Below are 57,671 nucleotides of genomic sequence, written 5' to 3' on the forward strand. Positions count from 1 at the left end.
ATGACCCCCACCTTCCGCTTGAGCTCATCGTAGACCCGGTCCAGGTCTGCGGTCACCGTCAGCTCACCCAGTTTGAACATTTCATCGCCCTGATGAACGAGATTGAAACTGTGGGAGGTGGTTTTGGCGTCCCGCGGGATTTCTCCCATAACCAGCTCGGAATCGGGTTCGATCCTCAGCCGCAGATGAACCACATCGGGCAAACTGAGTATGCCTTCCATCTGGGTTTGCAGCAGTTTCTGGTCCAGGGCCCACAGACTGCGGGCCAGACTGGATGCATAGCCGGCTTCAACCACCTGCATGCGGTTGTCTATTTGTGAGAGGTCTTTTCGATAATCGGAGTAGATCTGGAGCGCGGAGGCTACCAGTGTAAAGGCGGAGCTGAACAGAAGAATCCAGGCCAGCAGCCTGAAAGACAGGGGCGAGCCTGTGCGAAAACGTTGAAGACGCGTCGACAGTTTTGGCATGTCTTGAACTTCAGCCACCCAGACCGGTTAGGAGATCGGACACTTCCTTTGTTTCCGACTATAGCAGCAGTTTCTTTCAAATGCCTTGCAAATGCAGGAAAAATCGAAGGAAATGTGTTGTGGTTCAGTATTTATGCGTACAGCTGGTCTGACAAATACGTTGACCTGGATCAATACCTTGCGGGCAGCCCGGGCGTAACCTGAGTTTAATCAAGTTAATTGCCGGAAGGGGAAACAGCATGTATATGGACGCCGTTGTAATCGCGGGTATTGCTACTGTACTGCTGATGGTTGGCTTTTTCGTGGGTGTTGGCATCTTCGTGATGAAAGATCAGAAGGAGCACGGACACCAGGACAGAAAAGAAGGGAAGCAAGGCCAAAAGCCGGTCTGACAATGTCATTGGGAAACTTCGGTTTCCCTGACATTTCAACGCGGAAAAATTGGCGTCCCCTAGGGGGTTCGAACCCCTGTTGCCGCCGTGAAAGGGCGGAGTCCTAGGCCACTAGACGAAGGGGACGCAACGTTTTCAACACCTTGCCTCGTCGAGGTGGCGCGTATATTAAGAAAGCTTCGAAACCCTGTCAACGTCTTTTGTGAAAAAAATCAGGGGAGCTTGATAAGGCCCCCTTGGGTCATCCTTTTTGTCCGGCTGCCCCTGGAGCAACGGATTGGGTCAATGCCTGATCCAGGTCCGGATACCGGAACTGGAATTGCTGGCTGACCAGCTTCTCCGGAATAGCCCGCTGGCCCGTCAGAAGAAGCCTCGCCATTTCACCCAGAGCCACCTTGAGCACCGGAGCAGGTGCCGGAAAGAGGGTGGGGCGGTGTAAAACCCTCCCCAGGCTGCGGGTGAATTCTGCGTTCGTTACCGGGTTCGGGCTTACGACATTGTATGGGCCTGATGCGTCCGGGTTTTCCATCATCCAGATAAGTGCGCTGACTACATCGTCCCTGTGGACCCAAGGCATGTACTGGGTACCGCTACCCAGGCGTCCGCCCAGTGCCAGTTTGAAGGGCAGGAGCATCCGCTCCAGGAAGCCACCATCCGGGCCTGCCACGACGCCTGTCCGGGAGAAGCACAGGCGAACGCCGTCATCGCCAAGTGGTTTGGCGGCGTTTTCCCAGTCGCGGCACAGCCGATGCGTAAATTCGTCATTCGGGCTGGTGCTTTCGGTGACCGTGGCTGATCCTTGGTCCCCGTAAAAGCCAACAGCCGATCCCGAAACGACGACATTCGGCGCTTGATCCCAACTTCGGATGACCTCGACTAGGGTTTCGGTGACGCCAATGCGGCTGTCACGGAGTTCCTGCTTTCGGGACTCCGACCAGCGTTTATCCGCGATACCTTCTCCGGCAAGGTTGATAACGGCATCGTATCCGGGGTGGGAACGAAGCTGCTGCAGATCACGGATTGCCTCGACCCGTCCGCAGCTTGATTTGACCGTTTCGGCCGGTTGCCGGCTGAAAACCGTCAGTTCGTAATCCCGTGCCAATAATTCACGGCAGAGCACGTGGCCAATAAACCCGGTTCCTCCGGTAATCAGAATCCTTTTCGACATAATCGATACTCCTGTCGCGCACCGGCCTCTGGCGCTGTCTCAGAACGCCCGGTTCAGGCGGGTGTCTCGTCCAGTTGAAGCATAACAACATCGCGAATTGCCTGTCCCAGGAGAGGGTTTTCCCCAATCGGAGGTGCGAGCTGAATGGATACGCCGTGGGCTTTTTCGAGTTCTTCGATCATTGCCGGAACATCCTTGCGCAAGTGGCGGCCGGCCGCCAGGAACAAAGGAACGATCGTAAACTCGGTGATGCCCTCAGCCACACCGTCCATGATGATCGTATCAATGGATGGTTCCGCCAGTTCCATATAGGCGACCCTGGCGTTGTCGACAGACGCGAGAGTCGGCGCTGCAAGCTTTTCGAAGGTTTCACACCAGCGCTTGTCACTGCTTCCATGTGCCAACAGAATAATGCGGGGGCTGCTCATTGCCGCTCCTGAAGTAGTCAATTTGTTAGGGCCTGTCGTAAGTCGGGAAAGCCGGCCTCATGAGAGAGGGCCGGTACCATATAAAGTAACAGGGTGACGGTGAATGTTCGATTGGAAAGAGATTCTGGATTTCTGGTTTGGCGAACTTGACGAACATGGGCTGCCAGACAGCGACCACCGGAACAAGTGGTTCCGATCGGACCGCAGGTTTGACCAGGAGATACGCCGTCGTTTCCTTTCAATGGTGTTGTTTGCTTCCGAGCAGGGATTGGACCATTGGCGGAGTGAGGCCGGCGGTATACTTGCCGAGATCATTCTGCTTGACCAGTTTTCGCGGAATATCTTCCGCGGCGGTGCCATGGCGTTTGATCAGGATCGCCAGGCGCGCAAGCTATGCCGGCAAGCGATGCAGAAAGGGCAGGATACGATGCTACCGCCCGTGCACCGAGCGTTTCTCTACATGCCGCTCCAGCATTCGGAACTCAAGGACGACCAGGACATGTCCGTGGAATGCTACGAGCAACTGGCGCGATCAACTGAAGGAATCCTTTCCGATTTCATGGGTAGCTTTCTGCAGTCCGCAAAGGATCACCGGGCGATCAATCAAAAGTACGGACGATTCCCTCACCGCAACAAGGCACTCGGCAGAACCTCAACGGCGGAAGAGCGGGAGTACCTGGCCGGTGGTCGCCGTTTCGGCCAGTAGCGCAATCGCGCTTTCCTTAAAGTTTTGTATAGAAAACGTACATTCGGACGGGGTTGGCACTTTTCCCTGATAAACTGCGCAACACTGAGATTGCACGGGATAGCGATCCTTCTTTGGCTTGCAATCATTTTACCGGGGATCTGGAATGAAAAAGACGCGGCGGCTTTTACCCGCAGGCCTGCTACTGGCTTTTTGGGCGTGGCTACCACTCTCATCGGTTGGCGCCTCTCTGGACGACGACCTTTTCGGTCGCCTGAGTGCCGCCGCTCCAAAGCTCGATACAAAGGTCCTCAGGACCGCAATCAGCGCCTCTCGCTGCGCTGTCTCCAGTGGTGTTCAGATGCCCGAGCGGCTTGCGGTGATTGATTTCTCGTTGCCGTCCAGTCAGGAAAGGCTATGGATTTTCGATCTGGAGAAGGGCGAGCTGTTGCTTCGGGACCTGGTTGCTCACGGCAAAAATTCCGGGAATTTCAAATCGACCGCTTTCTCCAACGTGGAAGGTAGTTACCAGTCCAGTATCGGGCTTTTCCAGGCCCGGGAATCCTATTACGGCAAGCACGGCTATTCGCTCAGGCTGGATGGTCTCGAGCCCGGGATCAACGATCTTGCCCGGCAGCGCGCCATCGTTATACATGGGGCGGATTACGTGAATGATGATTGGGTCAGTAAATACGGCCGCATCGGGCGTAGTCACGGGTGCCCGGCCGTTGATAACCAGATCATCAAGCGTGTTGTCGACAACCTTAAGGGGGGGCAATTGGTGTTCAAGTACTATCCGGATCAGGAGTGGCTGCACAGTTCCGGATTCCTGAAATGTGATAACCGGACACTGGCAGGAAAAAACCTTAAAAAAAGTGGTTGACGGTTCCGTCGGGATCCGTAGAATACGCCTCCGTTGTCGGCAACAGCCGAACAGCATTGCGGGAATAGCTCAGTTGGTAGAGCACAACCTTGCCAAGGTTGGGGTCGCGAGTTCGAATCTCGTTTCCCGCTCCAGATTTCGAAAACCCGGTCCTGAAAAGGGCCGGGTTTTTTCGTTTTCGGGCACCTGCAACCTCGGCGCCGGGGGTTGCGGTCAGGTATACTCATCAGCCTGTTTCGAGTCCCGATTCCCTGTGGGAGGTTGCCTCCATGAAGGTCCATTCGCTGTTCGTATACCCTGTCAAATCCCTTTCCGGTATTGAGGTGACCAGTTTTCATACCGACGAGTTCGGCCCAGTCGGAGACAGGCGATGGATGATCGTTGATGATGAGCGGCGTTTTGTCACCCAGAGAGAGCATCCCGAACTCGCCCGCGTGGAAACGCAATTGGATGGCGATAGGGTTGTTATCAACATTCCTGGTGAAGGTGAGTTTGGTCTGACAGCCTCCAACGACGAGCTTCGCGTACTGGTGTGGCGGGACTGGGTGAAGGCTCTGGCAGGCTTGCGAGAAGCCAGTGATGCTCTGAGTCGGTTTTGCCGCAAGCCTGTTAGCCTGGTATTCATGCCGGACAGCTCCTTCCGCCGCGTTGATGCGGGCAGGGTCGATGAGTACCGGCGTGTGGGCTTTGCTGATGGTTTTCCTTTCCTGGTTACCAACACTGCCTCGTTGGCAGAGCTCAACACCCGGCTGGAGGTGCCCGTGGAGATGCGGAGGTTCCGTCCCAACATCGTCGTTGAGGGCGCGGACGCCTGGGATGAGGACCATTGGCAGAGCTTGAGCATTGGCAATAACCGTCTGAGCATCGTAAAGCCCTGTTCACGCTGCGTAATGACGACCGTCGACCCCTCGACCGGCCTGAAGGATGCTGCCGTGCAGCCGCTCAGAACCCTGTCCCGCTATCGCAGGACCGGTGAGGGCGTGATCTTCGGCCAGAACGCGATTCATGAATCACCAGGACTTATCCGGGTTGGTGAACCCGTTACTGTTAATCAATCGGAGTAAAACCAAACGTGCCACTGTTAACGCTGGACTCAGTCTCCCTGGCTTATGGAATGCATCCGCTGCTTGATCAGGCCTCATTGGTTATCGATGCCGGAGAGCGTGTGTGTTTGCTGGGACGAAACGGCGAGGGAAAATCGACCCTGCTGAAGATTGTCAGTGGCGAAGTGACACCCGATGGTGGCGTGGTTCGTCTCGATGATGGCGCTGTTCTGGCGGTGCTGCCGCAGAACCTGCCCTCCGAGGACACCCGCACGGCCTATGAAGTGGTTGCCGGGGCCTTTCCTGAAACCGGCAAGTTGCTGGCAGAGTTCCACCAGTTGTCCCAGCAGGGCGACGAGGCGAGCCTGGACCGGTTGATGAAAGTCCAGGAGCGTCTTGAAGCCCTGGACGGCTGGCGACTGGATCAGAAGGTAACCACCATTCTTGGTCAGTATGGCGTTGATCCCGATCAAACCCTCGATACCCTCTCGGGAGGCTGGCAGCGCCGTGTTCTCCTGGCAAAAGCTTTGGTTGCCGACCCGGATATTCTGTTGCTGGATGAGCCTACAAACCACCTGGACGTCCCCGCGATCGCCTGGCTGGAAGAGGCCCTGGGCCAATTTCGCGGCGCCATGTTGTTTGTCAGCCATGATCGGGCGTTTATCCGGCGGATGGCGACCAGGATTGTAGAGCTGGACCGCGGGAAGCTGGTGAGCTTCGCTGCCACCTACGACCGCTACCTGGACCTCAAGGAAAAAGCGCTGGAGGAAGAAGAACGGCAGAACGCGCTGTTTGACAAGCGCCTCAAGCAGGAAGAGGCCTGGATTCGGCAGGGCATCAAGGCTCGCAGGACTCGTAATATGGGGCGTGTTCGTGCCCTGAAGGCCATGCGTGAGGAGCACAGGCAGCGTCGTGTGCGGGGCGGAACCGCAACTTTCGCGGTGGAGGACGCGGCGCGCTCAGGAAAGCTTGTGGTTGAAACCCGGGATGCGGGCTTTGCTTATCCCGACGGCACTCCGGTCATCAGAGACATGAATCTCACCATTCTGAGAGGGGACAAGATCGGGCTTGTTGGGGAAAACGGCACAGGCAAGACCACGCTTGTTCGACTCCTGTTGGGGGATTTGGAACCAACCGAGGGATCCATTCGTCTTGGTACCAATCTGCAGGTTGCCTATTTCGATCAGTTGCGCGGAGAGCTCGATCTGACGCGGAACGCATTGGACAACCTCTCCGAGGGTAGGGAGTTCATCGACATCAATGGCCAGAGCAAGCACGTTCTCGGCTATTTGCAGGAGTTCCTGTTTACCCCGGAGCGAGCCAGATCTCCGGTCAGTGTTTTTTCTGGTGGCGAACGGGCCCGGTTGCTTCTGGCCAAGCTCTTCAGCAAGCCCGCGAATATCCTGGTGCTCGACGAACCGACGAATGATCTGGACGTTGAAACACTGGAATTGCTGGAAGAACAGCTGGCGGAATTTGCCGGCACAGTGATCGTGATCAGTCACGACCGTGAGTTTCTCGATAATGTGATCACCGAAACGGTTTTCCTGGACGGTTCGGGCAAAGTGCGTGAGTACGTTGGCGGTTACACGGATTGGCGTCGGCAGGGCGGTTGCTTCCCCTCAGAAGCCACGGGTAACCGGCCGGACAAGCAGGATAAAAACGGCAAGACATCCGGGATCACCGAAAAGGTCGTAGCAAAGAAACCGGCAGAGAACGCAAAACCGCGGGCAGAACCTGAAAAGGGCAAGCCCGTGAAACTGAGTTACAAGCTCAAGCTCGAGCTGGAGCAGTTACCAGGGCAGATCGAGGAGCTTGAGCAGGAAGTCGCCGGCCTGCAGGAAAAAATTTCCCAGGCTGATTTTTATTCAGGCCCACCGGATGAAGTCTCGGCCACTCTGGAAGCATTGACGGAAAAGGAAAGCCGTCTGGAGCAGGTCATTGAGCGGTGGATGGAGCTGGAAGAACGGGCAAATCAATGAATGTACATTACGATTTCAGATTTCAGGACGGCCGTAGGGTTGAGTTTAAAGTAACGGACAAGCCGTCCCGGCCTTCCGGAAAACTTCCGTCCTGGACACAGCTGGAACATTGCCAGTGTAGCAACTGTCCTTTGAAGGCTTCCGAATCCTCCCACTGTCCCGCGGCAACCGAGATATTGCCGGTTGTGGAGGCCTTTCGGGATGAGGATGCCTACCAGAAGGTGGAAGTGAAGGTAACCGATGATCGTCGAAGCTATGAGAAGCAGACGGCGCTTGAGGAGGCACTTCGATCGTTGCTCGGGCTGAAAATGGCGACCAGCGGGTGCCCGGTTCTGTCAGAGCTCAAGCCCATGGCGGTCCATCACCTGCCGTTTGCAAACACCGATGAATTCATTATGCGCAGCGTTTCCCATTACCTGTTGCAGCAATACTTCGCGAAACGGAATCATCAGACCCCAGACTGGGAATTGAAGGGGCTGGTGGAGAGGAATCAGAGGCTGCAGCTGGTGAATCAGGCCCTGTGGCAGAGAATACACTCAGTCTGCAAGGGTGACAGCAATCTGAAGGCACTACTGAACTTCTTCTCGATGGCCTCGAGTGTCAGTTTCTCGCTGGAAAGTCAGCTTCGCAAACTTGAGGCGAAAATGGAGGGGGAAGGGGGCTGATCGCGGCTTTCGTTCTCAGCAGGCCCGGGTCCACGCCCCGGGCCTTTTTGTTGGTCAAACCTTAATGAATGCGAACGGCCAGAACATCGCATTCGGTTCCATGCAGAACCCCGTTTGCGGTGGAGCCCAGCAAAAGCTGAAAACCCTTCCGGCCATGACTTCCCACGATCACGAGGTCTACTTCCTGTTCCTTCGCAAGCCTGTGGATTTCGGACTCGGGGCGCCCGACTGTCACCACCTGGTTGTTTTTGGCCACACCGTATTTGTCGCCGTAGGTTCCCAATTGCTCGCGAGCTGCTTTGTCGAGTTGGTCCTGTAGCTCAGTCAGATCCATCGGAATATCGCCACCATAGGCATAGCCGACAGGCTCAACCACATGAACCAGCATTAGCTCCGCACCATGGGCTTCGCTTATGGCCTTTGCCTTGTCCAGTACCTGTGGGGCTTCTTCTGTCAGGTCAATCGCAACAAGCATCTTTTTATAGGCAGACATCGTATCGCTCCTTCGCACACGGGATATTATTCTGATGATAGTACCTTAAATCGGGTCGGGAAAGTGTAGCGGGAAACTGACGGGTATCAAAAACAGAGGCGGAAAAGTGCTTTTCTGGCAGGCAATTAGGCCTGCCAGAAAGAGCAGGGCGGTCAGGCGTTGCCCTTGAGCAGCTCAATGGTTGTCGCAAGTCCTTTGAGGATACCCTTGGAATAGCGATCGATTACAAAGCCCACGTTGTTTTCGTTGTAGTTAATGTAGGAGCCGCGGATAAACTGCCATTTGGCGGAAATGTCGTTAAGCGCGTCCTTGAGCTCAGGTGTTCCCTGGCCCTGTATAACGGATGCCAGCAACTGGTCCAGCTCCCGGGCCTGTTCATCCAGCGGGGTTTCGGTTGAGGAGCCCTGGAAGGTCTGGGCGACAGAGGAGTTTGTTCTGACCGAGTATTTCGCCATCATCTGAGCCATTTTTACGGCCGCCGAACGGGCCGCTTCGACCCTTGGGTTGGTCTCGGTCTGTGAGCTTTCCTGGGCCACCTTGTATAGCTCGGTGGCTTTCTCGTTCATCGTGAGTGCCTGGTTGGCCATGTCTGAGACCAGCCGCAAATCGGGGTAGCCCTGGTTGCGCACATCGTTGATGTTGTCCCGCATCAGGTTCTTGAACTTGTCGAATTCCTGGTTCAGCCCCTCAACTTCCTCGGCTGACAGTACGCCTGAATCGCTGCCCGCGATGGAGTTCATGGAATCATTGGCCGAGTTGATGCCCTGCACAATCTCGTTCAGGGTGCCGGTATCACCGGTTCCGCTGAAACGGTAGTAGGCGTCCAGAGCCATGTAGTTGCTGACCCGGAAATTGTGAAGATCGGAGAGAAATCCGTCGGCACTGTCCTGAGCGCGGGCACCCATGGACGTGAGTGCAAGGAGAATCAGTGCGGCTACAAGGGAACGTATCCGCAGGTTTGCGTCTTTCATCGGATGGGTCTCCGTAATGCGGTTTTATTCTTGTGGACCAAAGTCGTAGATCGAAGGTAAAGTAACTCCGTCAGCCAATCAAGCAGTTTTGGCGGCGGTGGAGCCCGTAAATGTAAATAACTTTGAAATTTGCGTGACGAAGTTCCGGTTTTTTCTGAGCAGTGGCTTCCAGTTCACTGAAACATAACAATTCCGCTCCAATTTTCTTCGGTTGCCCCCGGTATTTCGGGGACTTTTGCAGCCCTCCCGAAAGAAACAAATTGACAAATGCGCCGTTTTTTTTCATCGTGTGCCCTCACGATTCAAACGACTGTATGAATTTTTGGATCGGATGATCGGGCAGTGACCGAAATCTCGCTGCACAAACAGCCGCGCCGGTAAATCAAAAGTACCGCCCGGTTGGAAGCAGTTCCAAACACAGACTGGAGATCAGTTGATGATTTACGAAGGTAAAGCCATCACGGTTAAAGAGATCGAAGGCGGGATCGCTCAGTTGAACTTCGACTTGCAGGGCGAGTCAGTAAACAAGTTCAACCGTCTTACTATTGAAGAGCTCCGCGCCGCGACTGACGCACTGAAAGCGCAGAAGAACCTGAAGGGTCTGGTAGTCACCAGCTCCAAGGACAGCTTCATTGTTGGTGCCGACATTACCGAATTCACCGAGCTTTTTGCAGGCTCGGAAGAGGATCTGGTAGCCAACAACCTCAAGGCCAACGAAGTCTTCAACGCTGTTGAAGATCTGCCGTTCCCCACCGTTACCGCGATCAACGGTATGGCGCTGGGTGGCGGTTTCGAAATGTGTCTTGCAACCGACTACCGCGTGATGGACAAGAAGGCCAAGGTTGGTCTTCCGGAAGTGAAGCTTGGCATCTTCCCGGGCTTTGGCGGTACCGTGCGTCTGTCCCGTCTGGTCGGCGTGGACAATGCCGTCGAGTGGATCAGCGGTGGTACCGAGAACCGTGCTGATGTCGCTCTGAAAGTCGGCGCTGTCGATGCCGTGCTCGAGTCCGACAAGCTGGTCGATGCTGCTGTTGCCATTATTAACCAGTGCAACGAAGGAAAGCTGGACCACGAAGCCCGTCGTGAAGAGAAGAAGGGCAAGATCAAGCTCAATGCCATGGAAAGCATGATGGCATTCGAGATTTCCAAGGCGTTTGTTGCCGGCAAGGCTGGCAAGAACTACCCGGCTCCTGTCGAGGCCATCAAGGTCATGCAGAAGCATGCCGGCATGACCCGCGACAAGGCAATCGAAGTCGAAGCCAAAGGCTTCGCCAAGATGGCCAAGACCAATGTGGCGGCCTGCCTGGTTGGCCTGTTCCTGAACGATCAGGAATTGAAGAAGAAGGCCAAGGCCTGGGAAAAAGAAGCTAACGACGTGAACCTGGCTGCCGTTCTCGGTGCCGGTATCATGGGTGGTGGTGTTGCATTCCAGTCTGCCCTGAAAGGCACGCCGATCATCATGAAGGACATCAACCAGGACGGCATCGCCCTGGGTCTGAAAGAAGCCAAGAAGCTTCTGTCCAAGCGTGTTGAAAAAGGAAAGATGAAGCCGGATCAGATGGCCGACGTGCTCAACAGCATCACGCCGACCCTGAACTATGGCGACTTCAAGAATGTAGACCTGGTGGTTGAAGCGGTTGTTGAAAACCCGAAGGTGAAAGATGCGGTTCTGCGTGAAACCGAAGATGCGGTTCGCGAGGACACCATCCTGACCTCCAACACCTCGACGATTTCCATCGACCTGCTGGCCAAGAACCTGAAACGTCCGGAAAACTTCTGCGGCATGCACTTCTTCAACCCGGTGCACATGATGCCGCTGGTTGAGGTAATCCGTGGCGAGAAGACCAGTGATCGCGCCATTGCAACCACGGTGGCCTACGCCAAGGCCATGGGCAAGACCCCGATCGTTGTAAACGATTGCCCGGGCTTCCTGGTCAACCGTGTTCTGTTCCCGTACTTCGGCGGCTTTATTGGCCTGGTACGTGACGGTGCCGACTTCCAGCACGTTGACAAGGTTATGGAAAAGTTCGGCTGGCCCATGGGTCCTGCGTACCTGCTGGACGTGGTCGGCATGGATACCGGCAAGCACGCTGGCGAAGTAATGGCAGACGGCTTCCCGGATCGGATGAAGCACGAAGGTACAACCGCCATTGACGTAATGTTCGATAACAACCGTTACGGACAGAAGAACGACAAGGGCTTCTACAAGTATGAACTGGACCGCAAGGGCAAGCAGAAGAAGGTTGTTGACGAAGAGACCTACAAGCTGCTCGAGCCTGTTGTTCAGGGTAAGAACGAGTTCAGCGAAGAAGACATCATCGCCCGTATGATGATTCCTCTTTGCCTGGAAACCGTTCGCTGCCTGGAAGACGGCATTGTCGAAGATCCGGCAGATGCTGATATGGGCCTGATTTTCGGTATCGGCTTCCCGCCGTTCCGTGGTGGTGCCCTGCGCTATATCGACGATATGGGTGTAGACAAGTTCGTCGAACTGGCAGACAAGTTTGCAGACCTTGGTCCTCTTTATCACCCGACCGAGAAGCTGCGTGAAATGGCCAAGACTGGCAAAAAGTTCTTTGGCTAACCCTGAACGAGATTTCCGAACGGAGAAAGATCTATGAGCCTTAATCCGAGAGACGTTGTCGTCGTCGATTGCGTGCGGACTCCGATGGGTCGTGCCAAAAACGGTTGTTTCCGGAACGTGCGTGCAGAGACCCTGTCCGCCAATCTGATCGAAGCACTGTTTGAGCGCAACCCGAAGCTCGACCCGAAAGAAGTTGAAGATGTTATCTGGGGCTGTGTAAACCAGACCAAGGAGCAGGGCTTCAACGTGGCGCGTCAGATTTCCCTGCTGACCCGCATTCCCCACGAGTCTGCCGCTCAGACCGTGAACCGCCTGTGTGGCTCTGCCATGAGCGCGATTCACACTGCAGCCCAGGCCATCATGACCGGCAACGGTGATGTGTTCTTCGTGGGTGGTGTTGAGCACATGGGGCACGTACCCATGACCGAAGGCTTCGACCACAACCCGGCTGCGTCCAAGTACTCCGCAAAAGCGTCCAACATGATGGGCCTGACCGCGGAAATGCTGGCCAAAATGCACGGGATTACCCGTGAGCAGCAGGACGAGTTCGGTGCTCGGTCCCACCGTCTGGCCCATGAAGCGACCGTAGAAGGCCGTTTCAAGAACGAAATCGTGCCCATTGAAGGTCACGACGAGAACGGCTTCAAGGTGCTGATCGAGGAAGACGAGACCATTCGTCCCGAGACCACGGCCGAGTCCCTGAGCCAGCTCAAGCCGGCGTTCGATCCGAAGAACGGTACTGTGACTGCCGGGACTTCCTCCCAGCTGACCGACGGTGCCGCCGCCATGGTACTGATGTCCGCAGAACGGGCTGAGGCCCTTGGACTTAAGCCGATTGCCAAGATTCGCAGCATGGCCGTTGCCGGCTGTGATCCCGCAATCATGGGCTATGGTCCGGTGCCTGCCACCAAAAAGGCGCTCAAGCGCGCAGGCCTGAAAGTTGAAGATATCGACTTCTGGGAACTGAACGAGGCCTTTGCCGGACAGTCGCTTCCTGTTCTCAAGGACCTGAAGCTGCTGGGCGTTATGGAAGAGAAGGTGAACCTGAACGGCGGCGCGATTGCCCTTGGCCATCCGCTGGGCTGCTCTGGTGCACGTATCTCCACAACCCTGCTGAATGTGATGCAGGCCAAAGGCGGTAAACTTGGTGTTTCCACCATGTGTATCGGTCTGGGCCAGGGCATCGCGACGGTCTGGGAGCGTCTGTAACCCGTTAAGCAGGTTGCAGTACGCGGTTTCAGAAGGCCCGGCAAATGCCGGGCCTTTCTGTTTCAATCGGCGGCCTGAACCGGGTTCCCGAATGTGAAAAAAAGCAGGATTGAAACCAAAGAATGGGTTGTCTTGCTATTCTTGACCCTGTAAAACAGTGAGCCTATACAGATTGGCGGCGTATGAGTGTTTTCTAGCCGACTGATTTTACAGCGAGTTTACGGTTTGCTGATTAATTGACCGATTTATCGCCAAGGATACAGAACTCCGATATGGGTAAAAGTCTCGTAATTGTCGAGTCACCAGCGAAAGCGAAGACCATCAACAAGTACCTGGGCTCTGACTTCATCGTCAAATCGAGCGTCGGGCATATTCGTGATCTTCCCGTCAGTGGCAGCGGATCCCAAACCGATCCCAAGGAGCGTGCCAAGCAGGCTGCGCTCACCCGGAAGATGAGCCCGGAAGAAAAGGCGGTGCATAAAAAGCGCAAGGCCCGTGAGCAGTTGGTCGCCCGGATGGGCGTCGACCCGGATCAGGACTGGAGTGCGCGTTACGAGATCCTTCCCGGCAAGGAGAAGGTGGTCAGCGAGCTCAAGCGTCTCGCCAAATCAGCAGACCATATCTATCTGGCAACGGATTTGGACCGCGAAGGGGAGGCCATCGCCTGGCACCTTCAGCAGACGATCGGTGGCGAGCCCGAGAAATACCGACGTGTAGTGTTCAACGAAATCACTAAACGTGCCATCCAGGAAGCCTTCAAGGATCCCGGGAATCTTGACAATAACCGGGTGAATGCTCAGCAGGCCCGACGTTTCCTGGATCGGGTTGTAGGCTACATGGTGTCGCCCCTGCTTTGGGCCAAGATTGCCCGGGGCCTGTCTGCCGGTCGGGTGCAGTCAGTCGCCGTACGGCTGATTGTTGAGAGGGAACGGGAGATCCGGAAGTTTGTTCCGGAGGAGTTCTGGCAATTACATGCCGATCTCGCGTCCGCCAAGGCAGATCAGCCGGTCCGCTTTGAAGTAACCCGCCATGACGACAAGCCTTATCGCCCGGTCAACGAGCAGCAGAGCAGCGAGCACGTCAGCCGCCTCAAGGCGGGTACGTTCAAGGTTGCCAAGCGGGAAGACAAACCAACCCGTTCACGCCCGTCGGCTCCGTTTATTACCTCCACGCTACAGCAGGCGGCGAGTAACCGCATGGGCTTCAGTGTCAAAAAGACCATGATGCTTGCCCAGCGTCTATATGAAGCTGGCTTTATTACCTATATGCGTACTGACTCCACCAACCTGAGTCAGGATGCGATCAACAGTTGCCGCACCTATATTCAGAAGCAGTTTGGCGATAAATACCTGCCGGAAAAGCCCCGGGTTTACGGTAGTAAAGAGGGTGCCCAGGAAGCCCACGAAGCCATCCGGCCAACGGAAGTCAGTCGCCGGCCCTCGGATATCAGTGGCCTGGAGAAAGACGCGGAGAAGCTCTACGACCTGATCTGGCGCCAGTTCATTGCCTGCCAGATGTCCGATGCGGAGTTTCTCAGTACCTCGATAGTCGTTGCCAACGGCGATTATGAGCTGCGCACCCGGGGCCGGATTATCAAGTTCGACGGTTTCCTGAAAGCCGCGCCACAGGCGGCCAAGAAAGATGAAGACATCGCGCTGCCTGATATTCAGGTAGATGAAGTGCTGGACCTGAAAAAACTCGACCCGAGCCAGCACTTTACCAAGCCTGCGCCGAGGTACACCGAGGCGAGCCTGGTCAAAGAGCTCGAAAAGCAGGGTATTGGCCGTCCCTCGACCTATGCGTCGATTATTTCGACGATTCAGGATCGCGGCTATGTCAGGCTGCAGAACCGCCGCTTCTATGCCGAGAAGATGGGCGAGATTGTGACCGAGCGCCTGTCAGAATCTTTCCCGAATCTGATGGACTTCGATTTCACCGCGAAGATGGAAGATGAGCTCGACGAGATTGCCGAGGGTGATGTCGAGTGGAAGAAAGTCCTGAATGATTTTTACGGCCGTTTCAAGCAGCAACTGGAAACGGCAGAAAGTGGCGAAGACGGCGGCATGCGCGCCAACACGCCCACCGAGACTGATATTCCGTGCCCGAGCTGTGGTCGGAATATGCAGATTCGTGTGGCCAGTACGGGTGTATTCCTGGGCTGCTCCGGTTACTCATTACCACCGAAGGAGCGTTGCAAGACCACCATCAATCTCGTGTCCGGCGACGAAGTGGTCAGCGCTGACGATGACGTGGAAGGCGAGGGCGAAACCCGGCTGCTGCGCAAGAAGCGCCGCTGCCCCAAGTGTGGCACTGCCATGGACAGCTACCTGGTGGACGAAGCCCGCAAGCTGCATGTCTGTGGTAACAATCCGGATTGCTCTGGCTACGAGGTAGAAAAGGGCACGTTCCGCATCAAGGGCTACGATGGGCCGACCCTGGAGTGCGACAAGTGTGGCTCTGAGATGCAGCTGAAGACGGGGCGGTTTGGAAAGTATTTCGGTTGTACCAATACCGAGTGCAAGAACACCCGTAAGCTGCTCAAAAATGGCGAGCCAGCACCGCCCAAGATGGACCCGGTACCCATGCCGGAGCTTCAGTGCCAGAAGGTGGATGACACTTACGTTCTTCGTGATGGTGCGTCCGGGTTGTTTCTGGCCGCCAGCAAGTTCCCGAAAAATCGGGAAACGCGACCACCTCTGGTGATGGAGATCAAACCACACCGGAAGGAAATTGATCCGAAGTATGATTACCTGATGGATGCGCCCGAGCGTGATCCTGAAGGCAATCCGACGGTGATTCGCTACAGCCGCAAGACCAAGGAGCAGTACGTCATGTCCGAGAAGGAAGGCAAGGCGACGGGCTGGTCCGCGTGGTATGTGAACGGAAAGTGGCAGCCGCAGGACAAGAAAAAGTAGTGCCTGTGGATTCGGGGCCGGGTGAGAGCTTTCATCCGGCCCCAGCTTCAGAGACTTACCGGAACTTCCTGAGTCTCTGGATTAAAGAGGATGTATCCCAGCGTTTGCCCCCCATGGACTGCACATCCGCGTAGAACTGATCCACCAGAGCGGTGACTGGCAGAGACGCGTTCACTTTTCTTGCCTCTTCCAGGCAAATCCCCAGGTCCTTACGCATCCAGTCAACCGCGAAGCCGTGTTCGAATTCACCTGCAATCATGGTTGCCGAGCGGTTTTCCATCTGCCAGGACTGGGCTGCCCCTTTAGAAATCACATCCACCACCTTTGCCACATCCAGCTCAGCCTGCTCGGCAAAGTGCAGCGCCTCTGAAAGGCCCTGTACAAGACCGGCAATGGCGATCTGGTTCACCATCTTGGTTTTCTGGCCACTGCCAGCTGGGCCCATTCGGTTGAGTGCGCGCGCATAGTGCTCCATAACCGGCTCGGCTTTCGCATAGTCCTGTTCAGAGCCGCCGCACATGATGGTCAGCTTGCCGTTTTCGGCTCCTTGCTGGCCGCCGGATACAGGCGCGTCCACAAATCCCATGTTGTTTTTACTGGCAGCTTCAGCAAGATACTCGGCAATGCCGGCTGAAGCCGTAGTGTGATCGACCAGAACCGCACCTTCGGAGGCATTGGCGAGGATGCCTTCATCGCCTTCGTAAACTGCTTTAAGATCGATATCCGCACCAACGCAGGTGAGTACTATATCCGCGCCCTTCACGGCCTCGGCAATGGAGGTGCAGCTGGTTCCCCCGTATTCGCTTGCCCATTGCTCGGCTTTGGCGCTGGTTCGGTTCCAGACCCTGACGTTGAGCCCGGCCTTGGCCAGGTGCCCGGCCATCGGATAGCCCATCACGCCGAGGCCGATAAACGCTGCTGTAGTCATTGCTTTCTCCTCTTATGTTTTTGTCGAGTTAACTTAGCACAGAAGGGCGGGGCGGCACGCAATAAAAAAGGCCGCTGAATCAGCGGCCTTTCCATGCGTTGCCCGAGAAATCAGGCTTATTTCGCCGGATAATCCCGGGAATCCGAGCCAGTATAAAGCTGGCGCGGACGGCCGATGCGATAGTCGCCGCTGACCATTTCGTTCCAGTGCGAGAACCAGCCGATGGTCCGCGACAGGGCGAAGATAACGGTGAACATCGAAGTCGGGATTCCGATGGCCTTGAGGATGAGTCCGGAGTAGAAATCGACGTTCGGGTAAAGCTTGCGCTTTACGAAGTACTCGTCTTCCAGCGCGATTTTTTCCAGGCGCTGGGCGATCTTCAGCAGCGGGTCGTTTTCCAGGCCTAGCTCGGTCAGAACCTCGTGAGCGGTTTCTGCCATCACCTTGGCGCGCGGGTCGAAGTTCTTGTAAACCCGATGTCCGAAGCCCATCAGGCGGAACGGATCGTCTTTGTCCTTGGCCTTGGCGATGAATTTCTCGATGTTGGACTCGTCTCCGATTTCGGCCAGCATGTCCAGGACCGCTTCGTTGGCGCCGCCGTGGGCAGGGCCCCACAGTGCAGCGATGCCGGAGGCGATGCAGGCGTAGGGGTTAGCACCGGTGGAGCCAGCCAGACGCACGGTCGACGTCGACGCATTCTGTTCGTGGTCTGCGTGCAGAATGAAGATCTTGTCCATGGCCTTGGCGAGGATCGGGTTCGGCTTGTACTCCTCGCAAGGAACGCCGAACATCATCTGCAGGAAGTTCTCGGAGTACGAGAGGTCGTTGCGCGGGTAAATAAACGGCTGGCCGATGGCATACTTGTAACACCAGGCGGCAATGGTCGGCATTTTTGCGATCAGGCGGTGAGCGGTGATCTCACGCTGCTCCTGGCTGGCTACGTCCATCTCGCCGTGGTAGAAGGCGGACAGGGCGCCGACCACACCACACATGATGGCCATCGGGTGTGCATCACGACGGAAACCCTGGAAGAAGTTCCGCATCTGGTCGTGCAGCATGGTGTGGTTTTTGATGGTCTCGTGGAACTTCTGGTTCTCCTCGGCGCTTGGAAGTTCGCCGTGAAGCAGGAGATAGCAGACTTCAAGGTAGTCGGAGTGTTCGGCGAGCTGTTCGATCGGGTAGCCGCGGTGCAGGAGAACGCCATTTGCACCGTCGATGTAGGTAATGGCCGATTCGCAGGCTGCGGTCGATACGAATCCGGGGTCGTATGTAAAAACGCCTTCCTGGACTAGGCCTCGTACGTCGATAACGTCAGGGCCGACGGTGCCGGAATAAATCGGTAGCTCAATGGACTTGTCCCCCACCGAGAGCGTGGCTTTCCTGTCGGTCATGGTGCTCTCCTATTTATCAGCTTTGAAAGCTTTATCTACAGTTATGGATGCGCTAGAAGGCGCGTATTATCGCAAAACTGGCGGCAAAATATAGGGCGTTGGCTTTTTTTGTCAATGGAAGAGTCGGGAAAACCCAGAATTTGACATTCGCTGTAAATCAGGGATATCCCGAATAACAACGGATTGGGGATGGAAAAGGATTTGTCAATCATCCTTATAGCTGGCTTAACCCCCTGAAATACGCGGCTTGAGCGACGTTGCAGGTTTGTAATTGGTTAGGGTACTCCTTATAATCCCTAGCCCGGAATTGGGGATAAACCTTCTCCCGCTGCCTGTAAATAGTGGTTTGCCGGTGAGGTTATCTCCCTTCTGAGCCAATCGTGTGCCGGTTTCGTATCTGCACGCCGATCCTTACATACCAACCATCCGCACCCGGTTTTCCGGTCCCGCGGAACCAAGAGAGAGTGTGAGAGCGCTGTGAATAGCAAACGACCAGTAAATCTCGATCTCGGCAAGTTTCATTTTCCGCTGCCAGCCATTACGTCCATATTGCACCGTATCAGCGGCATCATCATTTTTGTTGGTGTTGCGTTCCTGCTTTACGGGCTTCAGCTTTCCCTGTCTGGGGAAGAGGGCTTCAGTCGTGTCAATGAACTGCTGGACAGCTTCCTTGCCAAGCTGATTATCTGGGGCATCTTGTCTGCTCTGTTGTACCACCTGGTTGCGGGTATCAAGCACCTGTTCATGGATATGGGCATTGGTGAAGAGCTCGAGAGCGGCCGCCTCGCCTCGAAGATCACGATTGTGGTTTCCGTCATTCTCATCGTTCTGGCAGGAGTCTGGGTATGGTAAACAGCGTCACGAACCTGGGTCGCAGTGGTGTCTATGACTGGCTGATCCAGCGGGTAACCGCCTACGTACTTGCTTTGTATGCAATTTTCCTGCTCGGCTTTCTGTTGACCTCCGACGTCAACTACGAAACCTGGAGTGCGCTTTTCGACCAGACCTGGTTCCGTATCTTTACCCTTATGGCACTGCTTTCAATCGGTGCTCACGCTTGGGTGGGGCTCTGGACGGTGACGACCGACTATATCAAGGCCATGGGTCCCAGGTTTATCGTGCAGGCGGCTTGTGGGCTGACCATGTTCGTCTATGTGGTTTGGGGCATTCAGATTCTTTGGGGGCTTTAATCGATGGCTAATATCAAGACCATGTCCTTTGACGCAATTGTTATCGGCGGCGGCGGTTCCGGCATGCGTGCCGCGCTCCAGTTGACCGAGTCCGGCGTCAATACCGCGTGTATCACCAAGGTTTTCCCGACGCGGTCTCATACGGTCTCTGCCCAAGGTGGCATCACCTGTGCGATCGCCAGTGCGGATCCGAATGACGACTGGCGCTGGCACATGTATGACACGGTTAAAGGCTCGGACTACATTGCCGACCAGGATGCCGTCGAGTACATGTGTTCCGTTGGTCCTCAGGCGGTATTCGAGCTTGAGCACATGGGTCTTCCGTTCTCGCGCACCCAGCAGGGCCGTATCTATCAGCGTCCGTTTGGTGGTCAGTCCAAAGGCCCTGATAACCCGACTCAGGCAGCACGTACCTGTGCCGCTGCTGACCGTACCGGTCACGCCCTGCTTCACACTCTGTACCAGGCCAACATCAAGGGCGGAACCACCTTCCTTAACGAGTGGTACGCGGTAGATCTCGTCAAGAACAGTAAGGATGAGGTCGTTGGTGTGGTTGCCATTGAGGTTGAGACCGGCGAAGTCGCCTACATCAAATCCAAAGCGACCGTTCTTGCTACCGGTGGCGCGGGACGTATTTACGCCTCCACAACCAACGCGCTGATTAACACCGGCGACGGTATCGGTATGGCACTGCGTGCCGGTTTCCCGATGCAGGACATGGAAATGTGGCAGTTCCACCCGACCGGCATTTACGGAGCGGGAACGCTGGTGACCGAAGGTTGCCGGGGTGAGGGTGGCTACCTGATCAACGCCGAGGGTGAGCGTTTCATGGAGCGCTATGCGCCGAACGCGAAAGACCTGGCGGGCCGTGACGTTGTAGCCCGGGCAATGGTGATCGAGATTCTGGAAGGTCGTGGCTGCGGTCCGGATAAGGATCACGTTCTGCTGAAGCTGGATCATCTGGGTGAAGAGACCCTGAACCTGCGCCTGCCGGGCATCTGTGAGCTGTCCCGCACCTTTGCGCATGTGGATCCTGTCAAAGAGCCGATCCCGGTCGTGCCTACCTGTCACTACATGATGGGCGGCATTCCGACCAACGTTGGTGGTCAGGCGTTGACCCAGGATGAAAACGGAAAAGACAAGCCAATCCCCGGGCTGTTCGCCTGTGGCGAGGCAGCGTGTGTATCGGTACACGGCGCCAACCGTCTGGGTGGTAACTCTCTGCTGGACCTGGTGGTGTTTGGTCGCGCAGCTGGCCTGCACATTGAAGAGCAGCTTCGCGGCGGCTTCGAGGTAGACGGTGCCAGTGAGGACGATATCAAGCGTGCCATGGCGCGGCTTGACCGCCTGAACAACGCAACCGAGGGCGAGAGCGTTGCAGAGGTCCGCAAGGATCTGCAGAACTGCATGCAGTTGTACTTCGGCGTGTTCCGTGACGGCAAGAGCATGGAGGAGGGTCTCAAAAAGCTGGAAGCGATTGGTGAGCGTGTTCGCAACACCAAGCTGGCTGATACCAGCAATGCCTTCAACACCGCCCGTATCGAAGCGCTCGAGCTGGATAACCTCTACGAGGTTGCCCTGGCTACAGCGGTTTCCGCCTTCGAGCGGAAGGAAAGTCGCGGCGCTCATGCCCGGAACGACTACACCGAGCGTGATGATGAGAACTGGCTGAAGCACTCCATGTTCTTCCCGCTGGAAAAGCGCGTGGGCAAGCGTGATGTGAACTTTGCACCGAAGACGGTGGACAAGTTCGAGCCGAAGGTCCGGACTTACTAAGGGGGACTCCGAAAATGTTAGTAAGCCTTTATCGTTATAACCCGGAGACTGACAACGCGCCTTACATGCAGGACGTGGATGTTGATATTCCGGAAGGCAAGGATCTCATGGTTCTTGATGTGCTGAACCTGATCAAGGAGCGGGATCCTTCAATGGCCTACCGTCGTTCCTGCCGGGAGGGCGTGTGTGGCTCTGATGGCATGAACATGAACGGCAAGAACGGCCTGGCGTGTATTACGCCGGTCTCCCAGGTGGTGAAGGGCGACAAGCTGGTGCTGCGTCCGCTGCCGGGTCTGCCGGTTATTCGTGATCTGGTTGTAGATATGAGTCTTTTCTACAAGCAGTACGAAAAGGTCATGCCTTACCTGATTAACGACAAGCCTGCTCCCGCGATCGAGCGGCTGCAGTCTCCGGAAGACCGCCAGAAGCTGGATGGCCTGTACGAGTGTATTCTCTGTGCCTGCTGTTCCACGTCCTGTCCGTCATTCTGGTGGAACCCGGACAAGTTTATCGGTCCTGCTGGCCTGCTTCAGGCTTACCGTTTCCTGGCGGACAGCCGGGATACAGCCCAGGACGAGCGACTTGCCGGCCTTGATGACCCGTTCAGTGTATTCCGCTGCCGGGGCATCATGAACTGTGTCAGTGTCTGCCCGAAAGGTCTGAACCCCACAAGGGCTATCGGCCACATTCGGAATCTTCTGCTGCAAAGGGCGACTTAAGCAGCAGGATTTGCGACAGACGCTATACTGTTCTGATCAGGTTAGTACCCGGAAGGCCTCGCAAGTTTGCGGGGCCTTCAACCAAAGGCTTATAGTCAAAAGTCTTACCCGGGTGCACACTACGCAAGCCGTGGCGGGAACTTATAAAGTTTTCTCCCTGTTTTGCTGAGTACAAAAACCACCGGGGAATGGAAAACATCCATGTCGGGTGTGGTGGCCAAAGTCGATCCCGTAAAAACCCGTATTGACTGAGATATACCCGTGGCCGACCATATCGGGCTCCCCGCACCAGCCCAAGGTGAGCTATTCAAGATGCACGAAAGCATAATGGAGCAGTTATGGCAGACTTCCCACCTTCAGGGTGGAAATCTCGCCTATGTTGAACAGCTTTTTGAAACCTACCTGACAGACCCCAATGCCGTTCCCGAAGAGTGGCGCAGCTATTTCGACAAACTCCCCAGTGTCGATGGCTACAAAGGCCGTGACATTGTCCACTCTTCCATCCGCGAACAGTTCGAACACATCTCCCGTAACCAGCGCTTTCTTGCCAGTGGCGGCGTTCCCGCCAGTGCGACGTCGGATGCGGACAAAAAACAGATTCGTGTTCTCCAGCTGATTAACGCCTACCGCTTCCGCGGTCATCAGGAAGCGAAGCTGGACCCGCTCGGTGTTTGGCAGCGTCCCAAGGTTGAGGACCTCGATCCCGAATTCCATGAACTGTCTGACTCTGACCGGGACCTCGAGTTTCAGACCGGCTCACTGAACCTCGGCTCCGAGACCATGAAGCTCGGAGATATTGTCGATGGTTTGCGCCAGACCTATTGCGAAAGCATTGGCGCTGAATACATGCACGTTGTCGATACCCGCATCAAGCGCTGGTTCCAGCAACGCATGGAGCCGGTTCGTTCACGTCCCGCATACGAGGACAACACCCGTAAGCACATCCTTGAGCGACTGACGGCGGCCGAAGGTCTCGAAAAGTACCTGGGTTCCCGTTATCCGGGTGTGAAACGCTTTGGTCTTGAAGGTGGCGAAAGCCTCATTCCCTGTCTGGACGAGCTGATCCAGCGTGCCGGTTCTTACGGCGCCAAGGAAATCGTTCTGGGTATGGCGCACCGTGGTCGCCTGAACGTCCTGGTCAACACTCTGGGCAAGAATCCAAGAGAGCTCTTCGACGAGTTTGAAGGCAAGAAACTGGCCGATTCCGGCTCAGGTGACGTGAAGTACCACCAGGGCTTCTCATCCAACGTAATGACCCCGGGTGGCGAAGTGCACCTGGCGATGGCGTTCAACCCGTCGCACCTGGAAATCGTTTCGCCGGTTGTTGAAGGCTCCGTACGGGCCCGCCAGACCCGCCGCAACGACGAGGATGGCAGCAAGGTAGTACCAATCATCATGCATGGCGACGCGGCGTTCGCCGGCCAGGGCGTGGTGATGGAAACCTTCCAGATGTCCCAGACCCGTGGGTTTGGCGTTGGTGGCACCATTCATATCGTTATCAACAACCAGGTTGGTTTCACCACCAGCAAGCAGGAAGATGCGCGGTCCACGGAGTACTGCACCGACGTGGCCAAGATGATCCAGGCGCCAATCCTGCATGTGAATGCGGACGACCCGGAAGCGGTCATGTTCGTGACCCAGATGGCCATGGACTACCGCAACGAATTCAAGAACGACGTGGTGATCGATCTGGTCTGCTATCGTCGTCGTGGTCACAACGAGGCGGATGAGCCGGCCGCAACCCAGCCGGTCATGTACGAGAAGATCCGTAAGCTGAAGACCACTCGCAACCTGTACGTTGACCAACTGGTGGAAGCCGGTGTTATCACCGAGGAAGAAGCCAAGCAGATGGAGAACGACTACCGTGACGCCCTGGACAATGGCGAGCACGTGGTCAAATCCCTGGTCAAGGAGCCCAACAAGGAGCTCTACGTAGACTGGACACCGTACCTGGGCCACGAGTGGACGGCCAAGTGCAAGTCCAGCGTTGCGCTGAAGACCATTCAGAAGCTGGGCAAGAAACTGACCTCGGTCCCTGAAGGTTTCAGTATCCAGCGCCAGGTCTCCAAGATTGTGTCCGACCGCGAGAAAATGACCGCCGGCGCCCTGCCGATCAACTGGGGCTACGGTGAAGTCATGGCCTATGCGACGTTGCTCAACGAAGGGCATCCGATCCGCATTACCGGCCAGGATGTTGGCCGCGGCACCTTCTCGCATCGCCACGCGGTTCTGCACAACCAGAAAGACGGCTCGACTCATATTGCCCTTGAGCAATTGTCGGAAGACCAGCCGAAATTCGAAATTTACGACTCGCTGCTCTCGGAAGAAGCCGTGATGGCGTTCGAGTACGGTTACGCGACCACCGCACCTGATGGCCTTGTGGTCTGGGAAGCGCAGTTTGGCGACTTCGCCAACGGTGCCCAGGTCGTGATCGATCAGTTCCTGACCAGTGGTGAGCACAAGTGGGGGCGCCTCTGTGGCCTGACCCTGCTGCTGCCTCATGGCTACGAAGGGCAGGGGCCGGAGCATAGCTCTGCACGCCTCGAGCGTTTCCTGCAGCTGAGTGCCGAGCATAATATCCAGGTCTGCGTGCCGACCACGCCGTCGCAGGTATTCCATATGCTGCGTCGCCAGGTGAAGCGCCCGCTGCGCAAGCCTCTGGTTGCCATCACGCCCAAGAGCCTGCTGCGGCACAAGGAAGCGACGTCCGATCTTGACGATCTGACCACCGGTACCTTCAAGACCGTGCTGCCTGAGAAAGAGCCGTCCGATCCGAAGAAAGTCACCCGTTTGATCCTGTGCTCGGGCAAGGTGTATTTCGACCTGCTCGAGAAGAAGAAATCGGATGAGCGTGATGATGTGGCCATTGTCCGGATCGAACAGCTGTATCCTTTCCCGGGAGACGATCTGGATGAGCTGCTGAGCGAGTACACCAAGCTCAAGCACGTTGTCTGGTGTCAGGAAGAGCCGATGAACCAGGGTGCCTGGTATTGCAGCCAGCATCACATGCGTAATGCGCTGCACCGCCTGAATCCCAAGCTGTACCTTCAGTATGCCGGTCGTGACGCTTCGGCTGCTCCTGCCTGTGGCCATATGTCGGTCCACATTGAAGAGCAGAAGAAACTGGTTAACGACGCGTTTGAAATTTGACGAGCTACCGAACTAAGGATCTGTAATGTCAACTGAGATTAAAGCCCCCGTTTTCCCGGAGTCGGTCGCGGAAGGTACTGTCGCGACCTGGCACAAACAGCCGGGTGAAGCCTGCTCCCGTGACGAGCTGATTGTCGATATCGAGACCGACAAGGTTGTTCTTGAGGTGGTTGCGCCTGCTGACGGCGTGATCGAAGAAATCATCAAGAACGAAGGCGATACCGTCGAAAGTGGTGAGGTAGTCGGCAAGTTCAAGGAAGGTGCCAAGGGCGAGGCCAAGCCTGCCGAGGGCAAGAAAGAAGAGGCCAAGGAAGAGGCTCCGAAAGAAGAGGCCAAGAGTGAAGCCGCTTCCGGCGAAGCGATTCTGAGCCCGGCAGCGCGCAAGCTGGCCGAGGAAAACAACGTTGACCCGAACAGCATCAAGGGTACCGGCAAAGATGGCCGCGTAACCAAGGAAGACGTACAGAACCACGTGGACAGCGCCAAGTCCTCCGGTGGTGCTTCCGCGCCCCAGCCTGCGGCGGGTATGCCGGAAGTGAATGTCAGCCAGGGCGAACGTCCAGAGAAGCGCGTGCCGATGACCCGCCTGCGTGCGAGCATCGCCAAGCGTCTGGTCAACGCGCAGCAGAGCGCAGCCATGCTGACCACCTTCAACGAGGTGAACATGGCGCCGATCATGGAACTGCGCAAGCAGTACCAGGAGAGCTTTGTAAAGCGTCATGGTATCAAGCTTGGTTTCATGTCCTTCTTCACCAAGGCGGCCACCGAAGCCCTGAAGCGGTTCCCCGCGGTGAACGCGTCCATTGATGGTAACGACATGGTTTACCACGGTTACCAGGATATCGGCGTGGCCGTATCCACGGATCGTGGTCTGGTCGTTCCGGTACTCCGCGATTCCGACGCCATGGGCCTGGCCGACATCGAGAAGAAGATCGTTGAATACGGCACCAAGGCGAAAGAGGGCAAGCTGGCCATTGAAGACATGACCGGTGGTACCTTTACGATTACCAACGGCGGCATCTTCGGCTCGCTGATTTCCACACCGATCCTGAACCCGCCACAGACTGCAATCCTGGGCATGCACAAGATCCAGGAGCGTCCGATGGCCGTGAACGGCAAGGTGGAAATTCTGCCGATGATGTACCTGGCGCTTTCTTACGACCACCGAATGATTGATGGCAAGGAAGCGGTGCAGTTCCTCGTTGCCATCAAGGAAATGCTTGAAGACCCGGCACGTATTCTGCTGGACGTCTGAGTCGACTTTAAACGTATCGGAAAACGGGATTAACTATGTCTGATAAATACGACGTCATTGTTATTGGTGCGGGCCCGGGCGGCTATGTTGCTGCCATCAAGGCTGCCCAGCTGGGTCTCAAGACCGCGTGTGTCGAATCCTGGACCGCCGAAGACGGCAAGGCGCAGGTACTTGGCGGTACCTGCCTGAACGTGGGCTGTATTCCCTCCAAGGCACTGCTGGAGATTTCCCACAAGTTCGAGGAAACCACCCACGATTACGAGATGCAGGGCATCATCGCCAAGGATGTCAAGATGGACATCGGCAAGATGATGGAGCGCAAGGCTGGTATCGTGAAGCAGCTGACCGGCGGTATCGCCGGCCTGTTCAAGTCCAACGGCGTTACCTCCATCCACGGCCACGGCAAGTTGCTGGCCAACCGCAAAGTGGAAGTAACTGACAAGGACGGCAAGTCCAAGACCTACGAAGCCGAAAACATCATTCTGGCCACTGGTTCCAAGCCGATCCAGATTCCGCCTGCGCCGTTCGATGGCGAGTACATCGTGGATTCCGAGGGAGCCCTCGAGTTCACCGAAGTGCCCAAGCGTCTGGGTGTGATCGGTGCCGGTGTTATCGGCCTGGAGCTTGGCAGCGTCTGGGCACGTCTGGGCTCCGAGGTGACGGTCCTTGAAGCGGTGGATACCTTCCTGCCGGCGGTGGATCAGCAGGTTGCCAAGGACGCACTCAAGCAGTTCCAGAAGCAGGGTCTGAACATCGTCATGGGTGCTCGCATGACCGGCGCTGAAGTCAAACGCAAGCTGGTCAACGTTACCTATGAAGATTCCAAGGGCAAGCAAGAAGCCAAGTTTGACAAGCTGATTGTTGCCGTTGGACGTCGTCCGTACACCGATAACCTGCTTTCCGAGGATTCCGGTGTGCAGATGGACGAGCGCGGTTTCATCTTCGTGGATGACAACTGCAAGACCGAGGCGCCGGGTGTCTGGGCTATCGGTGACGTGGTCCGTGGCCCGATGCTGGCCCACAAGGCGTCCGAAGAGGGCATCATGGTTGCCGAGCGCATTGCCGGGCACAAGCCCCAGGTCAACTACGACTGCATCCCCAACGTGATCTACACCTCGCCGGAAGTTGCCTGGGTTGGCAAAACCGAAGAGCAGATGAAGGCAGAGGGTGAAGAGTACAACGTAGGTACCTTCCCGTTTGCGGCCAACGGTCGTGCCATGGCTGCAAACTCGGCGTCCGGTCTGGTCAAGATCATTGCCGACGCAAAAACTGACCGCATTGTCGGTTTCCATGTAGTTGGTCCCCAGGCCTCTGAAATCGTTGCCCAGGGCGTAATCGCCATGGAATTCGGTTCCAGCGCCGAAGATCTGGCCCTGACCTGCTTTGCACATCCGACTCTTTCCGAGTCCGTGCACGAAGCAGCTCTGGCCGTCGGTGGTGGCGCGATCCATATCGCCAACCGCCGCAAGAAGAAGTAACGCAAACCAGGAATTTTTTAATTCGGGACATTAACTATGAATTTGCATGAATATCAGGGCAAACAGCTTTTCGCTGAATATGGCCTGCCCGTATCCAAAGGCATTGCCTGTGATACTCCCAAGGAAGCAGTAGCAGCTGCTGACGAAATCGGCGGTGATGGCTGGGTAGTGAAGGCCCAGGTGCACGCAGGCGGCCGTGGTAAGGCTGGTGGCGTTAAGCTGGTTAAAAGCAAAGACGAGATCCGTGAGTTTGCCGAAAAGTGGTTGGGCAAGAACCTGGTAACCTACCAGACTGATGAAAATGGCCAGCCGGTCAGCAAGATTCTGGTTGAATCCCTCACCGACATCGACCAGGAACTGTACCTGGGTGCGGTCGTTGACCGTGGCACCCGTCGCATCGTGTTCATGGCCTCCACCGAGGGCGGTGTTGAGATCGAGAAGGTTGCCGAAGAAACGCCCGAGAAGATCCTGAAAGCTGAAATCGACCCGCTGGTCGGCGCACAGCCGTACCAGGGCCGCGAGCTGGCCTTCAAGCTGGGCCTGGAAGGCAAGCAGATCGGTCAGTTCACCAAGATCTTCATTGGTCTGGCGAAACTGTTCGAAGAGTGCGACCTGGCGCTGGTAGAAATCAACCCGCTGGTTATCACCCCGGCCGGTGACCTGCATTGCCTCGACGCCAAAGTCGGTGTTGACGGTAACGCGCTGTATCGCCAGAAGAAGATCCACGAGATGCACGATCCCTCCCAGGAAGATTCCCGGGAAGCGGAAGCGGCCAAGTGGGAGCTCAACTACGTGGCCCTGGAAGGCAATATTGGCTGCATGGTCAACGGTGCTGGTCTGGCGATGGGCACCATGGACATCATCAAGCTTTCTGGTGGCCAGCCTGCCAACTTCCTGGACGTTGGTGGCGGTGCAACCAAGGAGCGTGTTTCCGAAGCATTCAAGATCATCCTATCTGACTCCAACGTCAAGGCGGTTCTGGTCAACATCTTCGGCGGTATCGTTCGTTGCGACATGATTGCAGAAGGCATCATCGGTGCCGTGAAGGAAGTCGGCGTCAAGGTTCCTGTTGTGGTTCGCCTTGAAGGCAACAACGCGGAGAAGGGTACTCAGGTACTCGCCGATAGCGGCCTGAACATCATTGCCGCTACCAGTCTGTCGAATGCGGCAGAGCAAGTTGTTAAAGCCGCAGGGGGTAAATAATGAGCATCCTGATTAACAAAGACACCAAGGTTATCTGTCAGGGCTTTACCGGCGCACAGGGCACCTTCCACTCAGAGCAGGCAATTGCCTACGGCACCAAGATGGTTGGCGGCGTTAGCCCCGGCAAGGGTGGCACTGAGCACCTCGGCCTTCCGGTGTTCAACACCGTTCGTGACGCCGTTGAAGCAACCGGCGCAGAGGCGACCGTTATCTACGTACCGGCGCCTTTCTGTAAAGACGCTATTATCGAAGCCGCGGATGCCGGCATTCAGCTGATCGTCTGTATCACTGAAGGTATCCCGACCATCGATATGCTGTACGCCAAGGAATACGTGGATCGCAAGGGCGTTCGCATGATTGGTCCCAACTGCCCGGGTGTTATCACTCCGGACGAGTGCAAGATCGGCATCATGCCTGGCCACATCCACAAGAAGGGCAAGGTTGGTATCGTGTCCCGCTCAGGTACCCTGACTTACGAAGCGGTCAAGCAGACCACCGACTTCGGCTACGGTCAGTCCACCTGTATCGGTATCGGTGGCGACCCGATCCCGGGCTCCAACTTCATCGACATTCTGGCCCTGCTGCAGGAAGATCCTGAGACTGAAGCCATTGTGATGATTGGTGAGATCGGCGGTACCGCCGAAGAAGAAGCCGCGGCCTACATCAAGCAGAACGTCACCAAGCCGGTGGTTTCCTACATCGCTGGTGTTACTGCGCCTCCGGGCAAGCGCATGGGCCACGCTGGCGCCATCATCTCCGGTGGTAAGGGTACTGCAGACGAGAAGTTTGCCGCCCTGGAAGACGCTGGCGTTCGCACCGTCCGCAGTCTGGCCGAGATCGGCCAGGCCCTGAAGGAAGTCACTGGCTGGTAAGCTGGCCTTCTTTCAGCAAAAACCCCCGTTTCTGCCCTGCAGAGCGGGGGTTTTTTATTTATAATGCCGGGTCGCCTGAACTATGATGGCGGTTCCAATATCAAATAAGGAGTTCGTGCTTTGAGTTCTGTAGATTCCCAGCAAAGGGTTTTGTCCGGCATGCGTCCGACCGGCAAGCTTCACCTTGGCCACTACCACGGTGTGCTGAAAAACTGGGTTAAACTCCAGCATGAATTCGAATGCTTTTTCTTTGTGGCGGACTGGCACGCCCTGACCACCAACTATGACGACCCCTCCGGCATTGAGCAGAGCGTCTGGGACATGGTCATTGACTGGCTGGCGGCCGGTGTGAACCCGGGTTCGTCCACCATGTTTATTCAGTCACAGGTACCCGAGCACGCAGAATTGCACCTGTTGCTGTCGATGATTACGCCTCTCGGTTGGCTGGAACGTGTGCCGACCTTCAAGGACCAGCAGGAGAAGCTGCGGGAGAAGGATCTGGCGACCTACGGATTTCTGGGTTACCCGTTGCTTCAGAGTGCAGACATTCTGGTTTACCGGGCAGGGAAGGTACCGGTCGGTGCCGATCAGGTCTCCCATGTTGAAATTACCCGGGAGATCGCCCGTCGCTTCAACCATATCTACGGTCGTGAGCCCGGATTCGAGGAGCAGGCAGAAGGCGCCATTGTGAAGATGGGCAAGAAAAACGCCAAGCTGTACCGCAATCTGAAGAAGCGGTACCAGGAAGAGGGCGACATGGACGCCCTGGAAACTGCTCGTGCGCTGTTGAAAGAACAGCAGAACATCTCCCTGGGCGATCGCGAGCGTCTGTACGGCTACATCGAGGGTGGTGGCAAGGTGATTCTGCCAGAGCCGCAGCCGCTGCTGACACCGGAGTCCAAGTTGCCGGGTCTGGATGGGCAGAAAATGTCCAAGTCCTACAACAACTATATTGGACTGCGGGAGGAGCCGGACAGTGTTGCCCAGAAGGTCCGCACCATGCAGACCGATCCCCAGCGAGTCCGCCGTACGGATCCGGGTGAACCCGAAAAGTGCCCGGTGTGGGGAATGCACAAGATCTATTCCGATGCTGACACTCAGGAGTGGGTGCAGACCGGTTGTCGCAGTGCCGGCATCGGTTGCCTGGATTGCAAGAAGCCGTTGATTGACGCGATTGTCGAGGAGCAGCGTCCGCTCCACGAACGCGCGCGGGAGTATGAGGGCAATCCGGATCTGGTTCATTCCATTCTCCAGGAAGGTCGCGAGCACGCCCGCGACGCCGCCCGCGACACCCTGGAGGAAGTCCGGGCCGCCATGGGGCTTCATTACCGTTGAATCCGCAGGAGTCGGTGCCACGAGCATACAGCCAGTGCGCAGACCCGGAGTGAAAGGTTATGACTGAAGAATCCACCGATCAGGCCACGCCCGAAGCCCAGGACGCTGCACCGGAGCAGTCGCCCCTGGCGCGGGTGTCCGGCAAGCCGGTGGTGGATCTTCCCAAGGATTTGTACATTCCGCCGGACGCCCTTGCCGTCTTCCTTGAGGCGTTCGAAGGGCCCCTGGATCTTCTGCTGTATCTCATCCGTCGCCAGAACATGAACATTCTGGACATCGACGTTAGCGAAATTACCCGGCAATACATGGATTACATCGGTGCCGTGGAGGCCATGCGGTTCGAGCTGGCTGCGGAATACCTGGTGATGGCCGCCACATTGGCGGAGATCAAATCGAGGATGCTGTTGCCTCGACAGGAAAGCGACGATGAGGAAGAGGTTGATCCCCGGGCAGAACTGATTCGCCGGCTTCAGCAATACGAACGGTTCAAGCAGGCTGCTGAAGATATTGATGAATTACCGCGCCTGGAACGCGATACCTTTGCCGCCTCCGCCGCGCTGCCGAAGATGCCCTCCAGTCAGCCCCATCCGGATGTAGACTTGCGGGAAATGCTGCTGGCTCTGCAAGGCGTTCTTCAGCGGGCAGACCTGTTTACCAGTCACCATGTTGAACGGGAAAGGCTTTCGACCCGGGAGCGCATGTCCGCAATCCTGTCGGTGCTTCAGGATGATCATTTTGTGACATTCGAAAGCCTGTTTACGATTGAAGAGGGTCGGCTCGGCGTCGTGGTGACCTTCCTGGCCACGCTTGAGCTGGTGAAAGAGCAGCTGATTGAGGTTGTCCAGGCCGAGGTGCTGGGCCCTATTCATGTTCGAGCCAGGGCAGCCAGCTAGGGGCTCCCAACGTTCAAAGCACGGAAATACGGATCAGACACCATGAACGAAGAACACCTGCTGAGAATACAGGCGATTGCTGAAGCGGCCCTGCTGGCTGCGGGCAAACCCTTGTCTCTCGACCAGCTTCGGGACCTGTTCAGTGAAGAGGAACGCCCCGCACGCCAGGTAATGGAACATGTCATGGTACTTCTGGAAGCGGCTTGCGAAGGGCGCGGTTTTGAATTGAAGAGGGTTGCCAGTGGCTACCGTATTCAGGTCCGCGAAGAATTCGCGCCCTGGGTCGGGCGTTTGTTTGAGGAAAAGCCCCAGCGCTATTCCCGGGCGTTGCTTGAAACCCTGGCATTGATCGCCTATCGGCAGCCCATCACCCGGGGTGAAATCGAGGATATTCGGGGTGTTACGGTAAGCAGCAATATCATTCGCACCCTGCTTGAGCGAGAGTGGGTTCGCGTCGTTGGGCATCGGGATGTTCCCGGCCGTCCGGCCATGTATGCGACTACGAAACAGTTTCTGGACTACTTTAACCTCACGGGCCTGGATCAGATGCCGCCCCTGAATGAAGTCCGCGATCTTGAAGAGATCGGCCGGGAAATTGAAAAGAACATGCAGGCGGAGATCGAGTTCGAATCAACGACTGCCGAGAACGACGACGAATCTTCGAGCCAGACACTTCACTGACGCCATTCGGGTGTCAGTCAGATACTAAGGATTGATTTCATGGCGGCAGAACGCCCCAACAAACCAGCCAGACCAGCCAAGGACAACGCGAGCCAGGGTGGGCCAGAGCGTATTCAGAAATTGCTTGCCCGCGCGGGCATCGGTTCGCGCCGGGAAATTGAAGGCTGGATGGAAGCCGGCCGCCTGCTGGTCAACGGGCAACCTGTGGCGCCCGGGCAAAAAGCGACTGTTGAGGATCGCTTCGAACTCGACGGCAAGCGACTGGAAGTGTCCGGTGCGGCGGAAGTGATGCGCCGGGTACTGATTTATAACAAGCCGGAGGGTGAGGTTACCACTCGAAAGGATCCTGAGGGGCGGCCGACGGTGTTTGATCGTTTGCCACGCCTCAAGGAGCACCGGTGGATTTCCATCGGACGGCTGGATATCAATACCACGGGTCTGGTGCTCTTCACCACAGACGGCGAGTTGGCGAATCGCCTGATGCACCCGTCCAACCAGATTGATCGGGAATACGCGGTACGGATCTTCGGGGAAGTGGACGATGCGATGATCGAGCGCCTGCTTCAGGGCGTTCTCCTGGAAGATGGCATGGCCAAGTTCACCGATATCTCTCCGGCCGGCGGTAGCGGTATAAATCGCTGGTTCCACGTGACCTTGCTGGAAGGGCGCAATCGGGAAGTGCGTCGTCTTTGGGAATCCCAGGGTGTTCGCGTCAGTCGGCTGAAGCGCGTGCGCTACGGGCCGATCTTCCTGCCGAGCAGGCTGATCGTAGGAAAATGGGAAGAGCTGGATCAGCGCGCAGTAGACACCCTGAGCCGCACGGTTGGTCTCGAAGCGGTTGAAATTCCGCAGAAAACACCAAATGAGAAAGCGGCCCACGACCGTCAGAGGCGGAAAAGCCCTGGCCGGTCCGGTAAGAAAACACCCGGTAACAAATGGGCTGTCAGCGACACCAAACCTGCCAAACCAGCCGGGCGTGCTCCCCGGCCAGATAGAGCCCGAAGCAAGACGCCCCGGGGCTGAGCGTTACGAAATAGTGGCAAACACCCGGGTGCAGTTACGGCCCTGGTGTTTGGCACGATAGAGGGCCTCGTCCGCCCTTGCCAGCCAGGCCTGGGGTGCCTCCTTGGGCAGGAAGGTGGCAACGCCACAACTCGTTGTGACCCTCAGTTCCTTCTCTCCGCCATCAACCCGGATAGCGGCGATCGCCTCGCGAACGCGCTCTGCAACATCCCTGGCATCCTGCTCCGAGGTATGCGGGAGCAGGATAGCAAACTCCTCGCCGCCAAAGCGGTAGACTGAATCCGAGGTTCGGATCGACTTTTCGATCTCGCATGCGGCCAATTGCAGAAGATGGTCGCCAACCACATGGCCGTGAGTGTCGTTCACCGTCTTGAAGTGGTCCAGATCGCAGAGGACGAGCGAGTAGGGCTCGCCATGGCGCTCTGATAACAGGCTGGAGCGTTGCAGAGCGTCGTCCAGGGCGCGTTTGTTGGGTATGCCGGTCAGGGAATCTGTCAGAGATGCCTGCTCAATGGCCACGTACTGGCAGGCGTTGCGAATCGGGCAGATCGCCGCACTCAGAACCATTTCGACGCCTTCCAGCTCCTGTTCCGAGAACCTCTGCCGACGTTGCAGTACCAGGGTCCCATAATTGACACCTTCGAGACTCAGCCGGTACTCGCAGCGGTGTGGGCCCCCCATGCCTGTGGCATAGACGAAATCCTGTTTCCCGATCCGGTGCCGGTAGTTGAGCGCACTGAATGGAACAATAGCGACCAGCTCTTCGGCCAGGATCGCCAGCTGCTGTTCCAGCGACAGGGTGGTGGACAGCCGGCGCGTCAGCCTGGTGAGTACATCCGGCGTATTGTTCCAGTCCTGGTGTGCCTGACGCAGCGCGGCCAGTTTCTGGGGCTGGGAAGGAGACTGATGGATCGACGGTATGTTTTTCACTACGGTTCACTCTGTCGCAGAAGTTTACAGTGCTTTGCGTGTGCAAAGCAGAAACCGTGCCCAGTCATAAAAAGCTAACAAAAACAGCGAGTAACGAGGCTAAAATCACTTGGTTTCTGATTTTTCGGCTGTCGTTCCCGATTTGCCGTCAAAAAACCGGCAGTGATTTGCCGCGATGTTCCCGGGCTGTGCAAAATGTCAGACAAGGGGTGGGGCTATAGATTCCCTGTGGTAAACTTCTGCGTTTGAAATCGTGCCGTCTTCAGGAATGAGTGACCAACTTTATGAGGTTTCAGGCCCCGGAAAGTCTGTCTGAACAAATTGCCCAGCATCTGGGTCAACGAATCATCACGCGAGATCTCAAGCCCGGCGAACGCATTCAGGAATTGAAGGTGTCGGGAGAACTGAATGTCAGCCGTGGCTCCGTTCGGGAAGCACTGCTCATTCTGGAACGCCGTCATCTGATCGAGATTTTCCCCCGGCGGGGTGCGGTGGTGTCCAGCCTGACGCCAGAAAGCGTCAACAGCCTCTACGACATCTATATCGACCTCCTCTGCATGCTTGGGCGCAAGGTACTTGAGCGCTGGTCTGGCAGGGAGCTCGGCGGTGTCATGGGCCAGGTCCGTGAATTACAGGCAGTCATTGATGCCCTTAACGCCACCAGTGCCGACGCCGCCGAGCAGGTTATTGATGCGGGTTTCGGGGTTATGCGTTACGCCTACGGCCTGGTCGAAAACCCGTTTCTGGAAGAAACCCTCGAGAATTTCAGACCGGCCATCAGCCGCACCTATTTTGTGGCGCTGGAACACTTCCGGGAAGAAATCGGTGAAACGGCCACCTTCTTTCGGCAACTGGCGGATGCCGCCGTCAACGACGACACTGATCGGCTGCAAGCCGTTATCCAGGCCTTTGGGGAGCACCAGCGGCAGCAGGTGTTGACGATCCTCCGGCAGGAAGCGAGCGCCTGATATGCGTCTGAAGTCCATCAAACTGTCCGGCTTCAAATCGTTCGTAGATCCCACCACGGTTCCGTTCCCCTCCAACATGACGGCCGTGGTCGGCCCCAATGGGTGCGGCAAGTCCAACATCATCGATGCGGTGCGTTGGGTCATGGGCGAGAGCTCCGCCAAGTACCTGCGCGGCGAATCCATGACAGACGTTATTTTCAATGGTTCCAGTGCAAGAAAGCCTGTGGGACAGGCCTCTATCGAACTGGTGTTTGATAACAGCGATGGTTCCGCGCCCGGTGAATTCGTGAAATTCAACGAAATCTCCGTTCGCCGCCGCGTTTCCCGGGAAGGGCAGTCCGAATATTTCCTGAATGGCTCCAAGTGCCGGCGTCGCGACATTACAGACCTGTTCCTCGGCACCGGTCTCGGCCCGCGGAGCTATGCCATCATTGAACAGGGCATGATTTCCCGGCTGATTGAGGCCAAACCGGAAGAGCTTCGGATCTATATTGAAGAAGCGGCCGGCATTTCAAAATACAAGGAGCGGCGCCGGGAAACGGAGAACCGTATCCGCCGGACCCAGGAAAACCTGGAGCGTCTGACCGATTTGAGGGAAGAGCTGGGCCGCCAACTGCAACACCTGGAGCGTCAGGCAGCCGCAGCCGAGAAGTACAAGGCCTACAAGCAGGAAGAGCGCCAGAAAAAAGCCGAACTGACGGTGCTGCGCTGGCAATCCCTCGACAATGACTTGCAAGCCTGGCGAGGCAAGATCCGGGATACCGAGCTCGAGCTTGAGAAATACCTCACCGAGCGGGTCAGCCTGGAGACCTCCCTGGAATCCCTGCGCGACAATCACCAGGAACGGACCGAGCATTTCAACCGGGCACAGGCACGCTATTACGAAGCCGGGGCCGATATCGCCCGTATTGAGCAGAGCCTCGAACACCAGCGTGAACGCAGCCGGCAAATGGCGGCTGAGCTGGACCAGGCCATGGCGAACCAGAGAGAACTGGCCCGCGAGCTGGAGCAGGATGAGGACAAGCTTGCGGGAATCCAGGAAGAACTCGACATGATGGAGCCGGAGCAGGAAGCGCTGGCAATTCGCTCCGAGGAGTCTGGTGAGAAGTTGCAGCAGGCCGAAGACGCAATGAGTGACTGGCAGCACCAGTGGGAAGACTTCAGTGCCCGTTCATCGGACGCGCGGCGCCAGGCAGAGCTGGCCCAGTCCAGAATCCGCTCGCTTGAGGATGCCATTGAGCAACTGCTGGCCCGCCAACGCAAGCTTCAGGACGAACAGGAGTTGCTGGAAGGTCAGATGGACCGCGCCGAGCTCGAAGACCTGCTGGAACAGCAGGAAACCCTGGAGCTGAAGCGCGAAGAGGCGGCCGAACGGATTGCATCCGTTCAGGACGAGCTCTACGAAGCCCGGCAGCAACAGCGTGATGCCGAGCAGGCGCTCTCTGAAGAACGCCAACGGGTGCAGAGCCTTCGTGCGTCCCTGGAGTCCCAGCAATCCCTTCTGGATGAGCAGATGGGGGCCGGGGATGATGTTCTGCAATCCTGGCTGTCACAGAACGCCCTCAGCGATATGCCCCGGGTGGCCAGCCAGCTTCAGATTACCGATGGCTGGGAGTTTGCTGTCGAACAGGTTATTGGGCGTTTTACCCAGGGTCTCTGCCTTCCCGATATTGATCAGCTCTCATCCGCCATGAAAGAAGCGCCAAAGGGGTTGGCGCTGGTGGAGGCAGAAGCCACAGACGGCAGTGAGCGTTCCGGGTTGGCGGCCAAGGTTTCCGGAGTGCCGGGAATTGCCTCGTTGCTTCGCGGCATCGATACCGTCGAAACCGTCTCTGACGCCATGGGTATGCGATCGGGGCTTCGGGACGGTCAAAGCCTGATGACACCCGAGGGCGTCTGGATATCCCGGGAGTGGGTCCTGATGCCGGACTCTGATGCCGGCCAGGTCGGGGTGATTGAGCGGCAGAAGAAGGTGACCGAACTGACCGCGCAACTGGCCGAGGCGGAGGAGTCGCTGGAGGCGGCTACCGAACGGCTGGAAGAGCTCCAGGAACGGGCAGAGCGTTCGGAAGCAGCCCGGGATGAGGCCCAGACCCGTCTGAGCGAGGCAGATCGTGAACTGAGCACCCTGGCGTCCAGGGTCAGCGGCCTACGAGCACGTGCCGAGCAGATTGATGCCCGTCTGCAGCGAATCCGGGACGATATCCAGGACGTGTCCGAAAACCTCGAGGGCCAGAAAGAGAGTCTTCAGGATGCCCGGGAAGACTGGCAACTGGCGCTGGCTTCCACCGAAGACAGCGATGAAGAGAAAGAGCGGTTGCTGGAGCAGCGCGATACCTTGCGCGAAAGCCTGGATCGGCTTCGCCAGGAGGCCCGGCACGACCGCGACCACGCGCATCAGCTGCAGCTCCAGCTGCAGACCCTGCACAGTCAACGTGACGGCCTCAGGCAGACGATTGATCGGATGCAGTTGCAGAAGGAGCGTATCGACGAGCGCCTGGAGATTCTGAGGGAGTCCCGGGAAAGCGCCGAAGAGCCCATCGAAGACCTGCAGATGCAGCTCGAAGGGCTGCTGGACCGGCGATTGGCGGAAGAGGAAAAGCTGGGCGCTGCTCGCGACGCGCTGGAAGAGATTGATCGGGAAGTGCGGGAAAAGGAACAGGGCAGAAGCGGAACCGATCATCGCATTCAGGAAGTCCGGTCCCGACTCGAAAAACTGAAAATGGAGTCCCAGGCCCTGGAAATCCGTTCCGGGAACCATGTCGATCAGCTCAAGGAGCTGGACGTAAAACTTCAGGATATCCTCGCCCAGTTGCCCGAGGGTGCGAATGAAAAAGACTGGGCAGACGAACTGGAGCGAATCGGCAACCGAATTCAGCGCCTGGGCGCGATTAACCTGGCGGCCATCGAGGAATATCAGGTTCAGAGTGAGCGCAAGACCTACCTGGATTCCCAGCATGAAGACCTGATGGAAGCCCTGGAAACACTGGACAACGCCATACGGAAGATTGACCGGGAAACCCGGCAACGCTTCAAGGAAACCTTTGACCAGGTGAACGGCGGTCTGCAGGCGCTGTTCCCGAAGGTTTTCGGAGGCGGTAACGCCTATCTGGAGCTAACCGGCGAGGATCTTCTTGAAACCGGCGTTGCGATCATGGCCAGGCCGCCCGGCAAGAAGAACAGCACCATCCACCTGTTGTCAGGTGGTGAAAAGGCCCTTACGGCTATCGCCCTGGTTTTTTCGATTTTCCAGCTGAACCCGGCACCCTTCTGTATGCTGGATGAGGTAGATGCGCCGCTGGATGATGCCAACGTGGGTCGCTATGCCAACATGGTCAAGGAAATGTCGAAACAGGTTCAGTTCATCTACATTACCCACAACAAGATTGCCATGGAGATGGCGGATCAGTTGATGGGGGTAACCATGCATGAACCGGGTTGCTCGCGCCTGGTGTCGGTGGACGTGGACGAGGCTGCGGCGCTGGCGGAGGCTTGAGGCTGGTCAGAAATCGGGCAACCATGACAAAAACGCCATCTGGCCCGGGTGTGCGTTGTATTCATTACGGGCTTTTCTTAGAGTAGCAACGTTACGGGATCTGCAAACAGGACAGCAGCACTATGTCACTTAGGGAATGGTTAATTGCCATCGGTACCCTGGTTATTATCGGCATTGTCATTGATGGCGTGCGCCGCATGCGGCGTGCCCGGAAGGAATCCATGGCAATCTCATCGGGCATGGGCGCCGATGAGCTCGAGGATTCGCCACTCGATGACGAGTACAACCCGGAGTTGCCCAACGGCGGCGCACGAACCATCTCCCGCGACACACTCGAAGAACGTGGCTATGTAAAGCGTGAAAAGCCCAGCCGATTTGGTTCTCCGAAACCCAAACCGACCCGCCCGGTAACAGCTGCTGCCAGGGAAGAACATCGGGAGTCGCCAGAACCGGATCTGCATCCGGAGCCGGAAAGCGAGCCGGCTGCCGGGTATCACGATGAACCCGTTGAGTCGGATCCCGATTTCAGGTTGTCCAGTCATGAGCCTGAAGAAACCGAGCTCGAATCAGGTTGGGGGGCCATCGAAGATGAGGCGGAAGCAGTCCCGCCTACGGTAACAACCGAAGTAGAGGAAGACACGGCACGGCGTGAACCTTCCCGAGCGGTCAGTGGTCAGCCGCTGGCAGGTGCGAATCGCCCTGAAGCCCGGGAAGTGATTGTGATCAATGTCCTGGCCAAGAGCGGTGAAGACTTCAAGGGGGTGGCCCTGAAGAAGTTGTTCGAAGCCTGTGGTCTGGAGCACGGTGATATGGACATTTATCACCGGCACGAGGAGTCCGATACCACCAGCCCGGTCCAGTTCAGTGTTGCCAATGCCGTGGAACCCGGCACGTTCAAGCCGGGCGATATGCCGACCCTGGCCACGCCCGGTATCAGTTTCTTCATGAGTATGCCCGGGCCCACCAATGCGCTGCAGGCGTTTGACTTCATGCTTGAGACAGCCCAGGCCGTGGTTCGTAACCTTGGCGGCGAGCTTAAGGATGAGCGCCGGAGCGTGATGACCCCTCAGACAATCGAGCACTGCCGCCAGAGGATTCGGGAGTTCGAGCGCAAGCAACGTTCCCAGCGAGTCTGAAACCAGGCGGTAAAAGAAGGCCAGATGCCCGGTTTGTTCCGGGCATTTTTTTGAGAGACGAGAGTGCCAGTCCATGAGCAAAGCCACGCCCGACATCATTCAGCGTGTTGAAGAACTCCGTTCGGCGATTGATGACCATAACTACCGCTATTACGTGCTGGATGACCCGCGTGTTCCAGATGCGGAATACGACCGGTTGTTCCGGGAATTGCAGGGCCTGGAAACCGATTATCCGGAGTTGGCTTCGGACACGTCGCCCACGCGGCGGGTTGGCAGCGCCGCGGAAACCAGCTTTGAGGAGGTAGTGCACAGGCTGCCCATGCTGTCGCTGGATAATGCGTTCAGCGAGGACGAACTTCGTGACTTTGACCGGCGGGTAAAAGATCGGCTCGGTATCACTGAGGACGTGGAGTATGTCTGTGAACCGAAGCTGGACGGGCTGGCGGTGAGCCTGCACTACGAGAATGGCGCCCTGACGACCGCCGCCACCCGGGGGGATGGCTATTCCGGGGAGGACATAACCGCCAATATCCGAACCATTCCCTCGGTGCCGCTGAAGCTCCGTGGCGACGACGTGCCCGATCTGGTGGAGGTCCGCGGCGAAGTCTACATGCCGAAGGACGGTTTCGAGCAGCTTAATCGCCGCCTGGCGGAGCGTGGCGAGAAGACCTTCGTTAATCCCCGTAATGCGGCGGCCGGCAGCCTCCGGCAGAAAAAATCGACAGTAACCGCCAGACGCCCTCTCGAAATGTGCGCCTACAGCGTTGCGGTAACCGACGAAAGCCTCTTGCCGGATACCCAGTGGGAGGGGCTCAAGAGAGTCCAGAGCTGGGGTTTCCGTATTAATCCCGAGATGCGCAAGGCCAAGGGCGCGGAGGAATGCCTTGAAGCCTACAGCGAGCTGATGGACAAACGGGACGGACTCCCCTACGAAATCGACGGTATCGTCTTCAAGGTGAACCGGCTTGACCAGCAAAAGGCCCTGGGTTTTGTATCCCGGGCCCCTCGTTGGGCGATTGCCCAGAAGTTTCCGGCTCAGGAGGAACTCACGGTTATCGAGGACGTGGAATTCCAGGTCGGTCGTACTGGCGCGGTTACCCCGGTTGCGAGGTTAAAACCCGTGTTCGTGGGCGGTGTAACGGTGAGCAACGCCACCCTCCATAACATGGACGAAATTCGCCGACTGGATGTTCATATCGGCGATACCGTGTTCATTCGCCGCGCCGGAGATGTGATTCCGCAGGTAGTCAAAGTGGTGGCCGAAAAACGCCCCTCAGGCGCCCGGGAAGTAGAATTGCCCCGACAGTGCCCGGTGTGCGACTCGGATGTTATCCAGATCGAAGGTGAAGCCGTTGCCCGCTGCTCTGGGGGCCTGTTCTGCCCCGCGCAGCGAAAGGAAGCCATTCGCCACTATGCCTCCCGCAAAGCCCTCGATATTGAGGGCCTTGGAGACAAGTGGATAGATATCATGGTGGATCAGGGCATGGTGGAAACCGTTGCCGATCTGTATCGCCTGACCACCGACGACCTGGTGAAACTTGAGCGAATGGGAGAAAAGTCGGCGGCCAATCTGGTGGCTGCCATTGATCGGGCCAGAAACCCCGTGCTCTGGCGGTTCCTTTATGCCCTTGGCATCCGGGAGGTGGGGGAGGCCACCGCTAAAGCCCTGGCGGGCCACTTCGGAACTCTGGAGGCCATTGCTGCAGCGGATGAAGAGAGCCTTCAAACGGTTCCGGATGTCGGGCCGATCGTTGCGGGTCATATCTGTAGCTTTTTCGAGCAGACCCACAATCGCGAAACCCTGGATGCCCTGCGTGAAGCCGGTGTGAGGTGGCAGGAAGAGGAAGTCCGGGAGGGAGAGAAGCCTCTGAAAGGCCAGACCTGGGTGCTGACCGGTACGCTTTCCGGAATGACACGGGACGAAGCCAAAGAGAAGCTGGAATCCCTTGGAGCCAAGGTGGCCGGAAGCGTTTCTAAAAAGACGGCCTGCGTGGTGGCTGGCGAGGCCGCCGGTTCCAAACTGGCCAAGGCTGAACAGTTAGAGGTACCTGTTCTTGATGAAGCCGGGCTGGTGGCGTTGCTGGAAGAGCACGGCCTGGGCGCGGGCTAACCGAATCTGAGAACTCGCGCAGATCCCCTGCGTATCAAATTGGCTACCATGGCGTTGTTCTGTAACGGTGTGTAAACCGCCCGGTGTTCATGTTTCATCCGGGTGGTCGCTGCCATAACAACAACGATTGAAACGGATTTTTTCATGGGCGCCGATTTTCTCTCCCGCATTCATCCTGTTCGCCAACTTGCCGTTCTGGCCCTGCTTTCACTGGGGCTTGCTGCGTGCAAGACGGAAAAGGATCCCGACCAGCCCACAATCCTTGGCGTACCGCCGGTGTTCGCCTATCTCGGTGTTGAATACTCCTACAACTTCGGGGCCTACGGTGGCGAAGATATCCTTGATTATTCCCTGACCAATGCGCCGTCCTGGCTGGCGCTAGAGGACACCAGTAACAAGGCCCGCCAGGGCATCATTATGCGCGGTGTCCCCGGTCTCTCCGGCGGTAGTCGAGGAGAGGCGGACCTGGGCAAGACCGAAGGCATCAATCTGGTAACAACCGACGGCCGCATGGCTGGCGCCCAGCCGTTCGATATTGATGTGAAATATAATGTCATGTCTCTGGATGCAGAGCCGTTTACGGAAGGTGAAAGCCCGGAAATCCCTGCCAGTAACCGTGAACAATGTACCTTGCCTGATCTTGAAACCGAAGGTGAGCACAGCGTTACCATCAATCTCTACAACGATGACGGCTCCGTATCCGGTACCAGGGAGCTGACACTTCCGACGCGCCGCGTCTTCGTCAAGGTTACCCTGGATCAACCGTCGGTAACCCGGGTAGCGGTAGCTTTTGAGCTTTTGTCTGACTATGACGCATCCAGTTGCGACGTCGGATTCTCGCCTCCACACCAGAACTGCGATCACAGTGCCTCCAATGCGGGAGATGCCATCCTCGGCACGGACATTGTCGGGTTGGGCAGCAACAGTTCATTGCCTCCCGATGAGACGGGGGAAAGCGAGCTGGACTATATCGACTATGAGCTTGACGAACAGGGTTTCTATACGCGCGGTGTGATCACACTTGAGCCGGGTATTACCGAGTGTTATCTGCCATTGGAGGTGGTCGAGGACAGCTTTGCCGAGCCCGTCGAGTCCCTTCGCCTGGCACTGACAGAAGTGCGATCCGGTCTGGCCGGTCTTGGCAGCGGTAACGGTGGTGTCGTTACCAATTTGTCCATTCAGGACAACGAGCCGGTTCTGTCGCTGGAAACTGTAAACGGTGGCGGCAGGGATACGCTGAACGTGGGTGCTGTGCGCGAATACGTCGCGAGACTCTCTGGAGACAGAGACCGGGATATTTTTGCGAAGCTGAGCCACACCGAAGACTCCACCGCACGTCTCGAATCCGAGTTCGTTATCGAGCGACTGGAAGACGGAAACTGGGTTGAGAATGACGAACTGATTTTTCCAGAAGGGACCGATGAAGTGCCTTTCCGGATTCGGGTACCGGAGGCTGGCTATGCCAACCCGGCCTTCAGTGACCGGTTTATCCTGCTGGGCCTCAACGAGAACTTCCAGGCCGGTCGAGAGGATTATGCCCGGGCGGAGGCTGAAAACCTGATCCGGGTCAGCCTCAACGAGCTGACGTCTCCGCTTGCTCTGAACCCTGGCGACGGCTTTGTGGCCACAGACATCTCGATGGGCCATGACGGCAGGCTGTTCGTTGCCGGCTACGACACCCAGGATAACGACCGGGTGCTGGTGCGGATTTTTGACCAACGAGGCACTCAGTTGCAGCAGGTTGACATATCCTCTGCGAGCGACAGCCTGAGCGCTCCGGATCCGGTCATAAACGTGGTGCAGCGGAAGGTGACCGAGGGTGGGACCAAGGTAGACCGGTTCGAATTTGTCGTGGCCTACAGCACCGATCAGTCGGTGGCGGGAACGTCCGGTCTGGGCCGCCTGGATTCAGTGACATCGCTTTACTGGTTTGATTCCGCCACCAACGGTGGCGAATACGTTCCCACCTGGACCATCCGGACCGGAACGGATGCTGATGATCAGGTTCGCTGGGCCGGAATCAACCGTGACACCGGCTATGTCATCCTGGCCGGGGAAACGGAAGGTGTGTTTGATCAGCAGCAGGGATCGGGCGGCAGGGACAGCTTCCTGCAGCGAATTGATACTGAACTGGACGGCAACACGCAGCAGCCTGCGGTTGCCTGGACCCGCCAGGCCGGCTCAGCAGCCGATGACCGTGTTGCCGGCGGCAGCACAGAATCTGTGAACCCCGGGTTGTTTGGTTCGGCCGCGGGATCTGTGGAAGGCGCTTCAGTCATCGGCGGCATTGATGCCTTCTTCTTTAACGCCTCCAGTGCCACCAGCGAACTTGATGTCAAACAGGTTGGCACCACTGGCGATGAACCGGTTTCCAACGGACTGTATACCGGTAGCACGCTCTGGCTGATTGGTGCCAGTGATGGATCCTATTCTGTGCTGGAGCAGGACGAGGAAGACCCCGTTCTGGAGAGGGAGGCGCTTTCCAGTGCTGCCGGGTTCCTGCTGGGATATTCAGCCGCCGGGAATGTCAGTCGGGCCTTCACCCTGAATGACGAAGACGATCAGTCCAGCGAGGCATTTCTTGGGTTGGCTGATTTCGATGGCGACATGGTTGTGGCGGGTACCACGAACGGCGACTTCGCCAGCGGCGGTGTGGTGTCCGGAATGGAGCAGGGCATCGCTGCCCGGGTATCGCTGGTTACAGAACCGGAGACGGAAGAGGAAGAGTCGGAATTCAGAAACAACTGGCGATACCAGCTTGCGGCCGATGACTCTGCCATAGTGGATCTCGAAAACTACCGCGATGACGAAATACCTGCATTAACCCGAGTCGGCAACAACTGGTATGTGCTTCTCTTCAGTCCAGAGGGAGAACTGTTGACGCCTCTGAATTAGGGAACGTGGGGGCTACACCGTTCCCTGATGGCGGCCTGAGCTGGCGTAGAGTCGCAGGTAGTCCGTGCTGGTAACAATTCCGGAGGCGGCGCCTTTCGCATCTACCACCAGGGCGGCATTGAGCTGGTGGGCCAGCATAAGTCTGGCAAGCTGGTGGGCATCGGTCTCGGGTGAGGCTGTCAGGAAGGCGGGCAACTCGATGTGAACCAGGCTCTGGCTCATGGCATCGGCTTCATTCTCGTGAAGCCAGCCCAGGAGCCAACGCAGGTCGACAAGGCCGGCAACGTTGTTGTCCGCCATGATCACAAGGTGGTGCACCTGGTGCTCGTCCATGACGGTTAAAGCCTCAGAAATCGTTGCAGACGCCGGAACGGAATACAGGGTTTGAGACGAGATGCTGGATACCGGCAGATACGGGCGGTCTTCACGGCGCTCGCCAGCGGCCGCCGCGCCGTATTCCTCCAGTGCTTTGTAGCGACCGGCATTGGCGGCCTGCTGGAACTCGGCGTCCGTTGCCTCACTTCGGCCAGGATTGATGCTCTGGGTTTCTGCCAGCTCTGTAACATCACCCACGGGCCTTGCCCGGAATGTTTCCGGTAGCCGGGTTCCGACCGGGCGGCCGGGTTCGCTGACAAAAATGGACATGGGTTCTCTCCGTGACTATGCCACCATTTCGATGGTTATCGGCAGTCTGACCGGAAACTTCAGCTGGAGTTTATTACGAAACCACCACATTCGTCTGATAGAGGCGTCGGGTTTCAAGGCGTTTGGCCAGGTTCGCGGGAAGGCAGGGAGGTTGTCCGGTGAGCAAGTCAGCCAGATATTCGGCCAGGAGCGGTGCGTAGGTCAGTCCTTTGCTGCCAAGGCCAGTAAGGAGGTAAAGGCTATCGAGATCGCCGCTCTCGCCGTCGAAAACGGGTCCGGCCACCGGCTGGTAGTCATGGGTGGTGCATCGGAAGGCAACCCGGCCACTGAGTTCCTCCCCGCGAAGCGCATCGCTTTCATCGGAAAACACCGCAGGCAGCATCGAGCCGAGTTCGTCGATGTTCTCGTTATGACTTTCCACGGTGGGCAATGGGTTGTTATCACGTAGATCGAAGGTTGCGCCGGTTACGGCAAACTCGCCCAGTGCAGGGTTCAAATACCGGTTACCACAGATAACGGCCGTTGGGCCTCTGAGAGCTGTCGCTGGCAGGTGGCTAACCTGGCCACGAATGGCTTTCAACCGGAAACGACCCTTTGTCGGGATAAGCTCCGGGCTGAGATGGCCCGAGCAGATGACCACCCGGTCAGCGGTGATCGATCTGTTGTTTTCCGTCGAAATGCTCCATGTGCCGTCCGAACGCCGAAGATTGTTGACCTCGCTATGGAACACCGTGGATATCAGCGGGTGGTTCGCCAGTTCCTTGCAAAGGTTTGCGGGTTCGAGCCAGCCACTGCCGGGGAACCAGAGCCCGCCCGATTCCGTTGGCACGCCTGTCAGGGCGCTGGCCTGTTCCCGGGTCACCGGGTAAAAGATACTCCGGGGGTAGTCGTTCCTTTGGAGAAACCTCCGCTGCCGGTCCGCTTCCTGGGGATTGTGGGCCAGCTGTAGCAGGCCGGTCGGATGCCAGTGCTGGTCGCGCCAGTTGTGGTAGAAACGCTGCGCGAACGAGAGTGCTGTGAGCGCCAGCTCGGTCTGGTCGTTGAACTCTACGCCCAGCTTCACATACAGGGCGCCCTGGGCGTTGCCCGAGGCTGCTGCACCCGGGCCATGGGCGTCGATCAGTGTTACCGGGTATCCCCGGTCTGCCAGGTTTCTTGCCAGTGCGCAGCCGGCAACACCTGCGCCGATGATTAAGATCGATTCCTGTTGTTCCGTGGGAGCCGTTTTGATGGGTGCCGGGTTCTCCGCGACAAGAACGCCTTTCAGCATATCCCGTTTGCGACCGTATCCGGCGGTTTTTTCCATCCGGAATCCGGCCCCCATCAAGGCCCGACGAATCCGGCCAACGGAGGTAAAGGTCGCCAGAGTTGTACCCGGCCTGCTGTGTGCACGGATCTTGTTGATGATGTTTTCCAGCCACATATCCGGGTTGCGGGACGGAGCGAACCCGTCCAGAAACCAGGCGTCGGCTTGAAAATCCAGGGATTGCCAGGCGTCGTTAATGTCGCCGAAAAATAGCGTCAGTCGAACCTGCCCCCCGGCCAGGACCAGCCTGTGTACCCCACGCACCAGGGGTGGGTAATGCAGAAGCAGTTCGTCGGCCAGCGCAGCCAGTTCGGGCCACTGTGCCAGGGCCCGGGCCAGGTCCTCGTGGGTGAGGGGGAAACGTTCAACGGAAACGAAGTGCAGCGTCGCCGCATGGGCCGGAGCGTGTCGCTGCCAGGCTTGCCAGGCGGCGAGAAAGTTCAGGCCGGTTCCAAAGCCGTTTTCGGCAATAACGAAATTGCCGCCCTCGGGAATCTGTGCGAAACGTTCGGGCAACTGGTTGTGTTGCAGGAAAACGTAGCGTGTTTCCTCGAGACCATTGTCACGGCTGAAATAGACATCGCCGAACCGGATGGACTCCGGGACGCCGTCGTGCCAAGCCAGTTCAGCGGGCTCTATTCCGGGCGGCAGGGGAGCACGGTCCACGGTGTCAGCCTTTGGGGTCGACCACGGTGACGGTTTCGATGATCACAGGTTCAACCGGCACATCGGCCATCCCCTGTTTGCGGGTGGTCTGTTTGCGGGCAATGGCATCGACAACGCCCATGCCCTCGATCACCTTGCCAAAAACCGCATAACCCGGGCCGCGAACTCTGGCGTTCAGGAACCCGTTGTCGGAAAGGTTTATAAAGAACTGGGACGTGGCGGAATCAGGCGCACTGGTGCGAGCCATCGCAATGGTTCCACGAAGGTTCGGCAGTGTCTCTTTCGCTTCATTGCGGATAGGGGCCCGAGTGGACTTGCGGGAGAGATCCCGGGTGAAACCGCCGCCCTGGATCATGAACCCGGGTATAACCCGATGGAAGATGGTGCCGTCGAAAAAACCGTCTTCGGCGTACTGCAGGAAATTGTCGACCGTTTCGGGCGCAACATCCGGGCGAAGCTGAAGCTCGATAGCGCCTTCACTGGTCACCATGCGGACCTTTGGAAGTGGATCACTGGCCGGCTGCTCATTGGTTTGCGCCTGCACCGCGGCAGTCGGCATGAGCAGGGCGAACGCCATAAGCAATACGGGAGTCACAGTTTTCAGGGGTTTTACCATGTTTGTCATTTGCAGCCGTTCTCCGTGTTATTAGCAGGTGTGTTTCCTGCGACAATTCGGCGAATTCTGTTATCAGGTGCCAGATCTTACCAGATGGTGATGGTAAAACGGGCACTGCATCCACGCACATCGTTGTGTGATCGGCTAACCTTCCCGATATCGGAAGTCATGGATCACACTGGCCGGGCCGGGTTGTACGGTTTTCACTGTTTAAAAGGAGACACTGGGTGAGAATCCGTCAGGGATTTGAAGAGAAATCACGCCTCGGGCGATTGCTTATCAATCGTGGGTATCTGTCTGAGGGGCAGGTCAACGAAGGCCTCAGGCTTCAGCGCGAAACCGGACAGCGCCTGGGTGAGGTATTTATCCAGGCGGGCTGGATCAGCGAGAAGGAGCTGCATCGTGTCCTCAAGCACCAGTCCCGCTATCGCAACGCTGCCGCCCTGGTAACAGCGGTCACGCTGCCATTCCAGCCCCTGGTAACCTTTGCGGCCAGCAATTCGGCCGAGGCGTCACAGGCAACGCTGGAAGCCGGCGAACTTTATGAGAGAGGCAATCTTGCCCTCATGAGTGAAGCCGAGCTGGCGGCGATTTCGGGTCAGGGCGATCCGACCCTGCTGCAGCGCATTGGTATTGTCAGCAATATGGCGGAGAACCCCGCAGGAAATGGGGAGCAAGGCACCGAGGCATCCGCAGATGTTATTGAAGGTCTCAAGCTTTCCGCCAATATCTTCGTGCCGGTTCTGAACTTTCTGGATTCAGATCTCAGCATTTCCGGCGTGCACTATCGTGAAGGGGAGCCACGTTATCGGGTAAGAGAAGATGGCGCCCTGATGCTGGCGTTCCCTGAGCGCATCGAGGAAATCCGGATGGACAATATACGGGTTACGGGAGGCCAGGGAGCTTCAATGGGCAACGTGAGCATTCACGACATCCGGTTTCATCCCGACTCCCAGATGACCATCTACACCCGATGAAGTGGAAAGCATGGCTCGGCAGAGCCATGCGTCCGGGCTCAGGCGCTGGCGAGCACCGTGCTGCTTGATACCGTGGTCTGCTGACCCTGTGCACCGTACAGCTTTTGCTGGCCGGTGGCGCCGCGAAAAATATCGGTGAGTCTCGACAAACGCTTTTGCAAGTGGCTGATCACGCGACCATTGGTCTGGTTCAGCGTCTGACAGGTTCGCAGCTTCTGGTCCGCTTCCTGCCAGAGTTCGAAGAGATCCGAGAATCCGGCGCTGCGAATAAAGCGGGAAGGCTCGCCACCTTCGGGGCGATATCCCATTTGTACGAGCGTTCGGATTTTCTGTTTGGCGCGTTCGCGGACTGCACCGAGGAGATCGTTCTTTTCTCTGGTCAGGGCGTCCAGCTGGCGGAGGTCGGAATTCGCAAGGCAGGTCTTTTCCTTGCCAAGAACGTCAGCCAGTGTTTCAAGCTGGCTGATATCCTGGGAAAGAAGGGTCTTCAAATCATCAATTGCGGCCATGGTCTACTCACCCGAAAATGCTTTCATCCATCTCAAGCATTTTCTGGGCCAGCTTCTCGGCGTCAATCTTGTACGTGCCATTTTCAAGGGCGGAACGAATCTGCTCGATGCGGTCGTCATCCATATCCGGATAATCGCCCAGCTTTTGTTCGAGCTGCTTCAGGTTCTTGGCCTGATTGCTCAGGCTGACGTTCTCACCACGGGCCCCCTGGGCCTGTGTCTTCGCCTGTTCGTTGGATGCCGGCTGGGTATTCTGTGCGCCGGAGCTTTTGTCGGCCGTGGTTCTCTGGGTGTTGACCTGGCCGGGGCCAATTCCATTTAAGTCAACTGACATATCTGTACCTGCTTGCCTGTCGCGCCACGAATGCGGCGCTTACTCGAGTTTATGTCTTCTTAACGGCGGCGCCGCGAAAACCTTTAGTACTTTTAGCACTTTTTTTCATCTGCGTTTACGACCGGTTTTGCGGCATTCACTTGCCGCTCCGGCAAGCCTCTGCCGCACGCGGCTCACATCGGAATTTCCACGTGGCCCGGCGCGACAACGCTGGCTCTTATCGTGCGCGATGAGCGCAGGTTCTCAACCAGAACCTGTTCGCCAACGCTGGCGCTTGCCAGGGCTTTGCCCCGGGAACGTACTGAAAATCCACCGGTTTTGGCGGTGATGATAACATGATCGCCCCGTTCGACCGCATTCGGGGCCGAAAGCATGTCTGGTGTAACGAGCGAGCCGGCATTCACTGCGCGCCGCACTTCCATGCCAATTGCCTGCTTCGAGTCCGTAATCACGCCACGTCTGGATGAATTGATTTCAACAGACTGTTTCGCAAGCAGCCCTTCGGTTATTCGCTCTCCACGTGTGAGTGGCCTCGCTGCCACCAGGGCTGGCCCATGGATAGAGACTGAAGCGGTGACAAACATTCGCCATGGACGGGTTCCTTCGCAGGCTACCTGCAACGACGGGCTGGTGCTTTTCCATGGATCCCCGCTGAACTCTACACTCAAAGGCTTTTCGCACTCGGCGAGAGCGAGGCGGCTGTCGATGGAACCGGGTTCGAAGGAAACGGTGTAGCCATGCTCGGCCTGTTCAGACGCAAAGCTGTCCAGAAACGCCAGGGTCGCTTTCTGAATCTGTTCGGCCGTCGTTCCAGCAAGGAGCGGCGTGCTCAGGCCAGACATTAGCAGTAGTAGGGCGAAATTCGTGATGCGCATACGTATCAGTTTGTCCTATGCTGTCAACAACAGGGCAGAAAAGCCCGAATCAGGCTAAGGATTCGGTAAAAGTGGCCGTTAAATGGGCTGACCCACCCCTGATATGACGGGTTTCCGTCGATCAGGCTATTATTCAGTGAACAGCAAGATATATGCCGTTGTAATTCCGGCAAGCCAGGAGAATCGAAATGGCAGGGGTTTTGGACAGTGTCAACCAGCGCACTCAGATGGTCGGAAAGAACCGCCTCGAGCTGCTTCTATTCCGTCTCAGGGGGCGTCAGATCTACGGGATCAACGTGTTCAAGGTGAAAGAGGTTCTGCAGTGTCCGAAGCTGTTCTCCCTGCCCAACAGCCGCCCGGTCGTTCGAGGCGTAGCCCATAGCCGGGGCGAGACTATCCCCATTATCGATCTGAGCATGGCAATCGGTCTGCCCGGTATCCCGCAAGAAGAGCTCTCCACCAGTTTCGTCATCATCACTGAATACAATCGCAAAACGCAGGGTTTCCTGGTGAGCGGTGTCGAGCGAATCATGAACATGAACTGGGAAGAAATCCTGCCGCCACCCAAAGGTGCCGGCAGGGATGTCTATCTAACCGCTGTCACGAAAATAGATGATAAGCTTATTGAAATCATTGATGTGGAGAAGATTCTTTCAGAAGTTTCTCCGCTTGCGGAGGACGTGACCGAAGCCGTCCTGAGTAAGAGCGCGGAGCGCGTGCCCGGACATCTACCCGTGTTGGTGGTGGATGATTCGTCCGTGGCCCGGCGCCAGATACAGCGGTGTCTCACCGCAATCGGCATGGAAGTGGTGCTGAAAAATGACGGCAAGCAAGCATTCGAATATCTGAAAGAAATAACGGCGGACGGTTCGCGGGCCAAAGATCACTTCTCATTGATCATCTCCGATGTCGAGATGCCGGAAATGGATGGCTATACCCTGGTTACCAAGGTGAAAAGTGACCCGGCCCTGGCAGATATGTTTGTTATGCTCCACACCTCACTCAGCGGTGTGTTCAACCAGGCCATGGTGAAAAAGGTCGGGGCCGACGACTTTATGGCAAAGTTCAGTCCGGACGAACTGGCAGAGCGGGTGATGGAAATCATCGACCAGGGTTGATGGAGCCGCTCAAAGATTCACTCAGAACAGAGACCCAATGAAAGCGGAAATAACGCCACAGGAATATGAAGCCTTCAAATCGTTCCTGCAGGATGCCTGTGGGATTTTACTGGGCGAGAACAAACAGTACCTGGTAAAAAGCAGGTTGCGCAGGATTCTCGAAGAGAACAGCCTGAGCACCCTGGGTGAACTCCTTGAGCGCCTCAAGCGTCCCGGCCGGGGCGGCCTAAAGGAAGTGGTCATCGATGCGATGACAACCAATGAGACGCTGTGGTTCCGTGACAATCATCCTTTCCGGATACTTCAGGAAAAGCTGCTTCCTGAATTCGCTGAACGCAGTTCGGGCCAGCCTCTTCGGATCTGGTCGGCGGCCTGTTCAACCGGCCAGGAACCATACTCCATCGCCATGATCGTGGAGGAGTTCCGGCGGGCAAGGCCCGGCAAGCTTCGCGATGTGAAAATTACTGCCACTGATATCTCCAAAAGCGTTCTCGAAGTCGCCCGCAAGGGCGAGTACGAGATGATTGCCATTGGCCGGGGCCTTTCACCGGAGCGACAAAAGCAGTTTTTTACCCCGTCCCTCAATGGTGGCTGGCAGATCAAGCCGCAGATCAAGAGCATGGTGGAGTTCAAGGAATTGAACTTGCTGGAGCGTTACATGCTCGGTAAGTTTGATATCGTGATGTGCCGGAATGTTCTGATCTATTTCTCTGCGGATCTGAAAAAGGACATTCTTACCCGCATGCACGCCACCCTGAATCCGGGCGGCTATCTGGTTCTGGGTGCCTCCGAGTCGTTGAACGGTTTGCCCCATCTCTACGAGATGGTGCAGTGCCATCCCGGAATCATCTACAGGAAAAAGTAGTCCATGCCCCTCAATGTCTGGGTCCTGGTTGCCGCCCAGGCGCTGGCCATGTGCACAGCGCCCTTCATCGTTTTTATCGGCAGCATCCAGGGCCGAATGCTCGCTCCGGCCCCTGAATACGCAACGCTTCCGGTGGGTCTGGTGGTGGTTGGCACCGTGCTCGCCATCAAACCGGCCACCTGGTTGATGGAGCGCATCGGGCGCAAGCGTGTGATGCTGCTTGGCGCGATCATGGGTATCGTGGCGGGGCTGATGGGGGCGGCGGCGTCCTGGACCGGTCTGTTTTCTTTGTTGTGTCTGGCGGCTGTCGTAGGTGGTACCGGCCTTGCTGTCGTTCACCAATACCGGTTTGCAGCCATGGAGTCCGTGGCACCGGGGATGGCTGGCTCTGCCGCCGCTCGTGTGCTCCTGGGAGGCCTGGTGGCGGCCTGGCTAGGGCCGGAAGTGGCCGCCCTGGGTAGCGGCGCCGCGGAGCAGTATCCGTTTCTGATCAGCTGGGTTGCGCTGGCGGTGGTGCAGGGCGCGGCGCTGTTGATCCTTGGCGCCGGCTATCGGGCGGGCGCGGAACGGGTACAGGAATCACGGCCAGGGGGTGGACGCCCGCTGCGGGAAATTCTGTCGAATTCACTGGTCTGGGCCGCCATTAGTGCTGCTGCCATTGGCTATGCGGTCATGAGTTTCATTATGACGGCAACGCCATTGAGCATGACCGAGATGGCGGGGCATGACCTGGACGATGCCAAGCGCGTCATCCAGCTCCACATCATGGCCATGTACCTGCCGTCGCTGATCAGCGGCTGGCTGACCCGCGTTATTGGCATACCGCTGATGATGGCTGCGGGATTGCTGGCGTATCTGGGTTGCATTGCTCTGGCCGCCAGTGGCGTGAGTTTTCACCATTACCTTTCCGCCCTGTTGTTGCTCGGTATCGGTTGGAATTTCCTGTTTGTTGGCGGTACAACGCTTTTGCCCCGAGGTTACCGGGATGCAGAACGCTTCCGTGTCCAGGGCCTGAACGACATCATGGTCTTTGGTTCCCAGGCTACCGCCGCGCTGTCTGCAGGTGCCATTCTGAGCTGGCTCGGCTGGGGCGGCCTGGTCATGGTTGCAGTGCCCTTCCTGATACTTCACGGGTTGTTGATGACGTTGTGGCTGTTGCGGGACCGAGCGCCCGAGCCCGCCGTTAACGGGAGAGACTAATGCTTATAGATTTCGAGGGTATGGATCCGAAAGATGCCTACCACATCCTTACCCAGACAGTGATTCCGAGGCCAGTTGCCTGGGTGCTGAGTGAAAATCCGGATGGCGACTACAATCTGGCGCCGTTCTCGTTCTTTACGCCGATCACCAGCAATCCCCCGTTGCTGATGATTTCCGTTGGTAAAAAACCGGCGGAGGGCGTTTCGAAAGACACCCGGGTAAACATTGAAGCGAGAAAGAATTTTGTCATTCACATCGCCCACCGGGATCTCGCCGCGGCGGTCACAGAATCCTCGCGAACCTTGCCCCATGGCGAATCCGAACTGAAAAATCTTGATCTGGAGCTGTTGGATTTTGAAGGCTCGAGCCTGCCTCGGCTCAAGGACTGCCACGTGGCTTTTGCCTGCGAGCTCTACGACATCAAGGAAATCGGTGCCGGGCCCCAGTCACTGGTATTCGGAAAAGTCACCCGGGTATGGGTATCTGATGATGCAGCTCGTTACGATGACAAGAATCGCCTGACCTTCAATGGCGCTGCGATTGATCCGATCGGCCGTCTCGGGGGAAGCGAATACGTCACCTTCGGTGAAATCCTCAAAATTCCGCGGCCATCCTGAATCGGGGGCAGGGCAAAGGAATGGAACAGCTTAACCTCCGCCATCTCTACTATTTCTGGGTGATCAGCCGGGAAGGTTCGATCGCCCGAGCCAGTGAAGTCCTGGAACTGGCGCCGCAGACCCTCAGTGGCCAGCTTGCCACGTTTGAAGCCTCAGTGGGTGGGCGCCTGTTCTCCCGGGAAAGGCGCAAGCTGATCCTCACAGACTACGGCCGGCTGATCCTCGGCTACGCCGACGACATATTCGCCCTCACCGGTGAGCTTGCCGAAACCCTGCGGCTTGATCCTTCCGAGCGCCCGCTGACCCTGCGAGCCGGCGTCTCCGCGTCGATTCACAAGCTGATTGCCTACTACCTGCTGCAGCCGGCGATGGCGGGCGAGCGGTCCATCCAGCTTGAATGCCAAACCGGGCGCACCGAAGATCTTGTGCTTAGCCTGAAACGCAAGGAGCTGGATCTGGTTCTGACCGACCGGGTGCCACGGTTGCAGGAGGACGGCAATCTCACGGTACACCCTCTGGCGGGATCCAGCATGAGCCTGTTCGCCGCACCAGAGTTGGCAAGAAAGCTCAAAAAGGGGTTTCCCGAATCCCTGAATGGTCAACCGTTGCTGGCCAACGCCACGGATGCACCCTATTTCGAGCGACTGATGAACTGGTTTTCCCTGAACGGGGTTCGCATGAAACTTGTCGCCCGGGTAGATGACAGCGCCCTGATCAAGGTATTTGGCAGCCAGGGCTATGGCGTGTTCGCTGCTCCAACCTCAATCCGCGAGGAGGTCTGCCGCCAGTATGAGGTAGAGCAGATTGCCTCAATTGAAGACGTCATGGATGAATTGTTCGCCATCACTCGTGGCCGAAAAACCGCCCATGAGGGCGTCCGTGCCATTGTCGATGCCCACACGGGTGATAGTGACGCCTGATTGCATCGAAAATAACGATCTTAAAAGCTCACAAAAGCTTATTTTATCGAACTCTGTTCCTGTCCATTATGGAGTTGTGAAAGGCAGCAAACCAAAGAGGAGCAGCAGCTATGAAGACCATCCACAAATTCCGTCTGGAACCGGGCAAAGAGCCGACCACGCTCACGCTCAAAGAGGGTTACAGGGTGGTGCGCAGCGAATACATCGTGCCCCATAAGGCCGTCTACCTCTGGGTGGAGCAGCCCCTGAACGTAACCACACCAACCCTTGAGCGGCAGTTCCGAGTCGCTTATTCGGGCGAACCAGTGCCTGACAGCTTCGAATACCTCGATACCGCACTGGATCCATTTGGCCCTGAGGCGTACCACGTGTTTGCAATACCTGCCGGTGAAGAAGAGCTCTTCAATACGGCATCTAACGGTGCAAGCAACGACGCGTTCAGCAGGCAGAACTGGCAACACACAGCGATCTCTTGACCACTTCAGGGCCCTTCGGGGCCCTTTTTTATGGCGTCTCGATCGGCAGGTGGCCGGTTTTTACCCAGATGATTGTTTCCTTGTCCACGAACGGGTGATGCTGGCTCAGGTGGGGGCTCCGAATCCAGGTGCCCGCCGGGTAGCGACCATGTTCATCGCAAAACTCACCGGACAGCACAAATATCTCCTCTCCGCCGAAGTGCCGATGGGGTTGGAAAACCTCATTGGCCGGCCACTTCACCAGGGCCACATGCTCGTGCTCGAATTCGTGCAGCGGCATCACCTCAAGCCCGCCTATACCCGGCAGCCACGGCGTAGTGCGCGTATCTATGCGTACAGTGGATCCATCGCGTTCGTCGAACTGATGCAGCTTGACCAGCAGCGTGCAGCCTTCCTTGCTGAAAGGGGCGTGTCCACTGCCTGGCGGGTTCCGTAGATAAGTGCCGGCCGGGTAGTCGCCGGTCTCGTCGGAAAACACCCCATCGAGAACGAAGATTTCTTCGCCCAGGGGGTGCTCATGTCGGTTAAAGGAGGCACCAGGCTCATACCGGACCACGCTGGTCGCATGGCCACGCTCTGCTTCCTCGCGGGCAAGAGGCTTTCTCAAAACACCACCGGCAGGGCTGGGCACCCAATCCTGCTCTTCGGTGCGGATGATGACTTTCTTGGAAAAGTCCATGTTGAGCATTGCGAACCTCAAAACCACCTGAAATTGAAGTGACTAGTTACGTGGGCGCCAGCCTTCCGGATGCCTCTATTTGATCAGGGCCTGAATGTTCCGGAACTGCGGATGTTTACAATGACGCATCCATTCAAACGCCACCATCTCAAGCGTTACAATCCTGGCGCCGCTCTCGTTCAGGCGGTCCAGAGCGACGTCCCGGTCAAACTCGTTGCGTGAGCCGGTAGCATCGGCCACCACCCATACCTTGTAACCAGCATCCAGCAGGCTAAGGGCGGTTTGCATCATACACACATGGGTCTCGCAGCCACCGATTACAATGTGCTGCCGGCCCTCCGGCAACTGGTCAACGAGCCCATCGGGGCAGGCATCAAAATGGTGCTTGGCCAGGGTCTGGTTGCAGAGCTCCCGGACCGCTTCAACATTATGTCCCAGCTTGTCCGGCAGCTGCTCGGTGCCCAGCACAGGAACTTCCATGAGTCCGGCAATGGTGGCCAGCACGATGCAGCGGTCCACCACCTCGTCGCCATGGCTAATGGCCGGCATCAGCT

The 57,671-nt window shown here is 57.1% G+C and carries 51 protein-coding genes and 2 tRNA genes (2 of these 53 cut by a window edge); 35 read left to right on the plus strand and 18 right to left on the minus strand.

Annotation, left to right across the window (positions count from 1 at the left end):
• On the minus strand, positions 1–467 hold the 5' portion of the coding sequence (locus AC13E3_RS10655; RefSeq protein ID WP_482902036.1) for a bifunctional diguanylate cyclase/phosphodiesterase. The gene continues 1,945 nt to the left of window position 1, outside the view; only the first 467 of its 2,412 coding nucleotides appear in the window; its start codon is at positions 465–467; the stop codon falls past the left edge of the window.
• 239 nt (positions 468–706) lie between these two features.
• Here AC13E3_RS10655 and ccoM point away from each other — a divergent pair, with 239 nt between their 5' ends.
• A complete protein-coding gene (gene ccoM / locus AC13E3_RS10660; RefSeq protein WP_175497402.1) occupies positions 707–859 on the plus strand; it encodes a cytochrome c oxidase subunit CcoM in 153 nt (50 codons plus the stop codon).
• 50 nt (positions 860–909) lie between these two features.
• On the opposite strand, the gene AC13E3_RS10665 is transcribed toward ccoM, so the two are convergent.
• The 3 genes from AC13E3_RS10665 to AC13E3_RS10675 form a co-directional block, all read right to left on the minus strand.
• Positions 910–985: transfer RNA gene (locus AC13E3_RS10665), tRNA-Glu, on the minus strand.
• Between the two features lie 115 nt (positions 986–1,100).
• On the minus strand, positions 1,101–2,027 hold the full coding sequence (locus AC13E3_RS10670; protein WP_008174349.1) for a TIGR01777 family oxidoreductase: 927 nt from the start codon (positions 2,025–2,027) through the stop codon (positions 1,101–1,103).
• A 53-nt stretch (positions 2,028–2,080) separates the two neighbouring features.
• Positions 2,081–2,455, minus strand: a complete 375-nt coding sequence (locus tag AC13E3_RS10675; protein WP_008174352.1) for a sirohydrochlorin chelatase — start codon at positions 2,453–2,455, stop codon at positions 2,081–2,083.
• Between the two features lie 103 nt (positions 2,456–2,558).
• Here AC13E3_RS10675 and AC13E3_RS10680 point away from each other — a divergent pair, with 103 nt between their 5' ends.
• The 6 genes from AC13E3_RS10680 to AC13E3_RS10705 all read left to right on the plus strand — a co-directional run bounded on the left by AC13E3_RS10680 (position 2,559) and on the right by AC13E3_RS10705 (position 7,713).
• Entirely contained in the window at positions 2,559–3,161 is a 603-nt protein-coding gene (locus AC13E3_RS10680) for a DUF924 family protein (protein WP_008174353.1), read from the plus strand.
• A gap of 145 nt (positions 3,162–3,306) precedes the next feature.
• Entirely contained in the window at positions 3,307–4,023 is a 717-nt protein-coding gene (locus AC13E3_RS10685; RefSeq protein ID WP_008174355.1) for a murein L,D-transpeptidase catalytic domain family protein, read from the plus strand.
• A 58-nt stretch (positions 4,024–4,081) separates the two neighbouring features.
• Positions 4,082–4,157 (plus strand) — tRNA-Gly (locus tag AC13E3_RS10690).
• Positions 4,158–4,292: 135 nt separating this feature from the next.
• A complete protein-coding gene (locus tag AC13E3_RS10695; protein ID WP_273157390.1) occupies positions 4,293–5,087 on the plus strand; it encodes an MOSC domain-containing protein in 795 nt (264 codons plus the stop codon).
• An 8-nt stretch (positions 5,088–5,095) separates the two neighbouring features.
• Positions 5,096–7,048 carry an ATP-binding cassette domain-containing protein gene (locus AC13E3_RS10700; protein ID WP_273083763.1) on the plus strand — a complete coding sequence of 651 codons (1,953 nt, stop codon included), beginning with the start codon at positions 5,096–5,098 and terminating at the stop codon, positions 7,046–7,048.
• Positions 7,045–7,713 carry a DUF6901 family protein gene (locus tag AC13E3_RS10705; protein WP_108018886.1) on the plus strand — a complete coding sequence of 223 codons (669 nt, stop codon included), beginning with the start codon at positions 7,045–7,047 and terminating at the stop codon, positions 7,711–7,713. Before AC13E3_RS10700 ends, AC13E3_RS10705 begins: the two co-directional genes overlap by 4 nt.
• 61 nt (positions 7,714–7,774) lie before the next feature.
• On the opposite strand, the gene AC13E3_RS10710 is transcribed toward AC13E3_RS10705, so the two are convergent.
• The 3 genes from AC13E3_RS10710 to AC13E3_RS10720 all read right to left on the minus strand — a co-directional run bounded on the left by AC13E3_RS10710 (position 7,775) and on the right by AC13E3_RS10720 (position 9,463).
• Positions 7,775–8,206, minus strand: coding sequence for a universal stress protein (locus tag AC13E3_RS10710; RefSeq protein ID WP_008174363.1), 432 nt, complete (start codon positions 8,204–8,206; stop codon positions 7,775–7,777).
• Between the two features lie 152 nt (positions 8,207–8,358).
• Positions 8,359–9,177: a hypothetical protein gene (locus AC13E3_RS10715; RefSeq protein ID WP_008174364.1), complete on the minus strand. Its 819-nt coding sequence runs from the start codon at positions 9,175–9,177 to the stop codon at positions 8,359–8,361.
• 70 nt (positions 9,178–9,247) lie between these two features.
• On the minus strand, positions 9,248–9,463 hold the full coding sequence (locus AC13E3_RS10720) for a hypothetical protein (RefSeq protein WP_008174365.1): 216 nt from the start codon (positions 9,461–9,463) through the stop codon (positions 9,248–9,250).
• A 150-nt stretch (positions 9,464–9,613) separates the two neighbouring features.
• Between AC13E3_RS10720 and fadB the strand changes: the two genes are divergently transcribed.
• From fadB to topA, 3 genes are all read left to right on the plus strand, one after another.
• Entirely contained in the window at positions 9,614–11,761 is a 2,148-nt protein-coding gene (fadB, locus tag AC13E3_RS10725) for a fatty acid oxidation complex subunit alpha FadB (RefSeq protein ID WP_008174367.1), read from the plus strand.
• 33 nt (positions 11,762–11,794) lie between these two features.
• Positions 11,795–12,970, plus strand: a complete 1,176-nt coding sequence (gene fadA / locus AC13E3_RS10730) for an acetyl-CoA C-acyltransferase FadA (protein WP_062784509.1) — start codon at positions 11,795–11,797, stop codon at positions 12,968–12,970.
• Positions 12,971–13,242: 272 nt separating this feature from the next.
• The gene (gene topA, locus AC13E3_RS10735) at positions 13,243–15,885 is read left to right on the plus strand and encodes a type I DNA topoisomerase (RefSeq protein WP_482902037.1); all 2,643 of its coding nucleotides are present in this window, start codon (positions 13,243–13,245) and stop codon (positions 15,883–15,885) included.
• 55 nt (positions 15,886–15,940) lie between these two features.
• On the opposite strand, the gene AC13E3_RS10740 is transcribed toward topA, so the two are convergent.
• Both AC13E3_RS10740 and gltA read right to left on the minus strand, forming a co-directional pair.
• Complete coding sequence (locus AC13E3_RS10740) at positions 15,941–16,813, minus strand: NAD(P)-dependent oxidoreductase (RefSeq protein ID WP_064228092.1); 873 nt, start codon at positions 16,811–16,813, stop codon at positions 15,941–15,943.
• 116 nt (positions 16,814–16,929) lie between these two features.
• Positions 16,930–18,204 (minus strand): citrate synthase, encoded by a 1,275-nt coding sequence (gltA, locus tag AC13E3_RS10745; protein WP_069185007.1) that lies wholly within the window; start codon positions 18,202–18,204, stop codon positions 16,930–16,932.
• Positions 18,205–18,681: 477 nt separating this feature from the next.
• On the opposite strand from gltA, the gene sdhC reads away from it, so the two are divergent.
• The 13 genes from sdhC to rluB all read left to right on the plus strand — a co-directional run bounded on the left by sdhC (position 18,682) and on the right by rluB (position 33,779).
• Positions 18,682–19,056 (plus strand): succinate dehydrogenase, cytochrome b556 subunit, encoded by a 375-nt coding sequence (gene sdhC / locus AC13E3_RS10750; protein WP_064228094.1) that lies wholly within the window; start codon positions 18,682–18,684, stop codon positions 19,054–19,056.
• Entirely contained in the window at positions 19,050–19,394 is a 345-nt protein-coding gene (gene sdhD / locus AC13E3_RS10755; protein WP_482902038.1) for a succinate dehydrogenase, hydrophobic membrane anchor protein, read from the plus strand. The genes sdhC and sdhD overlap by 7 nt, the downstream gene beginning before the upstream one ends.
• Positions 19,395–19,397: 3 nt before the next feature.
• A complete protein-coding gene (gene sdhA / locus AC13E3_RS10760) occupies positions 19,398–21,170 on the plus strand; it encodes a succinate dehydrogenase flavoprotein subunit (protein ID WP_482902039.1) in 1,773 nt (590 codons plus the stop codon).
• A 14-nt stretch (positions 21,171–21,184) separates the two neighbouring features.
• Entirely contained in the window at positions 21,185–21,889 is a 705-nt protein-coding gene (locus AC13E3_RS10765) for a succinate dehydrogenase iron-sulfur subunit (protein ID WP_064228097.1), read from the plus strand.
• A 312-nt stretch (positions 21,890–22,201) separates the two neighbouring features.
• Complete coding sequence (locus AC13E3_RS10770) at positions 22,202–25,039, plus strand: 2-oxoglutarate dehydrogenase E1 component (RefSeq protein ID WP_482902040.1); 2,838 nt, start codon at positions 22,202–22,204, stop codon at positions 25,037–25,039.
• A gap of 25 nt (positions 25,040–25,064) precedes the next feature.
• Entirely contained in the window at positions 25,065–26,294 is a 1,230-nt protein-coding gene (gene odhB, locus AC13E3_RS10775) for a 2-oxoglutarate dehydrogenase complex dihydrolipoyllysine-residue succinyltransferase (protein WP_209397840.1), read from the plus strand.
• A gap of 35 nt (positions 26,295–26,329) precedes the next feature.
• On the plus strand, positions 26,330–27,772 hold the full coding sequence (gene lpdA, locus AC13E3_RS10780) for a dihydrolipoyl dehydrogenase (RefSeq protein WP_064228100.1): 1,443 nt from the start codon (positions 26,330–26,332) through the stop codon (positions 27,770–27,772).
• Positions 27,773–27,808: 36 nt separating this feature from the next.
• Positions 27,809–28,975 (plus strand): ADP-forming succinate--CoA ligase subunit beta, encoded by a 1,167-nt coding sequence (sucC, locus tag AC13E3_RS10785; protein WP_064228101.1) that lies wholly within the window; start codon positions 27,809–27,811, stop codon positions 28,973–28,975.
• The gene (gene sucD / locus AC13E3_RS10790) at positions 28,975–29,847 is read left to right on the plus strand and encodes a succinate--CoA ligase subunit alpha (protein WP_064228102.1); all 873 of its coding nucleotides are present in this window, start codon (positions 28,975–28,977) and stop codon (positions 29,845–29,847) included. The genes sucC and sucD overlap by 1 nt, the downstream gene beginning before the upstream one ends.
• A 120-nt stretch (positions 29,848–29,967) precedes the next feature.
• The gene (locus AC13E3_RS10795) at positions 29,968–31,182 is read left to right on the plus strand and encodes a tryptophan--tRNA ligase (protein WP_083231878.1); all 1,215 of its coding nucleotides are present in this window, start codon (positions 29,968–29,970) and stop codon (positions 31,180–31,182) included.
• A gap of 59 nt (positions 31,183–31,241) precedes the next feature.
• Positions 31,242–32,075, plus strand: a complete 834-nt coding sequence (locus tag AC13E3_RS10800; protein ID WP_008174399.1) for a segregation and condensation protein A — start codon at positions 31,242–31,244, stop codon at positions 32,073–32,075.
• A gap of 42 nt (positions 32,076–32,117) precedes the next feature.
• Complete coding sequence (gene scpB, locus AC13E3_RS10805) at positions 32,118–32,756, plus strand: SMC-Scp complex subunit ScpB (protein WP_286804031.1); 639 nt, start codon at positions 32,118–32,120, stop codon at positions 32,754–32,756.
• Between the two features lie 39 nt (positions 32,757–32,795).
• The gene (rluB, locus tag AC13E3_RS10810) at positions 32,796–33,779 is read left to right on the plus strand and encodes a 23S rRNA pseudouridine(2605) synthase RluB (RefSeq protein WP_482902041.1); all 984 of its coding nucleotides are present in this window, start codon (positions 32,796–32,798) and stop codon (positions 33,777–33,779) included.
• A gap of 3 nt (positions 33,780–33,782) precedes the next feature.
• Here rluB and AC13E3_RS10815 read toward each other — a convergent pair whose 3' ends face one another.
• Entirely contained in the window at positions 33,783–34,709 is a 927-nt protein-coding gene (locus AC13E3_RS10815) for a GGDEF domain-containing protein (protein ID WP_092032880.1), read from the minus strand.
• Between the two features lie 284 nt (positions 34,710–34,993).
• On the opposite strand from AC13E3_RS10815, the gene AC13E3_RS10820 reads away from it, so the two are divergent.
• The 5 genes from AC13E3_RS10820 (at position 34,994) to AC13E3_RS10840 (ending at position 45,314) form a co-directional block, all read left to right on the plus strand.
• The gene (locus AC13E3_RS10820) at positions 34,994–35,677 is read left to right on the plus strand and encodes a GntR family transcriptional regulator (protein ID WP_092032883.1); all 684 of its coding nucleotides are present in this window, start codon (positions 34,994–34,996) and stop codon (positions 35,675–35,677) included.
• A 1-nt stretch (position 35,678) separates the two neighbouring features.
• Entirely contained in the window at positions 35,679–39,173 is a 3,495-nt protein-coding gene (gene smc, locus AC13E3_RS10825; protein ID WP_482902042.1) for a chromosome segregation protein SMC, read from the plus strand.
• Positions 39,174–39,295: 122 nt separating this feature from the next.
• Positions 39,296–40,309, plus strand: a complete 1,014-nt coding sequence (gene zipA, locus AC13E3_RS10830) for a cell division protein ZipA (protein ID WP_092032889.1) — start codon at positions 39,296–39,298, stop codon at positions 40,307–40,309.
• Positions 40,310–40,382: 73 nt separating this feature from the next.
• The gene (ligA, locus tag AC13E3_RS10835) at positions 40,383–42,419 is read left to right on the plus strand and encodes an NAD-dependent DNA ligase LigA (RefSeq protein WP_288367410.1); all 2,037 of its coding nucleotides are present in this window, start codon (positions 40,383–40,385) and stop codon (positions 42,417–42,419) included.
• A 144-nt stretch (positions 42,420–42,563) separates the two neighbouring features.
• Complete coding sequence (locus AC13E3_RS10840) at positions 42,564–45,314, plus strand: hypothetical protein (RefSeq protein ID WP_482902043.1); 2,751 nt, start codon at positions 42,564–42,566, stop codon at positions 45,312–45,314.
• 12 nt (positions 45,315–45,326) lie between these two features.
• Here the strand turns inward: AC13E3_RS10840 and AC13E3_RS10845 are convergent, their stop codons facing one another.
• From AC13E3_RS10845 to AC13E3_RS10855, 3 genes are all read right to left on the minus strand, one after another.
• Complete coding sequence (locus tag AC13E3_RS10845; protein WP_008174418.1) at positions 45,327–45,959, minus strand: CBS domain-containing protein; 633 nt, start codon at positions 45,957–45,959, stop codon at positions 45,327–45,329.
• A 73-nt stretch (positions 45,960–46,032) separates the two neighbouring features.
• Positions 46,033–47,931, minus strand: a complete 1,899-nt coding sequence (mnmC, locus tag AC13E3_RS10850) for a bifunctional tRNA (5-methylaminomethyl-2-thiouridine)(34)-methyltransferase MnmC2/FAD-dependent 5-carboxymethylaminomethyl-2-thiouridine(34) oxidoreductase MnmC1 (RefSeq protein WP_482902044.1) — start codon at positions 47,929–47,931, stop codon at positions 46,033–46,035.
• 4 nt (positions 47,932–47,935) lie between these two features.
• Positions 47,936–48,547 (minus strand): peptidylprolyl isomerase, encoded by a 612-nt coding sequence (locus AC13E3_RS10855; RefSeq protein ID WP_482902047.1) that lies wholly within the window; start codon positions 48,545–48,547, stop codon positions 47,936–47,938.
• A 227-nt stretch (positions 48,548–48,774) separates the two neighbouring features.
• On the opposite strand from AC13E3_RS10855, the gene AC13E3_RS10860 reads away from it, so the two are divergent.
• Positions 48,775–49,524 (plus strand): cyclic di-GMP-binding domain-containing protein, MshE-related, encoded by a 750-nt coding sequence (locus AC13E3_RS10860; protein ID WP_014576942.1) that lies wholly within the window; start codon positions 48,775–48,777, stop codon positions 49,522–49,524.
• A 38-nt stretch (positions 49,525–49,562) separates the two neighbouring features.
• Here the strand turns inward: AC13E3_RS10860 and AC13E3_RS10865 are convergent, their stop codons facing one another.
• The 3 genes from AC13E3_RS10865 to flgA all read right to left on the minus strand — a co-directional run bounded on the left by AC13E3_RS10865 (position 49,563) and on the right by flgA (position 51,242).
• Complete coding sequence (locus AC13E3_RS10865; protein ID WP_482902045.1) at positions 49,563–50,033, minus strand: flagella synthesis protein FlgN; 471 nt, start codon at positions 50,031–50,033, stop codon at positions 49,563–49,565.
• Between the two features lie 7 nt (positions 50,034–50,040).
• Complete coding sequence (flgM, locus tag AC13E3_RS10870; protein ID WP_482902046.1) at positions 50,041–50,367, minus strand: flagellar biosynthesis anti-sigma factor FlgM; 327 nt, start codon at positions 50,365–50,367, stop codon at positions 50,041–50,043.
• Positions 50,368–50,540: 173 nt separating this feature from the next.
• Positions 50,541–51,242, minus strand: coding sequence for a flagellar basal body P-ring formation chaperone FlgA (flgA, locus tag AC13E3_RS10875; protein ID WP_008174432.1), 702 nt, complete (start codon positions 51,240–51,242; stop codon positions 50,541–50,543).
• Between the two features lie 188 nt (positions 51,243–51,430).
• Between flgA and AC13E3_RS10880 the strand changes: the two genes are divergently transcribed.
• The 6 genes from AC13E3_RS10880 to AC13E3_RS10905 all read left to right on the plus strand — a co-directional run bounded on the left by AC13E3_RS10880 (position 51,431) and on the right by AC13E3_RS10905 (position 56,438).
• Complete coding sequence (locus AC13E3_RS10880; RefSeq protein WP_405419402.1) at positions 51,431–52,360, plus strand: chemotaxis protein CheV; 930 nt, start codon at positions 51,431–51,433, stop codon at positions 52,358–52,360.
• A 37-nt stretch (positions 52,361–52,397) separates the two neighbouring features.
• Positions 52,398–53,225, plus strand: coding sequence for a CheR family methyltransferase (locus tag AC13E3_RS10885; RefSeq protein WP_405419405.1), 828 nt, complete (start codon positions 52,398–52,400; stop codon positions 53,223–53,225).
• Positions 53,226–53,228: 3 nt separating this feature from the next.
• Positions 53,229–54,425 carry an MFS transporter gene (locus AC13E3_RS10890; RefSeq protein ID WP_405419408.1) on the plus strand — a complete coding sequence of 399 codons (1,197 nt, stop codon included), beginning with the start codon at positions 53,229–53,231 and terminating at the stop codon, positions 54,423–54,425.
• A complete protein-coding gene (locus AC13E3_RS10895; protein WP_405419411.1) occupies positions 54,425–55,042 on the plus strand; it encodes a flavin reductase family protein in 618 nt (205 codons plus the stop codon). The genes AC13E3_RS10890 and AC13E3_RS10895 overlap by 1 nt, the downstream gene beginning before the upstream one ends.
• A gap of 20 nt (positions 55,043–55,062) precedes the next feature.
• On the plus strand, positions 55,063–55,962 hold the full coding sequence (locus AC13E3_RS10900) for a LysR family transcriptional regulator (protein ID WP_405419413.1): 900 nt from the start codon (positions 55,063–55,065) through the stop codon (positions 55,960–55,962).
• Between the two features lie 110 nt (positions 55,963–56,072).
• Positions 56,073–56,438 (plus strand): DUF7352 domain-containing protein, encoded by a 366-nt coding sequence (locus AC13E3_RS10905; RefSeq protein WP_104271048.1) that lies wholly within the window; start codon positions 56,073–56,075, stop codon positions 56,436–56,438.
• A 28-nt stretch (positions 56,439–56,466) separates the two neighbouring features.
• Here AC13E3_RS10905 and AC13E3_RS10910 read toward each other — a convergent pair whose 3' ends face one another.
• Together AC13E3_RS10910 and AC13E3_RS10915 are read right to left on the minus strand one after the other, a co-directional pair.
• Positions 56,467–57,126: a cupin domain-containing protein gene (locus tag AC13E3_RS10910; RefSeq protein ID WP_405419416.1), complete on the minus strand. Its 660-nt coding sequence runs from the start codon at positions 57,124–57,126 to the stop codon at positions 56,467–56,469.
• Positions 57,127–57,192: 66 nt separating this feature from the next.
• A protein-coding gene (locus tag AC13E3_RS10915) for an isochorismatase family protein (protein WP_008174446.1) crosses the window boundary here: on the minus strand, positions 57,193–57,671 show its 3' portion. The gene runs 52 nt beyond the window's last position; the window shows 479 of its 531 coding nt (coding positions 53–531); the start codon falls outside the window, past its right edge; it ends in the stop codon at positions 57,193–57,195.

This window comes from Marinobacter sp. L-80 (genome assembly GCF_056859395.1).

Bases quoted from the DNA above. Each gene is read 5' to 3' on its own strand.
- flgM (WP_482902046.1), bottom strand. From the start codon at position 50,367: ATGTCAGTTGACTTAAATGGAATTGGCCCCGGCCAGGTCAACACCCAG.
- AC13E3_RS10710 (WP_008174363.1), bottom strand. From the start codon at position 8,206: ATGTCTGCCTATAAAAAGATGCTTGTTGCGATTGACCTGACAGAAGAA.
- AC13E3_RS10675 (WP_008174352.1), bottom strand. From the start codon at position 2,455: ATGAGCAGCCCCCGCATTATTCTGTTGGCACATGGAAGCAGTGACAAG.
- AC13E3_RS10885 (WP_405419405.1), top strand. From the start codon at position 52,398: ATGAAAGCGGAAATAACGCCACAGGAATATGAAGCCTTCAAATCGTTC.
- AC13E3_RS10865 (WP_482902045.1), bottom strand. From the start codon at position 50,033: ATGGCCGCAATTGATGATTTGAAGACCCTTCTTTCCCAGGATATCAGC.
- AC13E3_RS10685 (WP_008174355.1), top strand. From the start codon at position 3,307: ATGAAAAAGACGCGGCGGCTTTTACCCGCAGGCCTGCTACTGGCTTTT.
- AC13E3_RS10855 (WP_482902047.1), bottom strand. From the start codon at position 48,547: ATGGTAAAACCCCTGAAAACTGTGACTCCCGTATTGCTTATGGCGTTC.
- AC13E3_RS10820 (WP_092032883.1), top strand. From the start codon at position 34,994: ATGAGGTTTCAGGCCCCGGAAAGTCTGTCTGAACAAATTGCCCAGCAT.
- AC13E3_RS10880 (WP_405419402.1), top strand. From the start codon at position 51,431: ATGGCAGGGGTTTTGGACAGTGTCAACCAGCGCACTCAGATGGTCGGA.
- flgA (WP_008174432.1), bottom strand. From the start codon at position 51,242: ATGCGCATCACGAATTTCGCCCTACTACTGCTAATGTCTGGCCTGAGC.
- zipA (WP_092032889.1), top strand. From the start codon at position 39,296: ATGTCACTTAGGGAATGGTTAATTGCCATCGGTACCCTGGTTATTATC.
- sdhD (WP_482902038.1), top strand. From the start codon at position 19,050: ATGGTAAACAGCGTCACGAACCTGGGTCGCAGTGGTGTCTATGACTGG.
- ligA (WP_288367410.1), top strand. From the start codon at position 40,383: ATGAGCAAAGCCACGCCCGACATCATTCAGCGTGTTGAAGAACTCCGT.
- AC13E3_RS10895 (WP_405419411.1), top strand. From the start codon at position 54,425: ATGCTTATAGATTTCGAGGGTATGGATCCGAAAGATGCCTACCACATC.
- fadA (WP_062784509.1), top strand. From the start codon at position 11,795: ATGAGCCTTAATCCGAGAGACGTTGTCGTCGTCGATTGCGTGCGGACT.
- AC13E3_RS10890 (WP_405419408.1), top strand. From the start codon at position 53,229: ATGCCCCTCAATGTCTGGGTCCTGGTTGCCGCCCAGGCGCTGGCCATG.
- AC13E3_RS10765 (WP_064228097.1), top strand. From the start codon at position 21,185: ATGTTAGTAAGCCTTTATCGTTATAACCCGGAGACTGACAACGCGCCT.
- ccoM (WP_175497402.1), top strand. From the start codon at position 707: ATGTATATGGACGCCGTTGTAATCGCGGGTATTGCTACTGTACTGCTG.
- topA (WP_482902037.1), top strand. From the start codon at position 13,243: ATGGGTAAAAGTCTCGTAATTGTCGAGTCACCAGCGAAAGCGAAGACC.
- AC13E3_RS10910 (WP_405419416.1), bottom strand. From the start codon at position 57,126: ATGCTCAACATGGACTTTTCCAAGAAAGTCATCATCCGCACCGAAGAG.
- AC13E3_RS10845 (WP_008174418.1), bottom strand. From the start codon at position 45,959: ATGTCCATTTTTGTCAGCGAACCCGGCCGCCCGGTCGGAACCCGGCTA.
- AC13E3_RS10695 (WP_273157390.1), top strand. From the start codon at position 4,293: ATGAAGGTCCATTCGCTGTTCGTATACCCTGTCAAATCCCTTTCCGGT.
- fadB (WP_008174367.1), top strand. From the start codon at position 9,614: ATGATTTACGAAGGTAAAGCCATCACGGTTAAAGAGATCGAAGGCGGG.
- sdhA (WP_482902039.1), top strand. From the start codon at position 19,398: ATGGCTAATATCAAGACCATGTCCTTTGACGCAATTGTTATCGGCGGC.
- sucD (WP_064228102.1), top strand. From the start codon at position 28,975: ATGAGCATCCTGATTAACAAAGACACCAAGGTTATCTGTCAGGGCTTT.
- AC13E3_RS10905 (WP_104271048.1), top strand. From the start codon at position 56,073: ATGAAGACCATCCACAAATTCCGTCTGGAACCGGGCAAAGAGCCGACC.
- AC13E3_RS10800 (WP_008174399.1), top strand. From the start codon at position 31,242: ATGACTGAAGAATCCACCGATCAGGCCACGCCCGAAGCCCAGGACGCT.
- sucC (WP_064228101.1), top strand. From the start codon at position 27,809: ATGAATTTGCATGAATATCAGGGCAAACAGCTTTTCGCTGAATATGGC.
- AC13E3_RS10715 (WP_008174364.1), bottom strand. From the start codon at position 9,177: ATGAAAGACGCAAACCTGCGGATACGTTCCCTTGTAGCCGCACTGATT.
- gltA (WP_069185007.1), bottom strand. From the start codon at position 18,204: ATGACCGACAGGAAAGCCACGCTCTCGGTGGGGGACAAGTCCATTGAG.
- AC13E3_RS10770 (WP_482902040.1), top strand. From the start codon at position 22,202: ATGCACGAAAGCATAATGGAGCAGTTATGGCAGACTTCCCACCTTCAG.
- AC13E3_RS10900 (WP_405419413.1), top strand. From the start codon at position 55,063: ATGGAACAGCTTAACCTCCGCCATCTCTACTATTTCTGGGTGATCAGC.
- scpB (WP_286804031.1), top strand. From the start codon at position 32,118: ATGAACGAAGAACACCTGCTGAGAATACAGGCGATTGCTGAAGCGGCC.
- AC13E3_RS10670 (WP_008174349.1), bottom strand. From the start codon at position 2,027: ATGTCGAAAAGGATTCTGATTACCGGAGGAACCGGGTTTATTGGCCAC.
- AC13E3_RS10680 (WP_008174353.1), top strand. From the start codon at position 2,559: ATGTTCGATTGGAAAGAGATTCTGGATTTCTGGTTTGGCGAACTTGAC.
- rluB (WP_482902041.1), top strand. From the start codon at position 32,796: ATGGCGGCAGAACGCCCCAACAAACCAGCCAGACCAGCCAAGGACAAC.
- smc (WP_482902042.1), top strand. From the start codon at position 35,679: ATGCGTCTGAAGTCCATCAAACTGTCCGGCTTCAAATCGTTCGTAGAT.
- lpdA (WP_064228100.1), top strand. From the start codon at position 26,330: ATGTCTGATAAATACGACGTCATTGTTATTGGTGCGGGCCCGGGCGGC.
- AC13E3_RS10705 (WP_108018886.1), top strand. From the start codon at position 7,045: ATGAATGTACATTACGATTTCAGATTTCAGGACGGCCGTAGGGTTGAG.
- odhB (WP_209397840.1), top strand. From the start codon at position 25,065: ATGTCAACTGAGATTAAAGCCCCCGTTTTCCCGGAGTCGGTCGCGGAA.
- AC13E3_RS10740 (WP_064228092.1), bottom strand. From the start codon at position 16,813: ATGACTACAGCAGCGTTTATCGGCCTCGGCGTGATGGGCTATCCGATG.
- AC13E3_RS10840 (WP_482902043.1), top strand. From the start codon at position 42,564: ATGGGCGCCGATTTTCTCTCCCGCATTCATCCTGTTCGCCAACTTGCC.
- AC13E3_RS10720 (WP_008174365.1), bottom strand. From the start codon at position 9,463: ATGAAAAAAAACGGCGCATTTGTCAATTTGTTTCTTTCGGGAGGGCTG.